General features: G+C 41.6%; 43 protein-coding genes (2 of these 43 only partly in view). 22 read left to right on the forward strand and 21 right to left on the reverse strand.

Features of this window, described 5'->3' with window-relative positions; all coding sequences use genetic code 11:
• The 3 genes from FZC88_RS21610 to FZC88_RS21620 all read right to left on the reverse strand — a co-directional run.
• Positions 1–528 carry the 5' portion of a hypothetical protein gene (locus tag FZC88_RS21610; RefSeq protein ID WP_148996400.1) on the reverse strand. The gene continues 30 nt to the left of window position 1, outside the view, so the window shows 528 of its 558 coding nt (coding positions 1–528); it begins with the start codon at positions 526–528; its stop codon lies beyond the left edge, outside the window.
• Positions 529–655: 127 nt separating this feature from the next.
• Positions 656–2,056, reverse strand: coding sequence for a cell wall-binding repeat-containing protein (locus tag FZC88_RS21615; protein ID WP_148996401.1), 1,401 nt, complete (start codon positions 2,054–2,056; stop codon positions 656–658).
• A 127-nt stretch (positions 2,057–2,183) separates the two neighbouring features.
• Positions 2,184–3,560: a cell wall-binding repeat-containing protein gene (locus FZC88_RS21620; RefSeq protein ID WP_148996402.1), complete on the reverse strand. Its 1,377-nt coding sequence runs from the start codon at positions 3,558–3,560 to the stop codon at positions 2,184–2,186.
• A 323-nt stretch (positions 3,561–3,883) separates the two neighbouring features.
• Between FZC88_RS21620 and FZC88_RS21625 the strand changes: the two genes are divergently transcribed.
• From FZC88_RS21625 to FZC88_RS21650, 6 genes are all read left to right on the forward strand, one after another.
• Entirely contained in the window at positions 3,884–4,831 is a 948-nt protein-coding gene (locus FZC88_RS21625) for an NAD-dependent epimerase/dehydratase family protein (protein WP_148996403.1), read from the forward strand.
• 172 nt (positions 4,832–5,003) lie between these two features.
• Positions 5,004–6,320: a cell wall-binding repeat-containing protein gene (locus FZC88_RS21630; protein ID WP_148996404.1), complete on the forward strand. Its 1,317-nt coding sequence runs from the start codon at positions 5,004–5,006 to the stop codon at positions 6,318–6,320.
• Positions 6,321–6,834: 514 nt separating this feature from the next.
• Complete coding sequence (locus FZC88_RS21635) at positions 6,835–11,058, forward strand: cell wall-binding repeat-containing protein (RefSeq protein ID WP_148996405.1); 4,224 nt, start codon at positions 6,835–6,837, stop codon at positions 11,056–11,058.
• A 638-nt stretch (positions 11,059–11,696) separates the two neighbouring features.
• On the forward strand, positions 11,697–13,751 hold the full coding sequence (locus tag FZC88_RS21640) for a S8 family serine peptidase (protein ID WP_148996406.1): 2,055 nt from the start codon (positions 11,697–11,699) through the stop codon (positions 13,749–13,751).
• A 102-nt stretch (positions 13,752–13,853) separates the two neighbouring features.
• On the forward strand, positions 13,854–15,689 hold the full coding sequence (locus FZC88_RS21645) for a cell wall-binding repeat-containing protein (protein ID WP_148996407.1): 1,836 nt from the start codon (positions 13,854–13,856) through the stop codon (positions 15,687–15,689).
• 164 nt (positions 15,690–15,853) lie between these two features.
• Positions 15,854–16,948, forward strand: a complete 1,095-nt coding sequence (locus FZC88_RS21650; protein WP_148996408.1) for an LCP family protein — start codon at positions 15,854–15,856, stop codon at positions 16,946–16,948.
• Between the two features lie 1,579 nt (positions 16,949–18,527).
• Here FZC88_RS21650 and FZC88_RS21655 read toward each other — a convergent pair.
• The gene (locus FZC88_RS21655; protein ID WP_148996409.1) at positions 18,528–19,961 is read right to left on the reverse strand and encodes an oligosaccharide flippase family protein; all 1,434 of its coding nucleotides are present in this window, start codon (positions 19,959–19,961) and stop codon (positions 18,528–18,530) included.
• A 240-nt stretch (positions 19,962–20,201) separates the two neighbouring features.
• Between FZC88_RS21655 and FZC88_RS21660 the strand changes: the two genes are divergently transcribed.
• The 7 genes from FZC88_RS21660 (at position 20,202) to FZC88_RS21690 (ending at position 30,127) form a co-directional block, all read left to right on the forward strand.
• A complete protein-coding gene (locus FZC88_RS21660) occupies positions 20,202–21,299 on the forward strand; it encodes a glycosyltransferase (protein WP_148996410.1) in 1,098 nt (365 codons plus the stop codon).
• 202 nt (positions 21,300–21,501) lie between these two features.
• Positions 21,502–23,562 carry a cell wall-binding repeat-containing protein gene (locus FZC88_RS21665; RefSeq protein WP_148996411.1) on the forward strand — a complete coding sequence of 687 codons (2,061 nt, stop codon included), beginning with the start codon at positions 21,502–21,504 and terminating at the stop codon, positions 23,560–23,562.
• A gap of 12 nt (positions 23,563–23,574) precedes the next feature.
• A complete protein-coding gene (locus FZC88_RS21670) occupies positions 23,575–24,384 on the forward strand; it encodes a hypothetical protein (protein ID WP_148996412.1) in 810 nt (269 codons plus the stop codon).
• Between the two features lie 64 nt (positions 24,385–24,448).
• Positions 24,449–26,710, forward strand: coding sequence for a SpoIID/LytB domain-containing protein (locus FZC88_RS21675; RefSeq protein WP_148996413.1), 2,262 nt, complete (start codon positions 24,449–24,451; stop codon positions 26,708–26,710).
• A 665-nt stretch (positions 26,711–27,375) separates the two neighbouring features.
• Positions 27,376–27,729, forward strand: a complete 354-nt coding sequence (locus FZC88_RS21680) for a hypothetical protein (protein WP_148996414.1) — start codon at positions 27,376–27,378, stop codon at positions 27,727–27,729.
• 51 nt (positions 27,730–27,780) lie between these two features.
• Entirely contained in the window at positions 27,781–29,145 is a 1,365-nt protein-coding gene (locus tag FZC88_RS21685) for an O-antigen ligase family protein (RefSeq protein WP_148996415.1), read from the forward strand.
• Between the two features lie 13 nt (positions 29,146–29,158).
• A complete protein-coding gene (locus FZC88_RS21690) occupies positions 29,159–30,127 on the forward strand; it encodes a hypothetical protein (protein ID WP_148996416.1) in 969 nt (322 codons plus the stop codon).
• A 741-nt stretch (positions 30,128–30,868) separates the two neighbouring features.
• On the opposite strand, the gene FZC88_RS21695 is transcribed toward FZC88_RS21690, so the two are convergent.
• Positions 30,869–31,669, reverse strand: a complete 801-nt coding sequence (locus FZC88_RS21695) for a glycosyltransferase family 2 protein (RefSeq protein WP_148996417.1) — start codon at positions 31,667–31,669, stop codon at positions 30,869–30,871.
• A gap of 256 nt (positions 31,670–31,925) precedes the next feature.
• Between FZC88_RS21695 and galU the strand changes: the two genes are divergently transcribed.
• From galU to FZC88_RS21715, 4 genes are all read left to right on the forward strand, one after another.
• Complete coding sequence (gene galU, locus FZC88_RS21700) at positions 31,926–32,798, forward strand: UTP--glucose-1-phosphate uridylyltransferase GalU (protein ID WP_148996418.1); 873 nt, start codon at positions 31,926–31,928, stop codon at positions 32,796–32,798.
• A gap of 16 nt (positions 32,799–32,814) precedes the next feature.
• Complete coding sequence (locus FZC88_RS21705) at positions 32,815–34,119, forward strand: UDP-glucose dehydrogenase family protein (protein ID WP_187443720.1); 1,305 nt, start codon at positions 32,815–32,817, stop codon at positions 34,117–34,119.
• Between the two features lie 71 nt (positions 34,120–34,190).
• A complete protein-coding gene (locus FZC88_RS21710; protein WP_187443721.1) occupies positions 34,191–35,327 on the forward strand; it encodes a glycosyltransferase family 2 protein in 1,137 nt (378 codons plus the stop codon).
• A 173-nt stretch (positions 35,328–35,500) separates the two neighbouring features.
• On the forward strand, positions 35,501–37,312 hold the full coding sequence (locus FZC88_RS21715; RefSeq protein ID WP_187443722.1) for an LTA synthase family protein: 1,812 nt from the start codon (positions 35,501–35,503) through the stop codon (positions 37,310–37,312).
• Between the two features lie 18 nt (positions 37,313–37,330).
• On the opposite strand, the gene FZC88_RS21720 is transcribed toward FZC88_RS21715, so the two are convergent.
• From FZC88_RS21720 to FZC88_RS21730, 3 genes are all read right to left on the reverse strand, one after another.
• The gene (locus FZC88_RS21720; protein WP_148996422.1) at positions 37,331–37,798 is read right to left on the reverse strand and encodes an SRPBCC family protein; all 468 of its coding nucleotides are present in this window, start codon (positions 37,796–37,798) and stop codon (positions 37,331–37,333) included.
• Positions 37,799–38,263: 465 nt separating this feature from the next.
• Positions 38,264–39,325: a glycosyltransferase family 4 protein gene (locus tag FZC88_RS21725; protein WP_148996423.1), complete on the reverse strand. Its 1,062-nt coding sequence runs from the start codon at positions 39,323–39,325 to the stop codon at positions 38,264–38,266.
• A gap of 370 nt (positions 39,326–39,695) precedes the next feature.
• Positions 39,696–40,340 carry a YigZ family protein gene (locus tag FZC88_RS21730; RefSeq protein ID WP_148996424.1) on the reverse strand — a complete coding sequence of 215 codons (645 nt, stop codon included), beginning with the start codon at positions 40,338–40,340 and terminating at the stop codon, positions 39,696–39,698.
• A 546-nt stretch (positions 40,341–40,886) separates the two neighbouring features.
• Here FZC88_RS21730 and FZC88_RS21735 point away from each other — a divergent pair.
• Both FZC88_RS21735 and FZC88_RS21740 read left to right on the forward strand, forming a co-directional pair.
• Complete coding sequence (locus tag FZC88_RS21735) at positions 40,887–42,029, forward strand: sensor histidine kinase (RefSeq protein WP_148996425.1); 1,143 nt, start codon at positions 40,887–40,889, stop codon at positions 42,027–42,029.
• 30 nt (positions 42,030–42,059) lie between these two features.
• On the forward strand, positions 42,060–42,737 hold the full coding sequence (locus FZC88_RS21740; RefSeq protein WP_044338399.1) for a response regulator: 678 nt from the start codon (positions 42,060–42,062) through the stop codon (positions 42,735–42,737).
• A gap of 437 nt (positions 42,738–43,174) precedes the next feature.
• Here the strand turns inward: FZC88_RS21740 and treR are convergent, their stop codons facing one another.
• The gene (gene treR, locus FZC88_RS21745; protein WP_148996426.1) at positions 43,175–43,897 is read right to left on the reverse strand and encodes a trehalose operon repressor; all 723 of its coding nucleotides are present in this window, start codon (positions 43,895–43,897) and stop codon (positions 43,175–43,177) included.
• A gap of 118 nt (positions 43,898–44,015) precedes the next feature.
• On the opposite strand from treR, the gene FZC88_RS21750 reads away from it, so the two are divergent.
• Positions 44,016–44,621: a Cif family virulence factor gene (locus FZC88_RS21750; protein ID WP_148970388.1), complete on the forward strand. Its 606-nt coding sequence runs from the start codon at positions 44,016–44,018 to the stop codon at positions 44,619–44,621.
• A gap of 134 nt (positions 44,622–44,755) precedes the next feature.
• Here the strand turns inward: FZC88_RS21750 and FZC88_RS21755 are convergent, their stop codons facing one another.
• From FZC88_RS21755 to FZC88_RS21805, 11 genes are all read right to left on the reverse strand, one after another.
• Positions 44,756–45,004, reverse strand: coding sequence for a hypothetical protein (locus FZC88_RS21755; RefSeq protein WP_148996427.1), 249 nt, complete (start codon positions 45,002–45,004; stop codon positions 44,756–44,758).
• A gap of 11 nt (positions 45,005–45,015) precedes the next feature.
• Positions 45,016–45,405, reverse strand: coding sequence for a DUF4176 domain-containing protein (locus FZC88_RS21760; protein ID WP_262372016.1), 390 nt, complete (start codon positions 45,403–45,405; stop codon positions 45,016–45,018).
• Complete coding sequence (locus tag FZC88_RS21765; protein WP_148996429.1) at positions 45,395–45,703, reverse strand: DUF4176 domain-containing protein; 309 nt, start codon at positions 45,701–45,703, stop codon at positions 45,395–45,397. Before FZC88_RS21765 ends, FZC88_RS21760 begins: the two co-directional genes overlap by 11 nt.
• Positions 45,696–45,941 carry a hypothetical protein gene (locus tag FZC88_RS21770; RefSeq protein ID WP_148996430.1) on the reverse strand — a complete coding sequence of 82 codons (246 nt, stop codon included), beginning with the start codon at positions 45,939–45,941 and terminating at the stop codon, positions 45,696–45,698. Before FZC88_RS21770 ends, FZC88_RS21765 begins: the two co-directional genes overlap by 8 nt.
• A gap of 33 nt (positions 45,942–45,974) precedes the next feature.
• Entirely contained in the window at positions 45,975–47,438 is a 1,464-nt protein-coding gene (locus FZC88_RS21775; RefSeq protein ID WP_148996431.1) for an LXG domain-containing protein, read from the reverse strand.
• A gap of 16 nt (positions 47,439–47,454) precedes the next feature.
• Entirely contained in the window at positions 47,455–47,733 is a 279-nt protein-coding gene (locus FZC88_RS21780) for a DUF5344 family protein (RefSeq protein ID WP_148996432.1), read from the reverse strand.
• Positions 47,730–48,095, reverse strand: coding sequence for a YwqH-like family protein (locus tag FZC88_RS21785; RefSeq protein WP_187443723.1), 366 nt, complete (start codon positions 48,093–48,095; stop codon positions 47,730–47,732). Before FZC88_RS21785 ends, FZC88_RS21780 begins: the two co-directional genes overlap by 4 nt.
• Positions 48,096–48,330: 235 nt before the next feature.
• Entirely contained in the window at positions 48,331–50,016 is a 1,686-nt protein-coding gene (treC, locus tag FZC88_RS21790) for an alpha,alpha-phosphotrehalase (protein WP_148996434.1), read from the reverse strand.
• Positions 50,017–50,360: 344 nt separating this feature from the next.
• Complete coding sequence (treP, locus tag FZC88_RS21795; protein WP_148996435.1) at positions 50,361–51,779, reverse strand: PTS system trehalose-specific EIIBC component; 1,419 nt, start codon at positions 51,777–51,779, stop codon at positions 50,361–50,363.
• 761 nt (positions 51,780–52,540) lie between these two features.
• A complete protein-coding gene (locus FZC88_RS21800; protein WP_148996436.1) occupies positions 52,541–52,792 on the reverse strand; it encodes a hypothetical protein in 252 nt (83 codons plus the stop codon).
• 144 nt (positions 52,793–52,936) lie between these two features.
• Complete coding sequence (locus FZC88_RS21805) at positions 52,937–53,983, reverse strand: acyltransferase (protein WP_187443724.1); 1,047 nt, start codon at positions 53,981–53,983, stop codon at positions 52,937–52,939.
• Positions 53,984–54,484: 501 nt separating this feature from the next.
• Here FZC88_RS21805 and FZC88_RS21810 point away from each other — a divergent pair.
• Positions 54,485–55,405 carry a C40 family peptidase gene (locus FZC88_RS21810; RefSeq protein WP_148996438.1) on the forward strand — a complete coding sequence of 307 codons (921 nt, stop codon included), beginning with the start codon at positions 54,485–54,487 and terminating at the stop codon, positions 55,403–55,405.
• A gap of 1,264 nt (positions 55,406–56,669) precedes the next feature.
• On the opposite strand, the gene FZC88_RS24175 is transcribed toward FZC88_RS21810, so the two are convergent.
• On the reverse strand, positions 56,670–56,837 hold the full coding sequence (locus FZC88_RS24175; protein WP_187443725.1) for a hypothetical protein: 168 nt from the start codon (positions 56,835–56,837) through the stop codon (positions 56,670–56,672).
• An 81-nt stretch (positions 56,838–56,918) separates the two neighbouring features.
• On the opposite strand from FZC88_RS24175, the gene FZC88_RS21815 reads away from it, so the two are divergent.
• Positions 56,919–57,671 carry the 5' portion of a nuclease-related domain-containing protein gene (locus tag FZC88_RS21815; protein ID WP_148996439.1) on the forward strand. It continues 210 nt past the right edge of the window, so the window shows 753 of its 963 coding nt (coding positions 1–753); it begins with the start codon at positions 56,919–56,921; its stop codon lies beyond the right edge, outside the window.

Raw genomic sequence — 57,671 nt, forward strand, 5'->3', positions numbered from 1 at the left:
AAGGCTGGCATAGGTTCTTGTGTATTTCAGAATGGTTTCTCCAACCTCTTCAGCCGGAAAATCAAATAAAGGTTGGAACAACTCTTTATTGCTCTCTGTACCGAATGCGTCGATAAAACGGTACGTTAATCGAAGTTCTGTGAAGGTCGTCGTAAAGTATATTTCCAATTGTGTGATGAGATCATAATTGGATTCTTCACTCTTGATCTGCTCTTGATAAAGGGGGATTAGTTCATCCATTCCATTTTCAATGCGCACTTGAGCGCGATTAATAAGTTGTGAAACGCCGTCTAGGTTAGGATATTTTTCATTTAACAAAAGTGGCTGCAGAATTCCATGAAGGGCATTTGTCGTTTCAACCTGAAATACAATGGCCTTCATCAAGTTATGGGTGTATTCATCCTCTGTTGATGAGCTTTTTATCGTTTGAAGTAAATGATTATTTATTTCTTCTCGAAGTTTGTCCTTATCTAGATGTATAACTAGTTTCTTAAAGATGGTAGCAACTGATTGCGTGAGGGACTCCATGGGTTATGTGCCTTCTTTCTTATGTAAGGTTTGAAACTTGCTACTATTCTACCATTAAAATACAGAAAATTCTATATATTATTCTGTGTAAAAAAACGCGCTCTGAATAGAACGCGTACTCTACGGATTATTGGTTGCCTTCAAGGACTGCCCAAATGTCCTTCTCTACATTAGGCTGAATGGCTTTGATTCCGCCAAGGATCTTTACATCATAAGTGTAATCAACCATCAGATCTTTGATTGCTGGATGTAATCTGTCCGGGGGAGTCAATAATAAAGGCTCACCGATATGTGCTGCAAGGGAGGAGCCTGTTAATGCATCGGCAAATTGAGTCCCGGTTGCAAAGAACACAGAACCAGTATGGACGTTGAAATTCTGAATGATGCTGGCGTTCGTTTCATAGCGATTCATACCGTAAATTCTTGTTGGATGGTTTAATTTAGTCATGACGGACTGACTGATGACACCTGTTCCGCCAATGACGTAGTTTTTCTTATATGTGTTCGCTTGAGCAAGGGTGGAAGCAGGGATTATGTCCTTCTCGGATAACAGAATCGGATAGCCCTCTTGTGCAGCGATGGAAGCAATGGAAAGGGCATCAGGGTAGTTCTTTCCACTTACGACAACCGCTGCCTCATGATTGGGAAGAGATTTAGAAATGGCAACGGCTGTCTCATAACGATTGTTTCCGCTGATACGGGTAACAGAAACCCCCAAATCTTTAATTTCCTCTACTACATTATCAGATATCACGCCTGCGCCCCCAAGGATGGTTACTTTTTCGACATCCAATTCTTCAATTCCTTTTTTGGCTGAAGAATGCAGAGTTTGCTTGGAGGTTAATAGAATCGGAGCACCCTTATGGTAAGCAAGCGGTGCTCCGGCCAGGGCATCAGGATAATTGGTCCCGGTAGCTAAAATCATTTCATCACTACCCGATTCCCACCCCTTTAATGCAACTTGAAGAGCCGTTTCATAGCGATCCGCACCGTAAATCCGTTCTACATTAGGCTCGAGATAGAACTGGGACACCATCAACGTATATTCTTTATCCACTCCCAAATCACTTTTATTCTTCACAGAAACATAGTAAGTTCCAGACGTGGATGGGTAAAAGGCAGAATATCCATTTTCTTCATTAACAAAGAATTCGTTGGGTTCAACGGCTTTTTTGTTCTCATCATATAAAGTGATTTCCATTGGGATACTGATTGTTTCCTGCCAAAACCAACCGGATAAATATAATGGATTGTCGGTATCCAGCACTACTTTATACATATCTACATCATCTTCAGGAAGGGATCCTTTTATAAAGGCAGGATTGAAAAGATCGCCAGCCGTAATATCATTTGCAGCTTCAAACGTATTATTTGGTTCTTTTTCCAATACTAATAATTCTTCTTCATTTCCTAAAAATTCCATTGTCGGTGGTAGTGTATCTGTACGTTTATCTGCGAATACGGACGCACTAAATAAGCTGGATGCCAGCAAGGCGGATCCAACCGAAATAATAAACCTCTTTTTCATCTTTTTCCCCCATTTAGATATTCTCTCTATTTTTGTTAAATCTTTACCATCTCATTTTAACACACTGTAAATGGCTAGTTTAAGAGAATATGAAAAAAACGCGCCCTTCACGAGAGCGCGTTCAGCATTATTCATTTCCTTCTAAAATGGACCAAATCTCGTTCTCGACATTAGGCTGGATCGCTTTCTCTCCACCAAGGATCGTCGCCCCGAATGTATAATCCACCATCAAGTCCCTGATTTCAGGATGTAACTCATATGGTGTGGTCAGTAACAATGGCTCTCCCCAATTAGCTGCAAGAACAGAACCTGTTAACGCATCCGCGAATTGAGTACCGGTAGCAACGAAGACGAAGGTGGTAGGAACGTAGAAATCGCGAATGATATTTGCATTCGTTTCATAGCGATTTTTCCCTGCAATCCTCGTTGGGTCGTTCAGCTTTCTGGAAACTGCATTACTGATGACACCTGTCCCTCCAATAACATAGTTCATTTCATATGTCTTCGCCTGTGTCAGCGTTGCTGCAGGAATACTATCTTTATCAGATAAGAGAATAGGATATCCGTTTTGTGCTGCAATGGACGCAATGGATAGTGCATCTGGATAGTTCTTTCCGTTGACGACTACGGCTGCGTCATTATTTGGCAGCTTTTTAGAGATGGCTACGGCCGTTTCATAGCGATCTTTCCCATTGATGCGTGTAACGGAGACATCCAAAGCTCTTAATTCCTTCACTACTTGATCCGAAATGACGCCCGCCCCACCAAGGATCGTCACCTTATTGACACCTAATTCAAAAATGGCTTCCTCCACTGATGGATGAAGGGAACCCTTCGTAGTTAATAGAATAGGAGCGTCTTTATGATAGGCAAGCGGTGCACCGGCCAAAGCATCAGGGAAATTGCTTCCTGTAGCTAAAATGATTTCATCTGTTCCGTATCCCCAGCCCTGTAAAGCAATTTCGAGAGCGGTCTCATACCGGTCTTTACCAAATATCCGGTCTACGTAAGACTCAAATAAGAATTGTGACGCAACGACTACATACTCTTCCCCAGTCGCCGAATTCGTCTTATCTTTTACAGACATATAATAAGTACCAGTAGTAACAGTGTAATCGGCTATTAATCCATCTCTCAGATTTGAGCTCATTTCATTTGGTTCAATCACATTTTTGTTCTCATCATAAAGAGTGACATCTAATAGAATCCCAGGGTTTTCATCCCATGATCCCCCGTATATAATCAATGGATCTTCAGTGTCGACTTGAAACTTATACATATCTACATCGTCTAGAGGGAAGGTCCCTTTTATGGCATCCTCAAGAGAAATTTCATTGGAACTGGCAAACGAATTGTTTGGCTCTTCCTCAACGAAGAAACCTTCACGATCGTACCCTAAAAGCTCCATCTTTTGTTGGGAAGGGCTTTCCGATAGGACAGATGTGCTGAATAAACTTGAAGCAAGTAACGCTGAACCCACTGAAGCAATAAACCACTTTTTCATCTTTCTTTCCCCCGATTGTTATGTTCTTTCTATTTTTAGATAAAACTGTACTAAAGCTGATGTCATTGGTACTCCCATACCAATTTTCATAACATCTAGAATAGTATAATAGCGTTTTGAACGTTTGACTAGATAGTTGCAAATAAATATTTTTCGCCCTTTTTTGACATGAATGGAAGGGAATTCAGGAAGGGTGATTAGGGTGAAAATTAAGGATGTTTTACATTTTAATGACCGCATAGAATCGTGTTGTGAATTTTGCTATACTTACAAGAGTGAAAAAATAAAGAATAACTCTCCATACTGAAAGGGGAACAACATAAATGAGCAAGATCCTTGTTACAGGCGGGGCCGGATTTATCGGCTCTCATATTGTAGAAGATTTGTTAAACAATAACGAAACAGTGGTAGTGATAGATAATTTCTCAATGGGTTCAATGGATAACCTGCCGAAGGACGATAACTTAACAGTGGTAGAAGGAGATATTTCTTCTAAAGAAACCATCCAATCGTTATTTCAACAACACCAATTCAAAAAAATCTTCCATTTAGGGGCGATTGCCAGTGTAGCGGCTTCAGTAGAAGATCCCCTTCATACACATCAAACCAACTTGGAAGCGACCTTATACTTATTGGAAGAAGCCCGGAAACAAGGAGGTTTGGAGCGTTTTGTTTTCGCTTCGTCTGCAGCGGTTTACGGAGATGAGCCAACACTTCCCAAGAAAGAAACATCGACGATCAGACCATTGACGCCTTATGCCATCGATAAATTTGCCTCAGAGCAATATGTGCTGGCATTCAGCCGCTTGTATGATATACCTACAACGGCGGTTCGATTCTTCAACGTCTTTGGAAACAGACAAAATCCATCTTCACCATACTCTGGTGTCGTATCGATCTTAACGGACAAGTTCAAGCAGTTAGTAAACAATGAAGAAACCAACTTCACTTTATATGGAGATGGAGAACAAACCAGAGACTTCATTTATGTAAAAGATGTTGTTCAAGCAAACCTTCTCGTTTCAGAATCAAAAGAGGCCATCGGCAGGGTATTCAACGTTGGCACAGGGGAATCGACAAGTTTAAACGAATTGATTGGCATGTATGAAGAGATTACGAATACAAAGCTTCCTATCGAACAATTGGAAGAACGTTCAGGAGATATTAAAGAATCCTACTCTGATATTTCTGAGCTTAAATCTTTAGGGTTCGATCCAAAGTTCACTATGAGAGAAGGACTTTTGGAGTATTGGAATAAAGAAAACGAATAACGAAAAATGCCCGTTTCTACTGCAGAAACGGGCATTTTTGTGTCGTTTACAGGAAGGGATATTACAAAAAAGGGGTAAATATGACGAATTTTGTTACATAACTGTAAAATTATTTTGAAAATTTTAATGATAAGATTGTTTTTGTAGATTTATAGAGAAGGGGAATTGAGAAATGTCTAATTATCGCAAACCTGTATCTATTACTTTCGTCACGGTAGTAAGTTTCATGTTCCTATTATTTTTCCAGAACCCTGCATCAGCTGCAGGTACACAGATAGATCGAGTAAGTGGTGCAGACCGGTATGAAACGGCAGTTAAAGTATCCAGGCAAGGGTGGAGCAGTGGTGCAAAGACCGTCGTCATCGCAGTGGGAAATAATTTTCCGGATGCGTTAGCAGGCGCACCGTTAGCGGACAAATATAATGCGCCTATCTTATTAGTAACAAAAGATAGCGTTCCTTATAGTGTGAAACAAGAATTAAAACGATTAAAGCCAAGTAAAGCATACATATTAGGTGGAAGTTCTGTCATTTCATCCTCAGTCGAAGCTCAGCTTAAGAGTTTAGGGATTACCGCTACAAGGGTGGCAGGGGAAAACAGATATGAAACAGCGGCGAAAATCGCTGCATTAGTAGGTGGATCACAAGCCATTGTTACATATGGAAGGGATTTCCCGGACAGTCTGGCGGTTGCACCTGTTGCTGCAAGTAAATCAATGCCGATTCTATTAACAGAAAAAAACCATGTCCCTGAAGAGACCAAGAAAGCGTTAAATCAATATAGTTCTTCTATTCTTGTAGGAGGCAAAGGCGTGGTAAGTGACGGCGTCAAGAATCAATTACCACGGGCCACCCGTATTTCAGGGAAAGACCGATATGATACGGCAGCAAAAGTCGCCGAGAAATATTACTCATCTTCAAATAGTACAGTGATTGCCACAGGCGAAAGCTATGCAGATGCGTTGACGGGATCTGTCCTTGCAGCCAAGAAAGGTTCACCTGTTATGCTGGTTCAATCCAATAATGTCCCATCGTCTGTGAAGTCAACAGTTGATAAATTGGGTATTAATCAGTTTACGATCATTGGCGGGACGTCCGTGATTTCTGAGAAAGCCCAAAGTCTATTTGGTTTTGATACAGATGGTTTAATCAAGACGGCGAAACAGTATATTGGGACACCTTATAAATGGGGTGGAACGACTCCAAGTGGTTTTGATTGCAGTGGCTATTTAAATTATGTATATGATAAATATGATATTGATCTGCCTAGAACGACATCGGACATCTGGAATTTTGGAAGCCGGTCAAGCTCTCCCGCAGTCGGGGATATTGTCATGTTTGAAACGTACAAGCCCGGCCCGTCACATGGTGGAATCTATATTGGAAACAACCAGTTCATCCATGCTGGTAATGATGGAGTAGAAATCACAAGTATGAGTAACGTATATTGGAAGCCTCGTTATCTGGGCGCAGTGAAGGTTGTAAATTAATAGAATGATAGTAAAACTGTTTGTCACATGGCAAGCAGTTTTTTTCTTTTTACCCGATTCAATAGTCCTTAAACATTTTCTTTTTAATATTTTATTCTAATAGATAGTTGAATTCGTACTATGTTTTCTGAAAGGTGAAATATTTACCATGATGTTGATTGGAGCGGAAGGTGCTCGACTCCTGCGGGAATAGCGGGAAAGTTGAGACCCCACAGGGCAAAGCCCGAGGAGGCTCAACTCACGCCCCGCGGAAAGCGAGCACCTGGAGCGGAGATCGACCACCACTCCCTAAGAGCCAATGTTTATAAATACAGTTTATATAATTAATCAAGCTTGAAAACACAATAGTAAAAATATATTATTTTTTCTGAAAATAACGTCTCCTTTTATTGACTAAAGAACTAACTGAGATTAAAATGGAAAATAGAGTTCGAATTTTTCCATAATTATATTTTTTTGGAAGATGCGGAGTATTTCGGACCACTACTATTAATCTATCAAGGGGGAAAAGGGATTGACGTTTAAGAAAAAGGTATTTTCGGTTATGGCCAGTGCTGCTTTGGTAACTTCCTCATTCGCTGGAATCACAGCTTTCAATCCTGATAAAGCAGAAGCTGCTTTACAGGAAACGAAAAAGTTCAAAGTTTCGAATTTCTCAGAGGTTGTGGCACTTTCTATGAGTGAGCAGGCTGTTCAAGAGCTTGTCATCGTAGGTAACGGTAAAGTAGATGCGACTAGTCAATTAGAGAAGCTTGGCGTTAAGGTAAAACAGAATTATAAGAACTATGTTTACTTAGCGGATGTACCTACACGCAAAGTGATGGAAGTTCTTGACCTTAAGAGTGTTCGTACAGTGGGTAAAAATGCTGAAATCGAATTAGGCGAGGTCAAGGATCCTGAATTAGCCGTGAAGGATCAAAATAAGGTCGATGAAGATGCGGTTGTAAAACCTAATCAGGCAGAAACTCATGCTCCGACCGGAGTAGATGATTTCCACGATAAGTTTGATGGTAGTGGTACACGTATCGGAATCATTGACTCAGGTCCCGATCCGGGTCATGAATCCTTCACAGAGGGTCTTGAAGAAGGAACACGTAAATATGGTGATTCTAAGATTGTCGCTGTAAGAGACTACACCATTTCGAATCGTCAACTTGCTTATGGCATTGAAGAGCGCTATAAAAAATACTTAGGTGAGGGTGTCAATTATCTTTCCGAGGGAGACGTGCTATTCGATAAAGGACATGCTGAAGGTGACTCCATTACAGTAGGGGAAACTACATATAATACAGCAGGGATTGACGCTTCCGATGATAAATTACACTACGGGAAAACGGCATTTGAAACAAATCCTTATCCTCAGGGGAATGCTAACTGGACGAATCAGGATTTAAATGCCGATGGGACAAATGGAAATTCTGATAACTTCTCTGTTTTATTGGCAGGGGACAAAGTCTATATCGATACAGATATGGATAATGACTTCACTGACGAAACAGCCTATGCGAATAATGAAACAGGTACATTCGATGTGAATGTAGAAGATGAGAAGCTTGGAGCGAACTTCCGTGTCAATGATATGGAATTGAACTGGTTCGGTGCAGGTCTGAAGAAGATCAATCTATTCACGGACTTCAACGGGCACGGTTCACACGTTTCGGGTATTTCTGCCGCAAACGGTCCGGCAAAAGCGAATGCCTTCGGTGCCGTTGCCGGTGAAGGGGTTGCCCCTGGAGCCGAGCTTGTCGGTATGCGTGTGTTCAAAGCAGCTGGCGGAGCCCCTACATTCAGTATCCAAAAGGCTATGGTCGATGCGGCGCTTCCTGAATCAGAAGGCGGATTTGGCGTCGATGTTGCTAACTTAAGCTTAGGTTCTTCACCGGATTTAAATGATGGTCTGGGATCCTATGGAGAATTAATGACAGTCCTAAGTGAAGATACAGATATCGTATTCGTTACATCTGCTGGAAATGCCGGGCCTGGTGCAGACACAGTTGGATCACCTGGTGACGTAGCTCCTATCATTTCTGTTGGTGCACATATCACGGCTGACATGTGGGCAAAAGAATACAATTCCTATCCATATGGTAAAAATGCAGACGGTACTCCTAAAGAGGGACAAGGATTATGGTACTTCTCTTCTGTAGGGCCGAACGAAGCTGGGAATCAAAAGCCTGATATCGTTGGACCTGGATCTGCATTTGCTGCTCATCCGGTACAAAATGGACCGTACGTTGTGATGCAGGGTACAAGTATGTCTTCACCATATGTTGCTGGAGCTGTAGCGTTGCTGAAATCTGCAGCTGAGAAAGATCGTATTCCATTTAATTATGAAATTGCCCGTGAAGCATTGATTGAAACGGCTAATCATTTAGATGGATACAACCGTGCTCAAGAAGGTGGCGGACTGATTGATGTTCCGGCAGCTTATGAGTATCTGCGCAAGAACTTCATCACAGATATTAAAGATGTAGACGTAACGGTCTATCACGGAGAGAAAGTGTCCGGCGGTCCGGGTCTATATGTAAGAAATAAAGAAATTCCTGAAACCGTTGAAGTATTAGTAGAGAACAAGACGGATGAAGATAAGAGCCTGGATGTATCTCCTACTGGCGATTGGATCAAGCCATCTGTATCGAAAGTAGATCTTAAAGCTGGAGAAAGCAAAACGATTACAGTTGACTACGATGCGTCGAAATTAGAGACAGGCGTAAATGCTGAGACATTAGTCTTTGATGATGCGTCTACTCCTTATGTAGAAGCTAGATCAGCTCAAACAATTGTTACGGGTCATGAGTTTAACCAGGAAAATCGTTTCCGCTTCCGCGAAGAAGGTGAAGTACAATCTTCTCAAACAAAAGGCTATACATTTGACGTAAAACCAGGTGTAAGTGAAGTTCGTTTCTCACTGAATGCAATCAGTGAAAATGATGATTATAAAGGCCGCGTACGCGCGATCGTCTTCAATCCTGACGGAGTGGAAGTAAGTGAGTTCCAAGGGTATGCTGGATACGGTGCCGGTGGATTGGGCGTTGAAGACCACGTCTTCAAGTCTCCTAAACCAGGGGTATGGGAAGTACATGTTTATGGGACTTCCGGACCGGAAGCAGGTAAAGAAGTAAATAAATATCAATTAGAGGCTGTTGTTCAGGATGTGGTTGCTGAACCAGGTGAAATCGATTTAGGGAATGTTTCTTCTGACACTGAAATGACGAAATCTGTAACATTCTCAAACTACTTATCTGAAGCGAGAGAAGTGAAGGTTGTCGGTGCACCATTCAGCACGCCTAAGCTTTCTTCCGAGAAGGTAGAAGTACCAGGTAACAATGCATTTTACTACAAAGATATCAAAGTGAAGAACAACGTATCTTTAGAAGTTCAAACTTCAAACCCATCACATTCTACTGATGACGTAGATCTATATATCTTTGATTCTAAAGGTAACCAGGTAGCTTACTCTGCAGGTGCGACATCTGATGAAAAAGTTTCATTGACTTCTTTACCGAATGATACGTACACAATTGCCATTGAAGGCTATGCAACAATGGATCCGACGACAACTCTTGATCTATCAGTCAATGAGTTTGGCGTACTGTCCCCTGGTGAAAAAGGGAAAGGGAAAGTAGAAGCCAATGCTTCACAAAACCTTAAAGTTGGAAAATCTTTAACGACAGATGTAAAGATTACAACTCCATCTGAGTCAGTTGGATCAATCGGAGCAGTATATTTACTTGATGCAAAAACGGATGAAGTATTATCACTGCTTCCAATCAAGGTAGACGGTGACATCATCAATGAAGTATCAGGTCTAGACCGTGTAGGAACTGCGATCGAAGTTTCCAAAAAGCTTCATATGGATGGCTTTGCCGATGACCATGAATACAAAACAGTTATCCTCTCAACTGGATACAACTTCCCTGATTCATTATCTGCAGGTCCATTGGCATCCGCAATCGATGCGCCAATCTTACCTGTAGGCAGCGATGGGAAACTTTCTAAGGAAGTATTAGTTGAAATTGAACGTCTTGGTGCTGAAAATGTGTATATCCTTGGTGGAGAAGGTGTCGTATCCAAAGATGTATTCACACAATTGAACAGCATCTCAATCGACTCTTCTGATATCGAACGCTTAGAAACAGATGGTATGCCAAACCGTTACGGTACAAACCTTGCCATCGTTTCGAAGCTTCAAGAGCTTGGATTCAAAGGAAACGGTGTATTCGTTGCAACTGGTAAGAACTTTGCAGATGCACTAAGTGCTGCGGCAATTGCCGGTGCGAATGATATGCCAATCGTATTAACGGATGGAAAAGATTTATCTGCTGAAGCGAAAGCCATTCTTGAAGACGAGAAAGTCTATGTGCTTGGTGGTAAGTCAGCTGTCCCAGAAAATGTAGTAGCTCAAGCTAAAAAAGTAGCTGTCGATGTTAAAGTACTTTCTGGTGTGAACCGTTATGGTACACTGGCTGCAATCCTAGGAGAGTTCGCCAATAGCACAGATAAGTTATATGTTGCCAGCGGTAAGAACTTCCCGGATGCATTATCTGCTGCTCCACTTGTAACAGATAACGCAGGTTTACTATTACTGACAGATCCTAATGGATTACCGAAAGAAGTAGACGCTTTCTTAACGAAGTATCTGTACCAGAACAAAATCACTTCTGTCACTGTACTTGGTGGTAAAGGTGCAGTTGGTGAAGGAGCAAGAGAAGACCTTCAAGGAAAAGTATCAAACTAATAGAGTTTAATAGGGTCACCTGCTATTTATAGCGGGTGGCTTTTTTTTATTAATCTTTTTGGGCAAGGCTCTTTTCGTAAACATTGTAGCCTTCTGTCTTAGATAGGTGGAAATGTAAAAAATAGACCGTTCCTTTCCGTCCCAAGCACAAGATTCCCCGGAAAGGAAGTCAAGCCTTCTCGACGTTCTCTCTTTCTGGTCTAAAGTTGAAAACCAGATCTACTAAATTCCCCTCACCATCCAGCTCACACTTGATTGACAGAGCCCAGGAAGGAGAGCTATTGGCAAAGAGTGTTGTTTATATTTGTATCTTTTGGAAGAGTCATGCTTAAAAAGTTGATTGCAGCGGAAGGATGTTCGACTCCTGCGGGAATGGCCGGACAGGTGAGACCCCGGAAGCGCTGCTGAGGAAGCTCACCGCCAGCCCCGCGGAAAGCGAGCATCCTGTAGCGGAAATCAACTACTACTTTCTTATTTAAAATGGCAACAGATGCGAAAAGAAGTTTTTTTATATGAACATAAAGGTCTTTCAGCCTATTATTCTGAAAATTTCTTGAATTCGTGGACAGGCCTTCCACCATCTTATATACTTTTTACAGATGATGTAAATGACATTCAACTGAGAGAGGAGTGGCTTAATGAAAATGAGAATAATCACTTCTATTATCTTCTTATTTGGTTGCATCCTGCTTCCAAACGGATTTGCGCAGGCGGATGATGAGAAGAAGGTTCAACTTTTGGTGGTTCACAAGGATCAAAAAGGTGATATATCGACACAGTCATCGGACACGGGTGAAGGGAAATTAGAAGTCATAGAAGTTCCTGCTAAAGATGTTCCTGGCACTCTAACCAAATTAAATAATAATGAAAACGTGGAATATGCAGAGATTGATCAGCTCGTACATACACAAGCTGCTCCGCCAAATGATACATATTTTAATAATCAATACCAAGATTTTCAGGTAATGAAGGTATTGGAAGCCTGGGAAAGCTACAATCCCATTGAAGAAGTTACCGTGGCGATTGTCGATTCAGGTGTTGATCTGAAACACCCTGAGCTTCGGAGTAGATTAATAGAAGGAAAGAATTTCATGAATGAAGGGGAGCCCCCTGGCGATACGTCAGGACATGGGACCCATGTCGCGGGTCTTGTAGGAGCTGTGACCAATAACAAAATGGGTATTGCTTCTGCTGCTGAAAAGGTAAAAATTATGCCTGTCAAAGTGTTTGAGGGTAAGACCACCTATATGTCAACGGTTATTAAAGGCATTCGTTATGCAACGGACAACGGAGCAGATATCATCAATTTGAGTCTTGGCAGCTATAGCAATATGCAAGCACTAGAGGATGCAATTGATTACGCTGTGGACAAAGGTGCTCTCATGGTAGGTGCTGCAGGTAACGATGATGAGCACGCAGTTCTTTACCCGGCAACTTACCCGGATGTCCTGGCAGTAGGAAGCGTGGATTCTGCGACATTGGCTAAATCGACGTTCTCAAACTATGGGGATACAGTAAATGTATCTGCCCCGGGAACGAACATTTTCAGCACATGGATGGGTGGCTATGAGACATTGGATGGTACCAGTATGTCAACAGCCATTGTAAGTTCGATTTCCGCCATGGTTAAACAGCAATACCCTTTTCTAAAAGGTATGCAGGTAAAGGATGTTCTTGAAAACTCCACTACCCCATTACCTGAAGTCGAAAGGCTTGGAACGGGTTTGATCAACGCAGAAAAAGCGCTGAGCTATGTCCAAACAAAAAATCGGCACTACGGACTGACTTCTGTGGAAACAGCTGTAGAAATATCTAAGAATGGCTGGAACTCACTACAGGAAGAAGAGTTGACGATCGGTGGCAACAAATTGTATGGATCGTTTGTTGTCTTAGCAAGCGGTGATTCCTTCCCGGATAGTTTAGCAGCTTCCCCGTTGGCATCTCATTTGGATAGTCCGATTCTATTGGTTAAGAACAATCGATTAAGTGAATCCGTTAAGGAAGAACTGAAAAGGTTGAACCCTTCTCATGTTTTGATGATCGGAGGGGAAAATGCCATCTCTCATGAGGTTGAAAATGAGATTAAGAATCTATCAATCTCGACCGCTCGACTATTTGGCGTGGACCGTTATGAAACGGCCGTAGCGATCAATGACGCCATTCCATACACAACCAATAAGGCATTTGTCGTCTCGGGTCAAAACTATCCTGATGCGTTGTCGGTCGCTTCCTATAGTGGCAGTATGCAATATCCTGTACTCTTTGTTCAAAAAGACAAGGTTCCACAGTCGGTTCGTACGTATATGAAAGAGAATGAAATTTCTAAGACGTACGTGATCGGCGGTCAGGGCATCCTTACAAATAAGATGGTTGATCAATTGCCGGGACATTTTCGAATTTACGGTCTGGATCGTTATGAAACCAATTATAAAGTTCATCAGACGTTTGCTTCGGAAGATTCGGATTCAGTTTATTTTGCCACAGGAGGGAAATTCCCTGATGCCCTTAGCATAAGCCCGCTGGCTGCAAGGACCGATAGCCCGGTTGTATTGGTGGATAAGCGGCATAACCCTTATTTACAGAAATCGATAAATGTATTCTCTAGTAGGAACAGTTATCATATTTTAGGTGGACCGGGTGCTTTATCCATAGAAAAAGCATGGGAAATTGATCATTATATGATGAACGAGTGAGATAGAGAGGATTCCTCTCTATCTTTTTTTTGCCAATGAAGGGTTATAGTTTACTAGATACTATGATAAGATGGAATAAAATAACATTAAAAGGGGAACACAATGAATCTAAAAATGAAGAAGCTTGTATCCGGAATAGCAGCGGTGGCACTTACTGCGACACTGGCGAGTCCGATCAATTCGAAGGCAGCGGGGTATGAAAACCCATCAAAATATGAAATTAATCGACTGTTGACGGAAGCAGCAATGAAGTATGACGTTCCGGCAGAAATCGTGAAGGCAGTGGCTGCAGAAGAGAGCGGTTGGAAGCAATTCACGTCAGATGGAGAACCGAATATTTCGGGTGATGGCGGAATCGGGATCATGCAGGTGACTGATACAGCAGGCTATGATGTTGAACGTTTGAAAAATGACATCGCCTTCAATATCGAATCAGGTATCAAAATCCTGAACGAAAAGTGGGAGCTCGGTGAGAAAGGCATAACCAACTGGGATCGCTCTACCAGCATCCCTACTGTCGGAGATAATGAGCGTGACATCATCGAGAACTGGTATTTTGCCCTTTTAGCTTACAATGGCCAGGTGCAGGAGAATAGTCCGATCAAAATGGCGACAGGCGAAAGAAACTTAGGAAGCTATCAAGAACGGGTGTATGCAGAGCTTGTAAGTGGGAATCCCGGTATTTTCAAGAATGATAGAGTCGAGTTTTCTTTTGCCAAATCGGATTTCACCTACACCGGGGAGCCAAACTATTATTTATTATTCAACAAAAAGCAGTATGAAGTAGAGGGACTTGCCCATACGTCAAAACATTCGTATCAAGCAGGTGACCTGGTCATTTCTGCAGATGGTTCCCGTTTTAGAGAACGACCAACTTCTGAGTCTGATGAAGTGTCTGCGAAACTTCCAAGTGGTGAAACGGAAGTACTTGAAATCCTTAAAGGATTTGAATACGATCAATCCAAGAATCCGAATCACTTCGTCTGGTACAACGTTGAACGTGAAGACAATAAACAAGAGGCATACGTTGCTTCAAGCGAACTAAACAAAATCGGTGAGCGACTATCTGGTACAGATCGAATCAAGACGGCCGTTGATATTTCCCAGTCTGGCTGGGATCAGGCGGATACGGTGGTTGTGGCACAAGCTTATAACTTCCCGGATGCCTTAACGGGTGGCCCGCTTGCTTATAAAAATGATGCGCCACTTCTATTAACGGATAAAAATAAACTGACTGAATCAACGAAGGATGAGATCAAGCGATTAAAGGCTTCGAACATCATCATTTTAGGTGGAAAAGGGGCAGTCAGCGAGGGAGTCAGTGATGCTATTGAAGGAATGGGATTGCAAGTTGACCGAATCGGTGGCGTCGATCGTTATGAAACAGCCCAACTCATTTCGGAGCAAGTAAATCCGAATCCGGACAAAGCGATCATCGCTTCAGGAAAGAACTTCCCGGATGCTCTCTCAGTGGCACCTTATGCTTCTGTCAAAGGATACCCGATTTTATTAACATCCAAGGATGCCGTTTCTTCTTATACGAGTCAGGCTCTTACTGGAGTGGATAGCACGATCGTTGTTGGTGGTGCAGGGGTCATCAGTGATGGCGTCATGAAAAAGGTGAAAGCAGAGCAGCGGGTAAGCGGATTGGATCGTTTCGAAACGTCTCTTCAAATCGCGAAGAAGCTTCCACTTGCTAATCCCGATGAAAAAGCCCTGATCGCAAGCGGTAAAAACTACCCGGATGCGTTATCGGGATCTGTATTGGCAGCAAAGCAAAAGGCCCCACTCCTATTGTCTAATCCGGAACAGCTGCCAACGAGCGTCAACAACTTTATCGCAGTCGAGAAATATAAAGAGTTCTTCCTGCTCGGAGGACCAGGTGCAATGAATGTGGAAGACGAGCTTGGAGATTTATACAAAAAGCTGTATTATTAAAATAGTAGGTTTTAATCCTAAAGACTCTATCGATTATCGATAGAGTCTTTTTTGATAGGATTATTAAACAGAGATTACATTTATGTAAGATTCTATTTTTTTAATCTATTTCATGATAAAATTATTTTTCGTATTGATCTTCGATTTGAAAGGTGAAAACATACATGAAGACTCGTAATGATTATAAACAGCGGATGAGAAGAAGAAAGAGATTCTTCCGCATATTTCTTGCACTTTCTTTCTTGGGACTAAGCATCGGAACAGCGTATTTTCTTTTCCAGTATCAAACTGGAAAAATGAATGCCGGCAAGACACAGGCGGCATCCGAAGAAATTCCTGAATTTAATGGGAAAAAAGATGAGCATGGAAAGATAAATGTGTTACTCCTCGGTTCGGATACGAGGGGCGAAGAAAAATCCCGTACAGATACGATCATGATTGCCCAATACGATCCTGACAAAGGTGAGGCCAGATTGGTATCATTGATGAGGGATATGTATGTAGATGTACCGGAATACGGAAAGTATAAATTGAATACTTCCTATTTCCTAGGGGGGCCGGAACTCCTTCGACAAACATTAAAAGAGAACTTCGATATAGATGTACAATATTATGCCTTAATGGACTTTAAAGGATTCCAGAAGATTGTAGATGCACTGGCGCCAGATGGAATTGAAATGAATGTGGAAAAAGAAATGTCCACTAATATTAATGTGACTCTGGAGCCAGGTTTGCAAAAATTGAACGGTAAGGAACTATTAGGATATGCCCGTTTCCGCCATGACGCGGAAGGAGACTTCGGCCGTGTTAAGCGCCAGCAGGAAGTCATTAATGCCTTGAAAGATGAGATGCTGTCATTAAACGGAGTATCCAAAATTCCTAAACTGATGGGGACAGTCTCACCATATATCGAAACGAATATTGGCTCGATGGACCGAATCAGTCTTGCAAAAGAATTTGTACTGAATCCGGTTGATAACATCGAAACCATGACATTACCAATCGACAACTCGTTTGAAAATGCCCGATATGAAGGCGCCGGTGCCGTGTTAGACGTAGACCTGGAGGCAAATACCGAGGCATTAAAAGACTTTTTGAATGGTGAAGAACCAAAGTCGTATGCAGAGTATGTGGAGGAAGATGGGGTAAGTGACGATGCCTTGGTTGAGGATACAACTGGGGTGGAGGAAACCAATGAGGATTCTGGTGTTTATGAGGAATCTATAGAAACTGAGGATTCAAGTAGTTACGAGGAATAGAAATTATAGATTGAACCCACGGAGTGAAGTGATGCTCCGTGGGTTTTTTAGTAGGTGTGGACCTTAAGGGTGATTGGCAAATGCTACAGTTGGTAAAGAAAATTCGACACGGAGGATCAATTAATTGGAATTGGGATCAAATAATCATATTTCGGATTAATAAAGCCCAAACCGGATCAATTATTCTAAATCGGGATCAATTCCATCCCAAACCGGATCAATTATTCTAAATCGGGATCAATTCCATCCCAAACCGGATTAATTATCGTGCCGAGTGACATTTCAAGGCACGGTTTGATCACGCCAATCGGCCTTCAAGCTAATCGAAGACCACATTCACAGCTAAAAAGGACAATCTTAAGGAAAAACCCTTCCATAATGGAAGAATTACATCAAACACTTACTCATCTAGAGAAAAATCCGAAAGCTAAAGTTACGCTCTTTCAGCTATTGGTTATCTGCCTGTTGGCGAGGGAGGGAACTTGAGGTAGATGGAATTTCACACACATATTTAAAGAAAATTCGACACGGAGGATCAATAAAATAGAATTCGGATCGAATAATGATATTTCGGATTAATAAAGCCCAAACCGGATCAATTTTTCTAAATCAGGATCAATTCCATCCCAAACCTGATTAATTATCGTGCCGAGTGCCATTTCAACGCACGGATTGATCACGCCAATCGGCCTTCAAGCTAGTCAAAGACCACATTCCCAGCTAAAAAGGACAATCTTAAGGAAAAACCCTTCCATAATGGAAGAATTACATCAAACACTTACTCATCTAGAGAAAAATCCGAAAGCCAAAGTTACGCTCTTTCAGCTATTGGTTATCTGCCTGTTGGCGAGAGAGGGAACTTGAGGTAGATGGAATTTCACACACATATTTAAAGAAAATTCGACACGGAGGATCAATAAAATAGAATTCGGATCGAATAATGATATTTCGGATTAATAAAGCCCAAACCGGATCAATTATTCTAAATCGGGATCAATTCCATCCGAAACCGGATTAATTATCGTGCCGAGTGCTATTTCAAGGCAGGGATTGATCACGCCAATCGGCCCTCAAGCTAGTCGAAGACCGCATTCCCAGCTAAAAAGGACAATCTTAAGGAAAAACCCCTTCATAATGGAAGGATTACATCAAACACTTACTCATCTAGAGAAAAATCCGAAAGCCAAAGTTACGCTCTTTCAGCTATTGGTTATCTGCCTGTTGGCGAGAGAGGGAACTTGAGGTAGATGGAATTTCACACACATATTTAAAGAAAATTCAACACGAAGGATCAATTAATTGGAATTGGGATCAAATAATGATATTTCGGATTAATAAAGCCCAAACCGGATCAATTATTCTAAATCGGGATCAATTCCATCCCAAACCGGATTAATTATCGTGCCGAGTGCTATTTCAAGGCACGGATTGATCACTCCAATCGGCCTTCCATCTAGTCAAAGAGTCAAAGTCCACATCCAAGGACCATCTTGAACCAAAACCACTCCAGAGGTGAAGGAAAACCAGCAAAATGGACACGAAACCATTCTTGAAAAACCCCGCAAAAAAATCCCCTCAATCACTGAGGGGATTTCTTCAAACGACGCATAACCAGCTGGCGTATTCCATTAATATTCAAAGCCAATACTACAGCCCCATAAGCAACAATTCCAACTGCAATTTGCACAATAAAACCGAAGATGCCATCAACAGCAAGTGCCGGCCAAACTAGAAGCGCCATCACACCAGTCGCAACAAAGATCTTTCCGACTTCTTTGAACGGAAACGTAAGCGGGAAGATTTTCTTTCCAATTAACGCGCTTAATAAAACGGATACCACGTATGAAATGATCGTCGCATAGGCTGATCCGAATATGCCGTACTCTGGTATTAAGAGTAAGTTCAGGACCACATTCAGTACAGCTGCGGCCAACACTGGCCATATTTGCAGCTTCGTATTTTTCCCGAGCTGGAAAGCAAGGTCGAAGTAGTACATTTTAAAGCCTTGGATAAAGATTGCCAGCGCAATCAGTGAAAAGATCGTCGCTGCTTTTCCCTGATAGGATTCTCCCAGGAAGATCCCGGTAAAGGAATCGCTTAATAAAATCATTCCTGTGGTAGCAGGGACAGACACGAGTAACAGCAGGGACGTGTTTTCATTTAGTTGTTTCTGACATTCTTTGATTCCACCTGTTTCAAGGGCTTTGACCACAAGTGGGTAAGCGGCGAGATTGATGATCATCATCAATAAGAACAGGATTTGTTTGGCCAAGTCGTAAGAAACGGCGTAGATCCCGACAGAAGCCTTGTCCATTAACCAGCCTATCAAGTAACGGTCTGTATTTAGGATGATTGCTTCCATCGAAAGAGCCGCAATAAATGGAATGGAATATTTCACGACTTCCTTAATCATATCCCGGTCAATCAACTTAATGTCAATTAAGTGAAGGTACTTCGGAATAAAGAAGACAATCGACAGGAAGATCCCGATGATCAGTCCAAGGATGATCCCTTCTGCCCCGAACCCGAAGAATTTAATCAGAACGACAGCGGTGATAAGGGATAATACCACTTTTAAAGCTGTCACAACTCCGAATAGTTTGGACGAAAGCTCTGAACGCAAGTATTCAGTGAATAAGTCGAACATGCTTTGCATGGTGAGTAATCCGATTCCCAGGAACCATAAGAGAGCCATTGAATGAAAAGGTGTATAGACAATGAATGCACCTGTAGCCAGGAACACCGTCAAGACCGTCATGGAAATGAATGTAGCTGTGATCGAGCTGATGAACATGGCTTTCTGATTGCCTTCGTATTTAGGGTTGTAGCGGAGCAATCCTAATCTAAGCCAGTGGAACAAGGTTGTATTCACAAATGTTACAGCCGCGATGACCAGTGCATATTCACCGTACTCGCTTGGTGACAGTAGACGTGTATATAAGGCGATGGCCACGAAGTTGATGATCCCGGGCACACCTTTAGATAGAAAATAGATAAACGTATGTTTAAACATGGAAATACCTCTCTGAACGTACAATTTTTATCACTGTGATTTAACAAAATTTATATAGTTTTTACAAATAAATTCAATTTAATCGCTTTTTATATTATGATAAGAAGTATCAAATCAATTAGTATATTATATCACAAACGATATTATTGAATATATTTCTTTTGACAGTCGGTTTTTTAAGAGGCCTTGTCAATCATTTCAGCAAGCCAGTAGTAAAAAAGAGAGTGTGGTACCCGAGTTATGAAAGTTTTATTATTAGCACCAGCGAATAATGTACATACGAAGAAATGGCTTGATTACTATAATTCGGTTGGTATCGAGGTCATCAATATTAGCTTAGAGAACCATAAAGACTCTTCTGAACACATCCCTTGGGAGAATGTAAGCAGAGTCTATTTAAATCTGAAATTGAATCATAAGATTTCATATTTATTTACGGTTTCAAGGCTTAAGAAGATCATCCGAGACTATAAGCCAGATCTCATCCATTCCCATTATGCTTCTAGCTACGGATTAATAGGAGCGTTAACAGGGTTCAGTCCTTACATTCTATCGGTGTGGGGGTCTGACATCTATGATTTCCCCAAGCGGAACGTGATGAATCGGATCATCCTCCAGTACGCCTTGAGAAAAGCAGACTATATTTGTTCAACGAGCCCTGCACTTGAACAGGAAACAAAAAAATATATAGATGAGAACAAGCCATTGTCCATTACGCCATTTGGTGTTGATATAACACAATTCAAACCTAATCCAACGAAGAAGGTGGAAGGGCAATTCAGAATCGGGATTGCTAAGGGAATGGAGCCGAAATATGGGATTGAATATCTACTGAAAGGCTTCAAGCTTTTCTTGGATACACTTGGATCGGAGCGCCAGTATGTACGCCTGCAACTGGCCGGGGACGGACCTTTCCTGACGAAGTATATGAAACTGACAGAAGAACTGGGCATAGTTGAGAATGTAGAGTTCTTAGGAAGAATCGCTCATGAGGATGTTCCTGATTTCATCTCATCTCTTCATATATTTGTCATTTCTTCCTTGATTGAAAGCTTCGGAGTTTCAGCTGTAGAGGCCCAGGCTTGTGGCGTACCCGTTATCGCTACAGATGTCGGTGGTCTCCCGGAAGTGGTGTTGGATGGAGAGACAGGCTATCTGATCCCCTCGAAGAATCCAGCTGCTTTAGCAGAAAAGTTATTATATCTCTATAAAGATTCTTCAGAGCGAGAGAAACTAGGGAAAAACGGCAGGGAACATGTAATCAATCATTATGATTGGGAAGATAATTCAAAGAGAATGGTAGATCTTTATAATGAAATAATAAAGGTCGTGAGATAAACTTTTCTATTACGGTGGGGTACATCATTTCATTTCCAATAAATATTAAAGACACTTAATGATCCTAATTTAAGGAGATTGAGTGTCTTTTTTGATGTTTATGTAAAACTTTACGAAAACATGTCAAAAGTATGTCAACTGTTGCCGATAATAATGGTAGAATAAAGGAAAATTTTAATATTATGGAGGAGAATGCAGAAAAATGAAGAAAAAGATTGCGATGCTTGTTGTTACGATGACGATGTTTCTAGTCATTCCAATTCTGGCATCAGCAGAGAAGAATGTAGTCATTGACCCAGGTCACGGAGGTTGGGATTCAGGAACAGCAGGATATTCTGGGAGTTCAACTGGTTATTATGAAAAGCATGCCAATCTGGCAATCTCTGAAAAATTACGGGATAAGCTAAGAGCAGCAGGATTTAATGTTTATATGACTCACGATAATTTAGATACGTATTTGAGTCTTCAAGAGCGTACAGATATAGCTAATTCATTCGCTAGAGGAAAGAATGATCAAACGGTTTTTGTTTCCGTCCATCATAATGCGGCACCTACAAACCCGTATGTACGTGGATTCGAATCGTATCATTATGATAATAAATATGCCTGGGAAGCTGAATACCCGCCAGATCCCATTCAGGTAGCGTATGGAAGTGAATCGAAGAGATTAGCAGAAACGGTTCATCCGAGTACGGTCAATGCCATTGGATTGACAGACAAGGGAATGAGAAATAATCAGGCGTTTTATGTGATTCGTAATACACAGATGCCATCACTTCTATTGGAGATGGGGTTCATGTCGAACCCGACAGAGGAAGCCCTGATCAAAACATGGTCGTTCCAAAATAATGCAGCAGAGGGTATCAAGGATGGAATTGTTTCCTATTTCAAAGTATTTGAAGTATACAATGCTGAGAACAAACGACTTAAGATTTACGAGTCGAAAGACGAAGCGATTCAATATTCCAAGTCCCAATCGAATACATATGTGTTTGATAAATACCAGCAGAAAAAAGTGTACGAGAATTTAAATGAATACAGTGTCTATCAAAAAGGGAATGAAAAGCTTAAAACCTACCCGATTAAAGAAGACGCTATTCAATATGCAGAAACATTAGAAAATACTAGAGTAGTAGATGAGCACACTGAAAAGATTCTTTGGTCTAATTACTTATCGAAAAAGTACAGCGTTCAAACAGAGGCTGGAAAAAGTTTATGGTCTTATTACGATGTGAAGAGCGCAATCGATTACGCTAAATGGAAGGCAACACCATTAAAAGTGGTTGATATTGATTCTAAAGGAGTCATTTGGTCGAGTATCGATGGGGTTAAGATCAATCGTTTCATCAACGATACAAACTTAATTGGACTGGATCGAATGGAAACGGCGATCAAAGTTTCCAAAGACCTTTATCCTAACGGTTTCTCAAGTTCCAAAGCGAAAAAGGCTGTTGTATTAGCAACCGCATATGATTTCGCAGACGCACTCTCAGTAGGGCCCCTGGCAGCTCAATTAGATAACGCACCTATTCTATTAACGGCTAAGGACGAGCTTTCTTCAGAAGTAGAAAGGGAGCTTACGAGACTGAATGCGAAAGAAGTATACATGATCGGTGGTAAGGGAGCCGTTTCAAATGCGGTTCAAGATCGATTAGCGAATCTTGGTATGACGGTTACCAGAGTGGGCGGCGCTGATCGTTACGAAACGAATCTTCTTATTAATAAGAAGCTGACGAATGTAAAGGGTGCTTTTGTCGCTTCGGGTAAAAATTACGCCGATGCACTGGGCGCTGCACCGATCGCTTCAGCCAATCAATGGGCCATCGTGCTGACGGGCAAGGACAGCATCAATTCTTCCGCACTAACTTACTTGAAAGGAAAGCAAGTGAAGGTACTTGGGGGAGGAAATGCGATTTCTTCAACGGTTGAACAGTCGATTAAACGATATTCAACGAATGTTGAAAGGCTTTCAGGAACAGACCGTTATAAAACACTTGCCAAAGTGCTGACGAAATTTAAATCATTGATGGGTTCAGACAAATTCATCGTTTCAACAGGAACGAATTATCCCGACGCTTTAACAGCTTCTGCGCTGTCTGTGAAAACAAAGGCACCGATCGTATTGGTCGGAGGTTCATTAGATGGGCATTTAGAGGATTTCATCCTTGAGTATCAGCCATCAACCGGTGTTAAAGAAGTGATCAAAGTAGGCGGAAAAGTCGATGACAGCATCATTGAAAAAATGAAGAATGTCTTGTATTAAGGAGGACAACCCATGTTAAACAGTCGTAAAAATTTCTTTCTGGTCTCTCTGCTCATCTTGTCTATGACTGTCGTTACGGCATGCAATGCTTCCTCGCCGAGTGAGAAAACAAATAAGGAAGAACCGGATACATCTAAGGTTGAAAGCGAAACGTCGAATGAAGATACCTCTCTTAATGAAGAATCGGATACCTCCACTGTTCAGGAAGAAGTGGATGGAGAGGATACTCAGGAGCCGGCCGAAGATGCATCTCCTGAAGAAGAAACATCAGATGAAGACAAGGATACAACGGATAAAGAAGAAGTAAACCTGTTACTCCAGCAGCTCAAACCTGAAAAAAACATGGTCAAAACCTTTGAAAATAAGGATTTTAGCTTAACGGAGACGGTAGTGGATCACAATGACACGCATGTTCAACGTGTATTCAAAGTAGGAGAGATGGTCACTCTTCAGGTCCTAAAATGGGATCAGGATGTCATTCAAGTCGTGTATGAAGAAAGTAACCCAAAGAATGTGAAAGAAAGCATCTTGGACAACTTCACCGCGGATAAAGAAGCGAAGCCGCTGGCCGATATAAAGCATAAAGGCAAAGGCGACACCACACGCTGGGAAATCATCAGCGAAGATGAAACGGTCGAAGTTCCTTATGACACATACGAAAATGTCGTCGCTGTCCGAAGCACGGTGAAAAACGGAGATGTGAATACCATCAATACCATGTACTATGCACCGGGAATCGGCATGATTAAAGAGGTATATGAAGAAACCGGGAAAAACGGATATAAAATCGAGTCCGTATTGAAAAAGGTAGAAGCACTATAAACATTCAGAAGGTGCCCTGTAACAAGGGCGCCTTCCTCAATATCCATTCCAAGGAGGAAATACATTGAAGAAGAAGTTACTTTCTATGCTGGTTCTTTCCACAATGGTTACGGGATTCATTTCAGCACCGATTGATACAAGTGCAGCAGGTGAACCTATTTCTGTAAAACTTCAGAATTATATTGGAAGTAAGAGTTCACTACCTTTTTCAACAAGTGGTGACTATCAAGTGAAGGGAACTTCGATTTTCATCCAGCCAGGGGCGGCCTACACAATCAAGGTCGAGTCAGGGAAACTATCTCTTTACAAAGGTACTGCACTAGTGAAAAAGTTCGATGGCAACGTGTCCATCATTCCTACGATTACTGAAGCGATGGATCGTTCGATGACCATTAAAGGCAATTACGATAAGAGATACCTGGGTGAAGTTGAGTTCACAGTTGAATCAGGCAAATATGTAAGACCTGTGAATCATATTAATCTCGAAGACTACTTAAAAGGCGTGGTGCCAGCCGAAATGCCTGCTTCCTGGGGCGATAACGGCGGACTGGATGCCTTAAAGGCTCAAGCTGTCGCAGCCAGAACCTTTGTATTGAAAAAAGGAAACTGGACGATTTATGATGGCCAAAGTGATCAAGTGTATAAAGGGTATGATTGGAATCCCCATACAACAAAGGCAGTTAATGAAACACAAGGTGAAGTTCTGAAAAAAGGCGAAGGCTATGCTGAAGCATTTTATTCTTCATCGAATGGGGGAAGAGTATTCTCTAATCAAAATGTTTGGGGATCACCTTTGGTTCCTTACCTGGAGACAAAGCAGGACATCTATGATGCGAAAATCTCACCACACAGCGATTGGAAGGTCACTCTCTCAAAAGCTCAATTCGACACCAACGAATTAGATCTCAAGAAACCGGAATCCTGGTGGTCGGATGTGAAGGAAAAAGATCAAACAATCATTTCAAACATGAATTCATGGTTGAAAAATAAGAATCATATTGATGACAATAGTGACATTAAAATAGTAGGAATCAAAAATGTCTCATTTGATATTCCTGATTCCTCTTTTACTTCAACAGATGTATTGAAAGGAAAAGTTTCTTTCACTTATTTTGAGAAAAAAGACAGTGGATTTGTGAAAAATGAAGATGGAACAATCAAGTTGCAAACGAAAACCATCGATGACCGATCTTATAATATTCGTTTCATGCTTGGGACATCTATCATGAAAAGCCCATATGTGAAAAGTCTTGATGAGAAGGACGAACTATTTGCGATTAATGGCGGAGGGTTCGGTCACGGAATCGGGATGAGCCAATACGGCGCTTACCAAATGTCCAAAGAAGGAAACAACTTCAGAACGATCCTTGGCTATTACTATCCAACAACAAGTGTGAATAGAGAGCTGGACTTAAACGACTATTCCCATGAACTGGAAGGTGACGACCGCTATGATACAAGCGTGAGTGTATCGGATTATGGTTGGGAGAATAAATCAAAGGCTGTAGTCATAGGCCGTGGCGATTTATCGATTGATGCGTTAACAGGAAGTGTATTGGCGAAGAAACTCGATTCACCATTATTATTAACCACTTCAACATCACTTCCGGATACAGTGCTGGACGAAATTAAGCGACTTCAACCTGAGAAAGTTTACTTATTGGGTGGAACGAATGCCATCAGCACGAACGTAGAGAATCAGCTGAAAGGTTTATCTGATATCACTCGTATAAGCGGGGAAGAGCGTTACGAGACAGCAGTAAAAGTAGCAGATCAAATCAATAACAACAATGAAATCTTTGTGGTGACAAAAGACGAGAAATCCCCGGATGCCTTGTCAATTGCATCGTATGCCAGCATGATGCAGATCCCGATTTTGTACACAACAAAGAATACTCTACATGAAAGCGTTGAAGCTTACATGAAAGAGAATACCATAAACAAAGTAACGATCATCGGTGGTCAGTCTGCTGTTTCTTCTGAAGTAGAACGCCAATTAACTGCCCTGGCACCGAATGTATCACGTGTGTACGGGTTGGACCGTTACCAAACGAGCTTGACGATTGCAGAAAAATATCGAGATCAGTTTGAAGAGAAGACACTATTCTTCGCACGAGGAGACGTCTTCATTGATGCCCTGCCTGCTTCAGCACTTGCATCGGCAATGAAATCCCCATTGATACTGACACGTAAAGATGCTTTGCCTGACAATGTAGGAAAGTGGCTGGACGAGCGTACAGTCTTGGCCGATACGTACTTCCTGGGTGGTAAAGGGGCGATTGCAGATTCTGTTCGCCGCGACATCCAAAAGGCATTTGCAAATTAATTAGAAACAAGAGGCTGCCATTCTTAGGGATGGCAGTTTTTTTATGGGATATACGTGTACATGGGTGAACGTTTGTGAGATTCACTTCAAAGATTGTCTTGTTTCAGCTGGAAATGTGGTCTCAGGCAAACGTGAAGGCAGATTCGGATGATGAATCCATGACTTGAAATGGTCATCTCGAGATAATTGATCTCCTTTTGACCGGAATTGATCCGGATTCCCGATAATTAATCCTGTTTTGATTTTTTTAATCCTGAATATGATTAATTAATCCGAAATTCAATTAATTGATCCCCCTTGTCGAATCTCCTTTATATTTGTACGCAATGTGCCCATCCCGCTCAACCTTCCACACAGACAACCGGTAGCTAAAATAGAGTAACTTTGGCTTATATAGATCAATCTTCCAAAAATATGACTATAAAACATGTTTGTAACACATATTTAACATAACGGAATCATAGAGAATTTGCGTGATTTTGCAGGATTGCCAAGGGAGACAAAGTATGCAGAGGCCGGGGAACAAAGCATTTTCAAATGATGGGTTTTCATGTATAATTTTTTATTGTTATTTAATTATTAAGACTTAACAGGGTGCGTCCCTTTTTACATAGGAAACAAGGAATTCGAAAGAGACGATGGTCCTCATAGGAAAGGAGTTTGTAATGAAAAGACAGTTTGCCGTTCTACTAATTTTGATTACCTTATTTTTAAGCGGCTGCGGTGATCAGCCATTGAAATTCAGAAACCTTCTGGAAGCTGACCAATACATTCGCAATAATATTGAAAATACGGATTGGAATACCTTTAAATATATGCTGAGTCCTGATAACAAAGTGACAGAAACGGACTTCAACTATTTGAAAGAAAAACTTACATCTCAACGGAAAAGTTATTTTCATACCGAAGCCGTCAATAAGTTCTATCGGTTTAATAAAGAAAATGAATTGGTTTATATGACCGAATGGGAGAAGAAGGACGGAATACTTTTACTGAAGGATATAGATTACATTCAATGAGGCGTTTGACGAAAGCCTTCCATAAACTAAAAAGACAATGAGGAGTTTAGTATGAATTTTTCCACACTCATGAACAAGTATGAGCCGAGGCTGAAGCAGATCATCTTGATTTTAGTGGCCGGATATTTGTTCTTCGCGCAGTTCTCTACTCAAGCCAAATACATCAAGCTTCTCCCCGTACCCGTTCCAGCGGTATTGACACTGGGGGTTGGCTCATTATTATTTCTGTATTACTTACTCAATCGAAAACGTTTGACCCAAACCTCAGAGTTTGATAAATACCTCAAACGCTTCCTGATTTTATTCCTTATCTCATTGGCACTTGCTATTCTTTCTGCTTTTTATACTGCTACAGTCTTGAATAGTGTAGAGTATATGAACTACTTGAAGAGCTCGATGATTACACGACTTGCATATTATCTCAGCTTTTTCATGTTTGTGTACTTTGGCTACCGTTTGCTTGTAAATGAGCCAAGGGATAATGAAAGCATCATCAAAGTCTACCCATTGTCGATAACGTTATTAGTGGCTGTAGCCTTTTGGCAGCTTGCCTATTTCGTGTTCAACATTCCATTTCTTAACTTAGATACACGTTCCTTTGTTCATAGTGTCGAAGGAGTGACCCTGTTCGATTTCCGGATCACCTCATTCACTAACGAACCAAGCTACATGGGACCGTTCTTGATTGACCTGATTATATTGGCATTCCTTTTTGTAAAACGTAAATGGGTGTATGCTGTTGTCGTACTAATTCCAACATTATTCATACTGGCCTTTACGTTTTCCGTGAGCGCATACTTTAACCTGGTCTTGGTGATCGGCTTTTTAATGGTCTACTTAATGTTCCACCCTAAATTCCCAAAGAAAATCCTATGGATGATTCCGTTGGTGGGCATCATCGGGATTGCAGGTCTTTATCTCGTAAATCCGGACTTGTTGGCTAAATTCTTCTCTCCGATCTGGGGAAGAAGAGATAATCTTTTTGACCCGACACAATCAAGCCGGATTTATATGTATGTCATGCCATTCCAGTGGCTGTTCGATCATTCCATCGTATCAGGACTATTTGGATACGGACCGGGAGCTTATGAGTTCCTGGCGGGGACCAAAATCGTGCCCCATACTCAGATGAGCCTGGCCATCTCGGCTAATAATATGTTTATTGATGTCCTATTCGAGCAAGGTGTCATCGGACTCCTTCTTTTATTAACAGGATTGATATCCATCGCCGTATTCCTGTTGAAGAACGGCATGAAGAATATGTACTACTTCATTGCATTGGTAGAGTACTTTCACCTGATGGTCACATCCTTATACAGAGCTGATTATGTTACACCAAGATTCTGGGCAGTTCTATTAGTTATCGCCGTGCTAGTGAAAATCGGTGAAATGAAACACAAAGATAGCAAAACGTAACGGAGTGATACAGTTGAGTTCATACAAAATCTTTCTTTCATATCTGATCTTTGTGGTTCTTTTGTTCGGCATCATTGTAGGCGTGAAAACAAAAGAGGTGCAAAAAAGTGAATATAAATCGGTCGGAAACGAATATTCACTCCTGAATTTCGGCTTAGGTGAAAGGTACCAGGAAGTATATAAGGTCCTGGAAGATCCTGATTCCAAGGATGAAGTCCTGGATGATTCAGAACAGAAGCTTCGCGTTCACTTCACTGGCGGAGAAGCAGACTACCTGATCACATCCAATAAAAAATTCAAGATTTCTGACACGATCAATGTAGGAGATAACCTCCAAAAGGTTATAGACAATAACTTAGAGCTGGACATGTTTGAATACAAAGCAGATGAAAATGCTGAACAATCGTACGTGTATATGATCATCAAGAAACAAAGTATTGTATTTGAAGTAGAAGAAGGTAAAATTACCAAAATTCTGCTCGCCCAAGAAGAAATACCGATTGTCGAGCTAATAAGTGCTTTGAACGATGATCTTGCGACGGAAGAGTTTTTGGAAATAACAGACGAAGAGCTGCTCAAAAAGTCCGGAACACTGAGCTTCCGAATCGATTACGAAAAGAACAACAGAAAAGTACTATCGGATGAATTCCTGCAGTACGTGGACGCAGGTCTTCTGCCAGAAACGCCTCTTCCAATCGGGTACTCAGAAAAGAACCTGTTCAATAAGTATGGCGATCCAGTTTACATCTTTGAAGGGAAAGGCGATGTTGAATTCTTCTACTACTACAAAGAGTTCAACTCCTTTGTTGGATTGAACGAAGATAAGCGACTAGTGGAAATCAAGTTTCCGGTAAACATCCCGGCAGCTGAATTCGAAAAGATCCATGGAGATCTTGAGAATGAGCTCGACCTAGAACAAAATGAGCTGGAGTTAACGAAAGAAAATGACATGATTACGGAAGTCATTTTAAAAGAGAAGTGATTTCTTGAGGTGCACCCGGGGGAGTGGGGTGCACCTTTTATTTATCCTTTCCACAGCCTGTTGGGGCGACTGCTCTTCTTAAGGTGAGGTATAGAAAATTCGACATGAAGGATCAATTAATCGAAATTAGGATCAATTAATCATATGCGGGATTGAAAAAGCCAAAACAGGATCAATTATCGTAAATCCGGATCAATTCCATCCAAAATAGGATCAATTATGCTGGGAAGAAAAGATTCCACCCTTAAATACGGTCCGCAGCCTACCGAAATACCACGAAGCAGACAATCTAAAAGAAAAAACGATCCGAACTGAACGAAAATCGAACAAAAGCATCCCAATCTACCCAGAAGCGAAAGGTCCACTTTTTAACAACCAATGAAGTGCATGTTGATGGGGATTGGATTCAACTCTGAAGGCATTTGAACCTTCTTTGATAAAGTAAATTCGACACGTAGGATCAATTAATCGAAATTAGGATTAATTATTCATATTCAGGATTGAAAAAGCCAAAACAGGATTAATTATCGTAAATCCGGTTCAATTCCTTCCAAAAAGGATGTATTATGCTGGGAAGAAGAGATTCCACCCTCTAATCAATCACCAGCCTACCGAAATAGCCCGAACCCGGACCCCAAAAAAGACAAGCTAATAGAAAAACCGATCCAAACCCTATCACAAACTAAAAAACGGCAGGCGCCCACAACCTGGCACCTGCCGAAAAATCAAATCAAACAAACACTATTTCTTCTCATATCTGAAAATTTCTCTGAACGCTTTGCCATAATAGCTGAATGGCTCATCTAAATGACGGTACTTCTTCAAAGTGAAGAGAGTCAATAGCACCACTGCAGTAGGGGTATTGTACATTCTCTTAAACAAAGGACCTTTTCCGATAAAGGACTTTTCATACAAACGGGTTTGCATCTCAGGCTTCTCGTGATTTACGACAACCTTGGGAAAATAGCTAATGGACTTATGATTTCTGGCTAAATCAAATAAGAAGACATTTTCTTCCCCTGAAGGATAGATTGCACCCAAGCCGAATTTCTCGTCGAATTGAATCAGTGAACGCTCGATATTGGCCGTCTGGATAAAGATCTCGATAGAAGACTTCTTCAACAGCTTACCGGTTGTAACCTGTTTCTGCTCTTCTTCGTCATATTCTTTATAGTAAACGCCTTTGATCGGATCATAGATCTGGAAGCAAGCGACATCGGTCTCGAGGTTCTCGTTGAAATAATCAATAACAAGCTGGAACGAGTCGTCATTATACCAGCAGTCATCGTCGGAAAACGTCAGAATGCTTCCCTTGGCATGCTCGATACCAACGTTTCGTGCAAGTGACAACCCTTTGCGATCAATTTCAATATGATTGTATTTAAAGTTAACATCTTTTAAAACGGATGTAATATAATTGTGATTGTCTTGTGATACAATAATGACTTCGAAGTCTTTATATACTTGATTATTAAGACTTTCAAACAATCGTTTCAGTTCCTCTGGTTTCGTTCCAAGAGTTGGTACGATTACACTAATCATTTTCTTCATCCTCACATCTGAAATTACTCGCTATATTATAGCACAATAAACCTGTGAGATTAAGAAATCAACAACATATGGTATAATACTCGTGAAATTTAATGATTTTGGCTCATCGATTGAAACGAACGTTTCGATCTTCATTCAGATTTCTCTTCTAGAGGCGTAAATGAGCCAATCTCTGCAGACACTATTTAAAAAGACTTCGAATCAGAATAAGAACAATTGATTTACACAAAACTAAGAGGTGAGTTCTTTGAGAGTGAAAAAAGCGATTATCCCGGCTGCGGGTTTAGGTACTAGATTCTTACCAGCAACAAAGGCACAGCCGAAAGAAATGTTACCAATTGTAGATAAACCTACAATTCAATATATTATTGAAGAAGCCGTTAATTCAGGGATAGAGGATATACTGATTGTAACAGGCCGTGGAAAACGTGCCATCGAAGACCATTTTGACAAGTCTTTAGAGCTTGAAGAGATGCTCGCAATGAAAGAAAAATACGATGAGCTAGAGCAAATCAAACAAATCTCTCATCTGGCGGACATTCACTACATTCGTCAAAAAGAGCCAAAAGGACTCGGACATGCCATCTGGTGTGCCAGAAAGTTCATTGGTAACGATCCTTTCGCAGTTTTACTTGGAGATGACATCGTAATCTCTGAGAAGCCTTGTCTTAAACAATTAATCGATGAATTCGAAGAAAAAGAATCGAGCATCATCGGCGTACAGGAAGTTCCAGATGAGGACGTATCCAAATATGGCGTCATCGACGTAGAAGACCCTACGAATGAAGGTCCGCTTTTCAAAGTCAAGGGACTTGTGGAAAAGCCGAAATTAGAAGATGCTCCTTCTAACATGGCGATCATGGGACGTTACGTACTAACTCCGGATGTTCTTGATATTCTAGGAAATCTGGAGCCTGGTCAAGGAAATGAAATTCAATTGACAGACGCACTTCAAGAATTAAATACTAAGCAAAATGTTTACGGATATTCTTTTGATGGTAAAAGATATGACATTGGAAATAAATACGGCTTTGTTCAAGCAACGGTAGAGTTTGCTTTAATGAGAGATGACCTTAAAGGTCCATTGAAAAGTTGGTTAAAAGACATCATTTCAGAATGAACAAGGAGAAATTAAGATGAACATTTGTGTAATTGGTACAGGTTATGTAGGACTTGTTTCAGGCGTGTGCTTCAGTGACGCAGGAAATAAAGTGACATGCCTGGATATAGACGCTCAAAAAGTAGAAAACCTGAAAAATGGGATCATTCCTATATACGAGCCGGGATTAACCGAATTAGTAGAAAAGAATATAAGCGAAGGCCGGTTATCCTTCACAACGAATTATGCTGAAGGGATGAAGGATGCAGACCTTGTCATTATAGCGGTGGGCACTCCACCAAAGGAGAATGGTGAAGCGAACCTGCAATATATTGAAGCGGCGGCCCGATCGATTGCAGAGCACCTGCATGACTATAAAGTGATCGTAACGAAGAGTACGGTTCCAGTGGGAACAGGTGCCATGATTAAAAGTGTCATCAAAGAGGTTGTCGGACATGAAGAATTCGATGTCGCATCCAACCCTGAGTTCCTGCGCGAAGGATCAGCGATTTACGATACGGTGAATATGGAAAGAGCGGTCATTGGTGTGGAATCAGAGAAAGCGGAAGCGATTCTGAAGGAATTACATGCTCCATTTACCAAAAACATTGTAGTGACAAACATCGAAACATCTGAAATGATCAAATATGCGTCGAATGCCTTCCTTGCAACGAAAATCAGCTTCATCAATGAAGTGGCAAACGTGTGCGAACTTGTTGGAGCAGATGTGACGAAGGTGGCAGAAGGAATGGGGTATGACCCTCGTATCGGGCCTCAATTCCTGAACGCAGGAATCGGCTACGGAGGTTCTTGTTTCCCTAAAGACACAAGTGCACTTGTAAAGATTGCCGATCAAGTAGGGTATGATTTCAAGATTGTCAAAGACGTTGAAGCGGTGAACGGTCTACAGCGCTTTAAAGTTGTAGATAAGCTGGTAGAAGCTTTTAATGGCGACCTGACAGACAAGAAAATTGCCGTCCTTGGTCTTGCATTTAAGCCGAATACAGATGACATGAGGGACGCGCCTTCTGTTGATGTCATTCCGAAGCTGCAAGAGCTTGGAGCGGATATCATCGCTTATGATCGCATTGCAGAGAAAAATGCGAAGGCGCTTATTCCGAATCTGCGCACTGGTCAAGATTTATATGAAGTCATTCAAAACGCTGACGCCATCCTCATCTTAACGGAGTGGGATGAAGTGAGAGAGCTTGATTTAGAGAAAGTGTCTACGATTGTAGACAGTAAGATCATTGTGGATGGACGTAATATCTTTGATCCGGCTCACATGGAAGAGAACGGATTCTACTATGCGTCAATCGGAAGAAAAACGGTCAAAGCATAACATGATAGGTGGATCCTTCATCAGGGTCCACCTTCAATTGGTAATAAGGATAGATGAGAGGAAGTCATGATATGATACTAGAAATAATCTTTTGGCTGCTGATTATCCTTTCGGTTTATATCTATGCCGGTTATCCGATCCTTCTGAAGCTCATATCAGGAGTTGTCAAAAAGGATCAAATCACCGATACAGGCTATGAACCAAAGGTAACGCTCTTTATCGCAGCGTACAACGAAGAGAAAGTCATCGCTGAAAAAGTACAAAACTCTGTGGATCTTGATTATCCACAGGACAAGCTTGAGATCATTGTTGTGTCAGATGATTCTTCCGACAGAACGAATGACATCGTCAATGAGTTTGTGGCAAAATATCCGAACGTGAAGTTGAATGTTGTAAAAGGAAGAAAAGGGAAGACTGCAGCCCTGAACAAGTCCGTCCCTCTGGCAACTGGAGAGGTACTTGTATTCTCCGATGCGAATTCGCTTTACAATAAGGATGCCGTTCATCATTTAGTGAAGCACTTTAAAGATGAAGAAATCGGTGGAGTTTGTGGAGAGCTTCGTTTAACGAATCCAACAAACTCATCCATCGGGGAGTCAGAGGGTGCTTATTGGAAGTATGAAAAGCTCCTGAAAATGCTTGAGACGGCAACCGGTACGACGATCGTAGCAAATGGTTCAATCTATGCCCTGCGTAAAGAATTATTCAAAGAGATGAATCCGAACGTTGGGGATGATATGCAGAACCCGCTGATCATCATCAACCAACAAAAGCGATTCGTCTATGAACCGAATGCGATTACGATGGAAGAGACATCACCAAAATCATCAGAAGAATTTGGCCGGAAAGTCCGTATCGTAACGCGGAGCTTCACAGGAATCATGAGCTACAAGCATGTGTTGAATCCGTTCAGGAATTTCGATTTCTTCTATAAATATATGTCTCATAAATTTTTAAGATGGCTTGTTCCTTACTATATGATTGCTGTTTTCATCATTAACCTCTTCCTGCTGGATCAGCCATTATATCAAGTCATGTTCGGCTTACAATTGGCATTCTATATTCTCGCACTATTAGGCAAAGTGACGAGCAACAAAATAACGTACATCCCTTACTACTTCTGCCTCGTAAACTATGCAGCCTTCCTCGGTACACTGAGAGCGATCTCAGGTAAGAGACAGGCTACATGGACACCAACTAGTAGATAATGGAAACAAAACCCGGTTTGAGCCTGCTCAAACCGGGTTTTTTCGCGACTTTATTTATCGTGTCCATCTCTAATAAAGTCGATTCCTATAATAAACTGTCAAAACCTGACTTTATAAGTAGAGGGAAAAGTGTTAAAATTTTATTACAATTATGTAAACGAGGTATTAAGATTATGAATCTAGTAAACAAGCTAAAAGAGGCGTTGCTATCCATATGGCAAGACAAGCTCCTGCTCATCTCTGCCATTGGTCTTTCCATTAAAGTCGTCTTATTCTATCTATTTTTAGGAAAAGGCCTTTTCGAAGTGAAAAGCTTATTCGTGACACTTCCAGGCAGTATTTTAATGTTATTTTCATTTGTGTTTCTGTTTAAGACGTGGTCCAGGAAGACGGCCATCATCGGTCTTAATATTATAGCGACCTTCCTGTTGCTGTCCCAGCTATGGTATATCCGCTATTTTGGAACACCATTATCGTTCTTTGCCTTGCTGCAGACGTCTAACCTTTCAGGATTAGGACCGAGCATCATGGAATTGATCAACGGCCTGGATGTCCTGTTTGTAGTGGATATCATCCTATTGCTCATTCTGACTAAAAAGAAATCATTTTCGATTCCTAAGGTGCAATGGAAAACCTTTATCATACTCTTCCTTGCAGGTTTCAGCATCCTTGCCGTGAAACCATTGAAGAATCATTATGTCGATGGCACTCCATATGCTCAAATCTTTAAGATTTACGATCGCTATGATTACATATTGAAGTTCAATCCGCTTCAATACAGTGTTCTGGATATGTACCTGTTTTATCAAAACAATCGTTACATTGACTTGAACGAGGAAGAAGAAGCTCTTGTGAAAGATTGGTTTGACAATAAAGATGAATACAGAGAAAAGAGACTCTATTTAAATGATAAGTACGAAGGAGTCGGGGAAGGGAAAAACCTCATCATTCTTCAATTCGAATCCCTTGAAAATTGGGTGCTGAATAAAAAGGTGAATGGGAAAGAGGTCACACCCAACTTGAACAGACTGTTGAAGAACAGTATATATGCTTCCAACTTTTATCCGCAAACAAAAGGCGGGCGTAGCTCTGATGCGGAGTTTGTTGTGAATACATCCCTGCTGCCGGTAATGGAGGGGAGTACATTCTTCCGATATCCGACGAATGATTATACAACGCTACCCGGACTATTGAAGGAAAAGGGTTATTCCACCTATGCTTTTCATGGTGACGAGGGAACGTATTGGAACAGAAGGGAAGCTTACCCGCATATCGATATCGACGAATATCATGCCATTGAGGAATTCCATGAAGGCGAAGAAATCGGAATGGGCTTGAGTGATGAAGAATTTTTCCATCAATCGGTTGAATTCTTGAGTAAGAAGGAGCAGCCTTTTTATGGCTATCTGATCACGTTAACAAGTCATACGCCGTTCGTGATTCCAGAGCAATTCAGAGGCCTGGAGTTTGAAGCGCAGTACAGTGACACATCGGCTGCTCACTATCTTCAGTCCATTCACTATACGGATATGGCGGTCGGCAAGCTGATGGAAGATCTTGAAGCGAATAATATGCTCGATGACACCATGATTGCGATCTTTGGTGATCACGCAGCCTTCGAAAACAGCTACAAGGATCAAATGATGAAAGAAAATCCTAAGGTTGAGGGGATTGATGAAGAAGGCAGAGTGCCGTTCATCCTCTACAATCCGGGGATGGAACCATTGGAATTAGACAAAGCATATGGACAAGTCGATATTTACCCTACTTTAGCCTATGTAATGGGCATTGAGGAAAAGAAATATGAAGACATCGTAATGGGAAGAAATATGCTTACATCGGACAACAGCTTTGCCGTCATTCCACTCGAGAATATCATTCGTTCAGATCGTGAACTGACAGAGGAACAGAAGGAATACGAATTGAGAGCCCAGCAAGTATCAGATCTTATTATCAGAAGTAATTATTTCGAAGAAAAAGAATAACCACTTAAACACTCCTGTCTATATGATAGGAGTGTTTTTCTGCTCTGCGATATTCTTCAATTCGTTTGCTCTCATCTCGATGAATGTGTACATGTACCTTTTTAAAAAGAGGATGTCTGCAAGATTCCCTAATAAGCCAAAAGGAGCCTTATATGTAAAAGTGTCTTTCATTAGTGTGCCATTTTCATGTTCGTGAAATTCATGGACATGGGTAAAGGATTTAAAAGCCCCCTTCATCATCACATCTGTGAATGAATGAGGAGTATCCATTTCGACAATTTGAGCCGTAAGTCGCTGTTTAACGCCAAAATGAACAGCTTCCCATGTGACAGCATCTCCAACCTCTAACAATCCGCTTGTGACGCCTCCAACGGCCCTCTCCTTGGTTCTGGAGGTAGTTTGAGTATGAATCTCCACATTACGGGCTAAATCAAAACAAAGGGACACAGGAGCATTTATATGCGTGATATGACGAATCGTGGGCAAAATAGTGTCATCTCCTTCACTTATACGTTAATTTCGGATGGTTTGTTGTTTGAGATAGGGGGGACGGACCTGGATATATTGAACGTTTGTATCAAGAAAATTCGACACGGAGGATCAATTAATTGAAATTAGGATCAATTAATCAGATTTAGGATTAAAAAAGCTGAGTGAGGATTAATTATCGTAAATCAGGATCAATTATATCCTAAACCGGATCAATTTACCCGCGAAGACCACATCACCTCACAGATTCTTCACCAGGATCGCCATTTAGGCTAATCTTAGACCACATTCCCAGTTTAAAAATCTAAAGAAAATCTCCTTATTAGCAGCATATTTGGAAGTGAAAACAGTCTATTTCTAATCCCATCAGGTAAAAGCACAAACAATAAAAGAAAACCTTGGATAATCATCCAAGGTTTTCTACTAATCTAGTATTTTCCACGCATAAACGGAAGCGTGTGCTTATCTCTCGCGTAATTTCTTCATCGTATTGATCAATGGCTTGTGCTGACCGATCAATCCAACCACCTCAGCCGTTAACTGAATGATAATCACCAGTACAGCGGAGAAGAGAATGGCTCCCCAAAGAGTTGATCGGGTGAATAGGATCGCACATAGTCCGAAGAAGGCTCCGATCGCATAAATGATCAGGACCGTTTCTTTATGGGAGAAGCCCATTGCCAGTAATCGATGATGCAGATGAGATTTATCAGGTGCTGAAATCTTTTGCTTATTCAGGATACGTCTGATGATTGCAAAGAACGTATCAAAAATTGGTATAGCCAGGATGATAATTGGAACAACTAAACTGAAGATGGTCACACTCTTGAACAATCCAAGTAGCGAGATGATGGATATACAGTATCCAAGGAATAATGCTCCTGTATCACCCATAAAGATCTTCGCAGGATTGAAGTTAAAGAACAGGAATCCGATGGTCCCACCGATTAAGATAACGGTAAGGGCAACGACCATATACTGACCATTCATGGCTGCAAGAGCCATAATGGAAGTCATGGCAATAACGGATACTCCTCCTGCCAGTCCATCCAGTCCATCGATCAGGTTAATGGCATTCGTGATTCCAACGATCCACAGAATACCGAACACATAACTGAAGTTTCCTAAATATATACGCTCTGCCACAAACGGCAAAGTAATGAAGTCAATTTTAAAGTCGGCAAACACGACGATACAAGCTGCCAGGATTTGTCCAACAAGCTTAGCTTTTGGTGACAGGGTAAAGCGATCATCAAGGATTCCTACGATCAGGATGATTCCTCCCCCAAGAATGACCGGCCAAAGTGGAGCAATCAGATCATTCAAATACAATAAGCCAGCTGATGCACCAATGACGATCGACAAGCCGCCCACACGAGGCATGAGACCTTTATGAACCTTACGATGGTCTGGTTTATCCACAAAGTCAAATCGCTTGGCGAATTTAATGACGAATGGAGTCACTGCTACAGAAACAACTAAAGAAATAGCAAAAGCAATTACAAAATCAATTAGAGAGTACATTCGTTCACCTCTTTTTCTTCTATGGGCACTCCAATTGTAAGAATACCACATATTTAATGATGTGCAACATTTTTTTAAGGGAACAATTACTAAAATACGTAGTGGGTATTATGTCAAAAAAAGCAGAGGCTTTCTTCATTAGACGTCGAATTTTAGTGAAAAGTTTCAAAAAGTAACAAGTTAATGTATAACTACCCATTAACCAGATGAATCTAAACGTTAGGTTGTCCAATTAATTTCACCATTGTAGGCGAAAAAAGTGTATTTCTCTATCCGTCTAAAGAGTCATTTTTCCGCGTTACTTCTATACAATTAGTATGAGTTTCTTGATGGCTTTGTAAGAAAAAAGATATTTCCAATGTAACGTTTTTTACAAGTTGGTTTCAACAGATGTTTCGAGGTATTCCACATCCCCTTCTTGTATGTCAGCCTGTCCATTTGTCAGCTCTGTCATCCATTCAAAGAACAAAGACTTCTTGGCTTCCTCTACATAGACCTCTACCTCTACAGCTTCTAAATAGTGAATGTCCTTCAGTTTATAATGAGAGGACCGCACTTCATTTTCCACTTTTCCTAACCAAGTATAATCAATCTTCGCCTTCATGATCCGCATCAGGCTTCTTTCCACAATACCGGTAGCGTTCAAGCCTTCTGAGGTCGCACGGCCATATGCGCGGATAAGTCCGCCTGCACCGAGCTTAATCCCGCCGAAATAACGGGTAACAACGACAACTGTATCTTTAAGGTTACGTTTTTTTAATACTTCCAGCATGGGTACACCTGCAGTCCCACTCGGCTCACCATCGTCATTCGCTTTCTGGATGAGATTGTTTTCACCGATCATATAGGCTGAACAGTTATGATTCGCATCTCCATGCTTTTTCTTAATGTGAGTGATAAATTCCTGAGCTTCTTCTTCAGTTTCCACCCGATCCACATACGTGATGAATCGAGAACGCTCTATCGTGATTTCATGTTCTCCGTAACCCTTGACGGTATTATAGTGATGTAGCAAAACGTTATCTCCTTTCAGATACCTTATGTATGAATGATGGCGAAATCCGCGTTTAATCTCCATTTGTATTCAATATCTACTATATATAAAAGTAGAACGGATTGCACATATATAAATAACCACCTCCCAATATAAACGGAAAAAACTGGTTTTACATGAAATAATGGTAATACAATGTAATCAAACTTTAATCTCCGACAATATGTGACATGGTATAATGGACGCTGAAAGTAATACTTCTGTTGTTCCAAAGCCTCGGACAGGAAGCCGAATGGTCTAGAAAATTACCATTCATTTTCTTCTTTTCTGAAATCAAGATTCCTTGGTAGAGGTATTACATAGGAATATGCCTAGATGAATAAAGGAGTTTTATGATTTTACATGGAATTGATAAAAGGGATTATTAAATAGATGCATTTTAGGTCTAAGGACATATCCATAAGACTGAAAATCATAAGATATAATCCGATTATTACTATGTAAGAATAACTTCATGAACCTTAATTCTGGGTTGACTACTATTGTGGAACAAAAGAGAGGTGTACCGTGTCACTTAAAAAAATAGACACCAAGATGTTAGATAGCATCCTGAAAAAGATGGTCGATACGGTTGACGAAAGTAAGGATGAAATCTTCCAGATTGGCGAGCAATGTCGAACTGATTATGAAGATTTGATGAAAGAACTGCTGGAAGTGAAAGAAATGGTCTTGAAAGTGATTGATGAAGGAGATCACCTCCAACAGAAATCGAAGTTTGCACGTCTCAGACTTTCTGAAGTAAGCAAGCACTTTCAAACCTATTCAGAAGATCAGGTTAGAGAAGCGTATGAAAAAGCTCATGACCTGCAAATGAAGCTATCCATGAATAGACAGCAAGAAAAGCAGCTGAGAGACCGTCGGGATGAATTGGAAAGACGGTTACACGCACTCGGGGACACGATTGAACGGGCAGAAAATCTTTGCTCGCAAATATCCGTCGTTCTTAATTATTTAAATAGTGACTTAAGGCAAGTGAATGAGGCGCTGGAGGATGCGAAGCAGCGTCAGGATTTCGGCCTTCAAATCATCGAGGCACAAGAGGACGAGCGGAAACGCTTATCCCGTGAGATTCATGATGGTCCTGCACAAATGATGGCCAACGTCTTGATTCGTTCAGATTTAATCGAGCGGGTTTTTCGGGAAAAAAGCACAGATGATGCTGTTAAGGAAATTCGTGATCTCAAACGGATGGTCCGTTCAGCATTATATGAGGTACGTCGCATCATTTATGATTTAAGACCAATGGCGCTCGATGACCTGGGATTAATCCCGACCCTCAAAAAATACTTGAGTACAATCGAAGAGTATAACCAGGAGACCTCCATTCAGTTTGTGAATATGGGGCTCGATATCAGACTTCCTTCAAAATTCGAAGTCGCTCTTTTCCGATTAGTACAAGAGAGTGTTCAGAACGCACTTAAGCACGCTGAAGCGACACATATTCAAGTTAAGGTAGAAGTAAAGAAAGACCAAATAACAGTTGTTGTCAAAGACAACGGCAAAGGATTCGATAAAGAGAAACAAAAAACGGGATCCTTTGGCATCATGGGGATGAAAGAACGTGTCGACCTTCTTGAAGGAGACATCACGATTGACTCAAAAGTAGGGACAGGAACGGTCATACTGATCCAGGTCCCGCTTAATAAGTAAATTTTTCCAAGGTTTAGGGAGGCGAAAGACATGGCAACAAATATTGTTATCATTGATGATCATCAGCTTTTCAGAGAGGGAGTTAAACGAATCCTTGAATTCGAACCTTCTTTCAACGTAGTAGCAGAAGGCGATGACGGTTCAGAAGCCATGAACCTAGTTGAAACACACGAACCAGATGTTGTCTTGATGGACATCAATATGCCTGAAACAAACGGCGTAGAAGCAACACGTGAACTGATGGACAGATACCCGGATACGAAGGTAATCATCCTATCCATCCACGATGATGAAAACTATGTAAACCATGCGTTGAAAACAGGAGCTCTAGGTTATTTATTAAAAGAGATGGATTCAGAGGCACTGGTTGACGCTGTTAAGATTGTCGCTGATGGCGGTTCATATGTACATCCTAAAGTGACGCATAATCTGGTTGCTGAATACAAGCGCCTGGCAAACGCCCAAAACTCAGGTGGATTCCAACAATCCGAAGTTCGCCGCCCGCTTCACCTATTAACGCGCCGCGAGTGTGAAGTACTGCAGATGCTTGCAGATGGTAAGAGTAACCGTGGTATTGGTGAAGGATTATATATCAGTGAAAAAACTGTCAAAAATCATGTAAGTAATATACTTCAAAAAATGAACGTGAACGACCGTACCCAGGCAGTAGTGACTGCGATCAAGAACGGTTGGGTTGAAGTACGATAACGTTTAGAGAGATATGCGTATTGTTAATTTGTTGTTGAGAGAGCGGCCCTTCTTGGTGGAGGGCCGCTTTTTGATTGGAATTTTGGATAGGTTTGGGCCATTGGATTGTCTGTTTTAGCTGGAATGGGATCTTGAATGGGACTGAAGGCTGAATATAGGGGTGATTTCCTAATCCGAGGATAACCCCTGTGGAGGAATTAATCCCATTTGAGTTGGTTTCGATTCCTATTTCGGATTTTTAATCCTGTCTGGGAATTATTGATCCTCATTTTGATTTATTAATCCTAAATTTAAATAATTGATCCTCATTGTCGAATATTCTTTACGAATATGGCTCAACCAGTACCGATTCCCATCTCCGACAACAGGCAGATGCTTGATTGTTAATACAGTGTACCACTAAAAAAGCCACTTCCCGACCAGGAAGTGGATCCATCCTAATGCTTTCTCCGCGCAAAATCAACAAACCGGAACATATCCAACCGATGTCTCGATTCCGTATACTCAAACAATGTTGCATCCTTCAAATGGACAAAATTCTTCACGACAACCACGTGATCATACTTATCTAAATCAAGATACTCCCGGTCCTCATCGGTACATTCTTCCACGACAATCTCTTTTTTGGCAAAATCGATTGGGAGCTCGAGTTCACCCTCCAGATATTCATAAATCGAGTTCTCGCATATCTCTTTCGTTAACAAAGGGACTTGTTCTTTCAGAAAATAGGATTTGTCCAGTATAATCCTTTCCCCGCTGATTTGACGGGAGCGGACGACTTTCCAGACTTCAGCGTTTGCAGAAGTCTCGAGCTGGGAAACGACCTGGTCATTGGCACGCATCAGTCCAAATTCATGCACGGACGTCTCGATCTGATCCCGACCCATGGAGGTCTGCAGCTCTTTAAAGCTCACAAGCCCTGAAATCGGAAAGCTCATCCGCGACACATCGAGCACAAGGGACCCTTTTCCCCTCAGTTTTTGTATAAACCCTTTTTGAGCCAATAATGTAAGCGCTTTACGAATAGTCTCACGTGAAGTGGCGTAAATCACCGAGAGCTCGTTTTCCGATGGCAGGATTGAATTCGCTGTATAGGTGCCATCCTGTATTTTTTTAGAGAGATCCTCGAAGATTTGTTTGTATTTATTGCTTTTCGTCATAATATCACCTGCTAGTATTTTACCATAATTAATAGGAAGAAATGAGATTGAACTTGAGTGTTGTGAATATTTTCAATAGAATGGAGATAGCGCAAATTTTAGAAAAGGGTGAAGAGCATTGTCGAAACAGCATTGGAAGAAAATCATGTTGGGAATTGGCATGAGTACGTTACTATTGGGTGCTTGTGGTGCAGACGAAGAGAAGAAGGAAGAGAACACAAACAGTACGGAAGAGGTAAAGCCAAGTGAAGACCCGGCAACAGACGAAGCGGCATCCCTGAATCAAATGACACAAATCGTTGAGGATGCGAGCGAGCTGAAAGAAGCAGAGGGTATCCCGGAAGAAGAGAAAACGGCGATCAACGAAGCCTTTAATCAATATATCACGGCATTTAACGAAGAAGACTTCGAATCATACATGAGTGTCATCTCGAAGACACCGGTGAATTTCAAATACGAAGACGAAGAGCGCTATGTGAAACAAATCTTTGACTCCGTCGATTCAAAGCGTACGGTGGAAAACGTGAAGATCATCAACTATGCATCTGGAAAAAAAGCAGATGTTTATTCTGATATCCAAGCGACAACGAAAGACCCGAACAGCGATAAGGAAGTGACCCGTTCAGGGAAGCAGGTAACCGTCTTCCATAATAAAGAAGATGGATGGAAGGTTGCAGCGATTTTCTTCTTGGCTAGTGAAGGGGAAGAGGAAGCAACGGAATAAGATGAAAGGCTGCGTTAGCGCGCAGCCTTTTTTCATTTCAATCGTTGATAACGGTTGAATAGTTCATCAAGCTCTGACTAGCTTTTTTTTCCTACAGGTAGAATAAATGTTAACTAATTCATGTATAAGGATTACTATTGTATACGCTGATCTGAATCTTTCTTGAAAAATTTTGACCGCACCAAGAGTAAAACGATAGCAAAACTATAATTGACAACGGCAATGATCGCAAATGCTGGAAACTGATCAGGCATAGGGTTGCCTGAAAGGAGGGCAGGACTGATGATGGCCAGTGGCAGTGTCCCACTGATGAAGGCCATAATTGCGAATACAAGCAGGCCGGTCCGTACGATTTTTCTAATGGATGGATTGTCTGTGAACATCGATAAACCTCCTAGTAAGTGTTATCCTCGCGATCGGCTTCTTCACGAATTTTTTTATCTTCATCCGTTACATAGCCGTTATGTAGAATGTCCTCGATTAAATTACGGTTGAAAAATACGTTATAGTCGGGCGAAATATTTCCTTCCGGATAAGGGACGCCGATATAGTCGAACTGCTTATTTGTGCTGTTTTGAATTTGATTATACCCATAGATCATGACGCTTTTTTCAACCTGTTTCAGCTTTACGACGGTTCCGATAGGAAGGAGCTTTGCAGGATCAAGTTCATCTTCCTGAACCTTCTCTTCCTTAGTTTCCTCAGGTTGATTACTTTGAGTCTGGCTGCAGCCAATTAAAGAAAATACCAGTACAAATAAAATAAAAAGATATTTAGTCCTCACGATGATTGTTCTCATTTCTTTGGTTTTTTTGTATTTCTGCTTCTACTTTTTCTCTCATTAATTCTTCGGCAGGTGAAACGAACCCTGGATGCATGATATCTTCAATCAACTCACGATTGAAGAAGACATTGAATTCGTCTGTCAGGTTTCCTTCCGGATAAGGAACGGCTATATAATCGAAAATATTGTTTGTTTTCTTTTGTATCTGATGTCGTCCATAGATCATGACCGGCTTCTCTACTTTTTTTAATTTGACGACGGTTCCGATCGGTAGAAGGGTGGGGGTTGAATTATTCATTAGCAATGACCTCTTTCTTGAAGAATTTTGATCGAATCACTAGAGCCGCCACACAAGTCCCATATATGAATAAAGCCATCATGGACAGAGGTAGGCTTACATTTGAGAGTTGATCTTTCGGAATCACCCAAAGGAGCAAAACGGAAAACATAATGGTTCCGCTTAACCCTATAAAAATAGCATAAAATAATAATGCGAAGCGTACTGCTTTCTTAACGTTTTTTTTGTTTGTATTCATGAACTCAATATCACCCGTTTTTCTTGATTTTCCTTACTCGTCTTCCTTGTCTTCCTCGAATCCGCCCTTTACTCCGACACCGATACCTAAGGCCGCGTATATGCTGGTTTCTAAACCTACGGAAGCACTGGCTCCTGCACTGCCGAGGGAAAGGTCGACACCTACGTAAGGATCATACTCAAACCCAAACCACTCCTCCAAGGGTTCATACCCGAAGAAATTTAGAGGCTCGAGCTTTAGTTCGACTTTTGCTGCACTCACTTCGGCCCCGGCACTGGCAGTATAATTCTCATAATTGACCTTTGCCTCACCCTGGCCAAAGCTTATATCCCCTCCAAGAGGTGAATTGTCATGTGAAAAGCTGGACTTTGAGATACCTGCCTCCGTTTTGAAGCCTATTTGTTGTCCCATAAGGACCGATTTACCAAAAGCTAATGGAGTATATGGCATTGCAGCACCCATATCGGTATAAAGGACCTTTTGATCGACAAATTCGGGAACATCATCCATATACTTCGTGTCCACCATCGAAGCAAATAGTTTGGCTTCACTGGTTCCTTCTTTCAAATCAGCAGAAAATAACGCCCCTGCATTTCCAACCCCATCGGATCCCATCATATCTTCATGTGGCTTCCCATAGCTGACAGTGGTGCTCGGCGGTCGAGGGCAGAAACCGTATTGGGTCTGGGCAGTTCCATTACCAGCTACGGCTAAGTCGTTATTATAAGAGGTTTGATTGGTTTGGAGCATCAAAAGCTCTTCCAGTGATCCATACTCACCAGGAATCGTAAACATTGATAATAATAGATTACGAGAATTCAATCTTTCCTCCAGTGTATTCATCAATGGATGACGGTGAAATGATTGATCAAGCTCAGTACCCGAGTATTCCGACACGCTGAGTTTTCCGCCTTTAAACATTCCCTGTATATCATAAATATAACGTTTCATCAGCTGAATGTCATGGTCCACTGTATCCAGGGCTTTTGTTTGGTCAGCGTCAAAAGAGGTTAAGTGATCAATGGTTTGAGTGATTTCCTGATGAGCCCTCTTCGTATCACCCAGGAATCGCTGGTCCTGAATGTGGGGGACATGGACAATATCACTAATGGAGTTCAACGTTTCATTTGTTTCATCCACGAGGTCACAAGTGACGGTTTCGGATTTATTCAACCCATCGGTTAACTCTCCATCCAAAAAACTTTGACGAATCAACCCATTGGAATCAGACTCCAGTTCAATGGAAGCTCCTTTAAGGCTTGAAAGGGTCCTCTCATAGTTTTGAAGGGAAAGGGAGTAAAAGGTCAGGAAGGGGATGTGCATATCCTGATAAAACGAACGGATGGCTTCCCCGCCTTTTCCGCTGAATGACTCCTGCAATCCAGTAAAGGTACCGACAGCCCGCCGGAGTTCATCGAGTTGTTTCTTCTGTGCTTCCAGTTTATTTAACAAATCTTCAATACCACTATGTAGCGATTGGTTATCAAGCATTTTCATGGTCCGGTTTCTCCCCCTAGCGTGACATGATGGAAGCCGAGATCGTGTGATCCACTTCTTGAAAATCTTCAATGGCTTTGCCTGCAGATTGATTGTTTTCGGTTAATACGCTTTTATATACGTTTGCCACTTCCTCGAACAGATGACTTAATTCATTCAATCTCCTGACAACATCCAATTGGTTGGAGGAGGCGATATCTTTGGCGAGTGACGTTTCAAATGATTCAGAGGCAGCTTGTATGTCAGCCAGTGCTTCATTGATATCGGAGAACCGCAGCTTAATATCCTGACTCACATTCCTTCCTCCCTTCTAAGTTCCCTCTCGATGCGCTCTTGTTCGTTTGCGATGCTTATTTCCAGTGATTGAATCTGTGACCGAATCGAGGAAATTTTATCTTCTATGCTCATGATGGCGGTGTCCATCTGGGTTTGAGACATATCTTTATAAGATAATATGACATCTTCGCGGACTTCGATAAACTTTCTGGCTAATGTCCCCTTCCAAGTGGAAGAAGTGAGTTCGGGATGAGTAATGCTCGTTTGATGCCGGAGAAATTCTCCTTGGAGCTGATTGACGGAAGAATAAGCATTCTTTAGTCGGATAAGTTGTTCTTTTTTTTCGTGAAGCTGTGAAGTTAAATAGGATAAATAGGACACGTCTTTCATCCCCTTATATATTCATTTTTTGTATATTCGGTAAGGCATACGTAGTATATGGTATCAAATGGAAGAGGTCGGGATAAATGGGTAATTTCTCCTGAAAGAATTCATGTGAAAAGAGTGAGCCTTTTTGCATACTATATACCCATAATATGGTTGTTTACACCTATTATTTTAAAAATGATTTTGTAGCATTAGAAAAAGGCATTGTCGGAACAATGCCTTTTATCTTTTACTTTTTAATATGAAACACAACAGACTCGTAAGGACGTAATGTTATGTTCTTATAAACATTCGCCGTATCTTCATAGTTAGACAACAACACTTCGCTCGACCAGCCTTCAACATCGACCTCATCAGGAAGAGTGAATTCCGTTTCATGTCCATAGAAGTTGTTCACCACAAGTAGTTTTTCACCTTCACCGTTTCGGACATACGCAAAAATATCTCGGTGATCTTCTAAAATCAATTGATAGTCACCATCCACGATAATGTCGTATTCTTTGCGAAGGCGGTTCAGCTTCTGATAGTGATAGAAGACTGAATTTTCGTCTTGTAAGGCTTGTTCTGCATTGATTTCTGTATAATTCTTCGCCACAGGAATCCAAGGAGAGCCGCTTGTAAATCCGGCATTTTCATCACTGTTCCACTGCACAGGCGTTCTTGAGTTATCACGTGACTTGTGACGCAGAATTTCTAAAATCTCTTCTTCAGATTTACCTTGCTCTTTTAATATATTGAAGATGTTGATCGACTCAACATCACGGTATTCATCGATGCTTGTGAATTTCGGATTCGTCATCCCGAACTCTTCACCCTGATAAATATAAGGGGTACCCTGCATCATATGAATCGTCGTTGCCAGCATCTTCGCCGATTCGTTACGGTACTCACCGTCATTTCCATAGCGGGACACGATGCGCGGCTGGTCATGGTTACACCAGAATAGGGCGTTCCAGCCGCCGCCTTCATGCATTTCACGCTGCCAGGTAGAGAGGATTTCCTTCAGCTTCAGAAAATCAAAGTCAGCGACCGACCATTTCTCCCCGTTAGGGTAATCCACTTTTAAATGGTGGAAGTTGAACGTCATGCTTAGCTCGTTCCGGTCAGGGCGTGAATACTTAATACAATGATCAATCGTTGTGGAAGACATTTCCCCGACCGTCATGATGTCGTATTGAGAGAAGACTTCCTTGTTCATTTCCTGCATATAGTCATGGACCTTGGGACCGTCTGTGTAAAACTTGCGTCCGTCTCCAGGAGCGACCGAACCGTCGTCGTCAGGGAAGTCCTGATCCTTGGAGATGAGATTGATCACGTCCAGGCGGAAGCCGTCGACACCTTTTTCCAGCCAGAAGTGCATCATGTCATATAGCTTCTTGCGGACTTCATCGTTTTCCCAGTTCAAGTCAGCCTGGGTCACGTCAAAGAGGTGAAGGTAGTACTGACCCGTTTCCTCATCATACTGCCAGGCGTTGCCGCCGAACTTGGACTGCCAGTTTGTCGGCTCGGAACCATCCGGCTTGCCGTCTTTCCAAATGTAGAAGTCACGGTACTCGTTGTCCTTCGACTTTCGTGACTCAACGAACCACTGATTCTCCGTTGATGTGTGGTTAATCACGATATCCATGATGATCTTGATTCCTCGCTGATGGGCCTGTTCCAATAGCTCATCGAAATCCTCCATCGTCCCATACTCATCGTGAATATTGAAATAATCACTAATATCGTATCCGTTGTCGCGCTGAGGACTCTTATAAATAGGCGTCAACCACACCACATCAATCCCAAGCTCCTTCAAATAATCCAACTTCGCCGTAATCCCCTTAATATCCCCAACGCCATTCCCCGACGTATCATAAAAACTCTTCGGATAAATCTGATACACAACCGACTTCTTCCACCAAGGCTGCTTCATACCTTATACACCATCCTAAATATAATTTTGAGGGACGGACCTCAATCGATTTCGCTTATATACAACCATGGCCGTCAAACATGATTGTTCTGCGATTTTGCTTTTTTAAGGTCAGTCAAGAGGGACGGACCTCCAACACATATTCCTCTAATTTTTCACTAATGAGACTGGACACTCCGCACTACTGCAAGCTTTTCGGAGGTCCGTCCCTTAAAACAACTAAACAAAAGGGAGACAATCATCCACTGCACATAACCTGAACAGGCTTGTGGTTAGAATTGATTTGTCCCCCTTAGTTTAACTTGTATATACAAGTTGTTACAACTGTTTTCTTTTTCTATTTATTAGGATACTTCGTTTTTGCTGAATTTTGACCAGATCATCGTCAGTACGAATGGTACGACGATGGCGATGACCATTCCGATTGCGAATGGTACCCAGTATTCTGATTTGATGGACAGGATACCAGGCAGTCCTCCGACACCGATGGAGAATGCTTTCGTACTTGTCATTGCCAACAAGATCCCTCCGATGGCAGAACCAATCAATGCTGAGATGAACGGATATTTGTATCGTAAGTTAACTCCGAACATAGCAGGCTCTGTGATTCCAAGATAAGCCGATAGGGCAGAGGTTCCTGCCAACCCGCGGAGCTTTTCGTTTTCTTTCTTCGCCACAAACATCATGGCAAGTGCTGCAGAACCTTGAGCGATATTCGATAGTGCCAGAATCGGCCATAAGAACGTTCCACCTGCGTTCGATACAAGCTGTAAATCGACAGCCAGGAACGTATGGTGCATACCCGTGATAACCATCACTGCGTACAATCCACCATATAATAGTCCACCTAACCAGGAAACATGATCGAACACCCAAATAACGCCGTCTGTCAGCATATTTCCAAGGAAGAATGTCACAGGTCCGATCAGGATGAATGATGCGAAACCAGTGATCAGTAAGGCTACGGGAGCAACCACTAACAATTTAATCGAGTCATGAACCCGTTTATCCAGGAACTTTTCAATTTTCGCTAATAATAAGGAAGCAAATAAGATCGGTAATACTTGTCCTTGATAACCAATTTTGTCGACTTCCAGACCAAACAGGTTCCATGTCGGTATTTCTTCAGCTGTACCATAAGACCAAGCATTGAGTAAATCCGGATGTACAAGCATAAGACCTAATACAATACCGAGCAGTGGACTACCACCAAACCGTTTAACCGCTGACCAACCAATGAGTCCCGGTAAGAACACGAAGGCGGTATTCGCGATTAAGTTAATGATATTCGTCAGATCTGCCCATTGCGGGTACACATCGATGACTGAAGTATCTTTATCAAAGAAAATCCCCGGCCCGGTCAAAATATTATTCAGACCCATCAACAAACCGGCTGTCACGATCGCCGGCAGAATCGGAATGAAGATATCCGCCAGTACCTTGATCGCACGCTGCAATGGATTCAGGTTTTGAGTAGCGGCATCCTTAACATCCTGCTTTGAAGCCTGCTCAATCCCGGTTTCTTCTGCTAAAATTTGATACGCTTTATTTACAAGACCTTGTCCGATGACAACTTGGAACTGACCGTTGGAAGAGAATGAACCCTTCACAAGATCAATCGCCTCTAATCTTTCTTTATCCACCTTTTTCTCATCATTCAATACCAATCGAAGACGAGTCACACAATGAGTGGCTGTACGGATATTATCCTTGCCGCCAATCGCTTCAATAATTTCCAGAACGTCTTCACGTTTCACGCTCATGAAATTCCCTCCTTTAGGTATGGTGCATGACAATTCTCGAAAAATGTCGAAATTTGTCTTGAACCCGCTTTCATTTCTATTAATGGAATTCCCCTAAATAGTATGTGGAAAACGCTTCTCTCTATGCTTTCGTAAAAAACTTCCGATAAAGCGAAACGCTTTCATTTAAGAGGAATCTTGTTGTATATACAAGATGTACTTTTATTGTATTCATGTATATACAAGTTGTCAATGGAAAAGTGTAGCGTTTTCATTTGAAGGTAGTCAAAACAAAACTTGTATGTGGAGATTGTGGTTGATTTCACTTTTATAAAAGAAAAGGAACATGGAGTATTGAAGAAGTGGTTGAGTGACCTTATAACTTCCACCTTTTTATCCCAAACAACAAGAAGACACCCCCTGTAACCAGGGAAAGTGTCTCCAATCAGAATCTATCCTTTACGATCTCTCTCATATTTGTTCCACATATAATAGGTATAAAATAGTTGAGCCAGATGACCAAGAGAGAAGGCCGCGAGAAAGATCCAGGTGTAGAAAAGGTCCAGCCCGATAAATCTTAAAAGAAAATACAAAACTGGGAGTAGCAGGGTCATCCAAAGGGTTCGAATCATTTTCCTTCTATAAGTGAGCCTGAAATAAACCAGTTCGAAACCTTTGTCTACCTTCTTGGTATATCCCTCCCACATATGGAACCTCCTTTCGAATGTTAAAAAGACATCTGCCAAACAAAGCAGACATCTTCCATTAACCTTCAATCTTAGTTAATTTAGGGCATCAAACATACCAACTGCAACTACGCCAATAAACCCTAATATGATCCACACGATATAGGCGATGAGGATCAACCATCCCAAAAGTTTCCTGCCAGTTATGATCCAGTAGATTCCTAATGTGATGAAACTGAACAGCAGCCCAAGGATCCCCCATAACCATGGATTTTTGTCATGCTTTTTGGCATCCATAAATAGATAGACAGCAATAATAATATTGAACACATACATCAAAGCTTCCAAAGTACCCCTCCTTAATATTTTACACTTATATGTAAATTTACCTGTTTTTACTAAAAGTAAACCGCTTTTGGACACTTAGTTTGCAAATCCAATGAAAAACGCCAGCTGATTTCCAGCTGGCGTGCATTCTTTCATCTCAGGACATCAACCGGCCATCTTCACCTTCTTAACTGGATCCTTCTTCTTTAAGAGGGTCTTATAATTGATCATCGAATACATCACATAAGAAGTTCCTAAACAAATTCCAAATATTAGAACCGCATAAACGAGATATTGAACAATCAATAAAGATTCGTTCCCCGTTCTCATCCACTCCATCACATGATTCCACAATCGCTGCCTGATCAACGGATGCTCATGGATCAGATAAACCCCTAACACATATCCGGATATGAAGTTAATCGGTCTTGATACAAACGTCAGCTTCGAGAAGAATAGGAACAACGCAAGTGACATCGCCACGATAATAGGGGAGTTATACGACAGCAGCTTAAATGGTAATTCCCACGATTGTAGTAAAACCAAGGCTGTAACGGCTCCCAGTAAAATGTAAACGCTTAAATAATAGTGCTTGTTTAAGGCAGACAGAAACTGTCCGTGGTGTCGTAAATAGCCCGCTACAAAATAAAGGAAGATGAAATGCACGATGCTATAGCCACCGTTTACCCCGAAGCTCCCCAACGGATGGAAAAATTGCCATACACAATTGATCATAAATAATAGGAAGAGGAATTTTCCGTAATCCCTCTTTGATAGCTGATTGATCAAGATATTTAAATAAGGTGAAAGCATAAACAATGCGATATACACGGTGATGAACCAGTAGGTGGACAGATACACCGGGAATACCGACCTGATAAAGCTGGTATAGGATCCATCCGTTAATTGTAAGACCGTCAATCCGGCAAAAATAAGAACCGAAAAAATGAACGTTTCCCGAACGACCCTTAACACTTTGCTCATTTTAAATTGTGACTTACATAAAAAATATCCACTTATCAGCACATACACATTGACCCCAACGATACAAAGCACCTTTATGAAATGGAATAGATATTGATTCACCGTGCTTAGCTCTGATATCGCAATATATTTTGAAAATCCGTAGGTACCGAAATGCAACAAGACGATCATGACCATCGACAGTACCCTGAGAGATTCAAAGTTTGACAGCCTAATTTTCTCCGCCAATCCAACCCGCCCCTTGTATACATAAATATAAATTCTATTCATTTTAATCTATTTAAATAGTCTTGTCATTCAGAATTTTTTTGGTGGAATCGGGGAGTGGGTAATAGGGAGGGACTGCATGGGATTGAATGGTTCATAGGAAAGGTGAGAAATCCAGTGCTCTTGCTACAAATAGAGAGGAAAGCCCTATAAAGCCGTCAAATCAGAGATGAAAGCGCAACCATAAATTTCTAAAGCGCACGAGACAGGGGGTGACGCGTTCCTTTTAGGAAATAAGCACATTCACCTACCTGACTCATTAATGGAGGACGGAAAGAGGAACTTTATCAGCAGGTTACCGATAATGGTAATACAACCATAAATTACTAAACCCTATTATACTGGGGTTTCTTCCTTATTTTTCTTCATATAAGAATTTTAGCCTATTAAACTCTCAGTCTTCTTCCTCCATAATGGACAAGCAACAAAATTCGACATTACCCGATAAAGGAGACAATTTTTTTGAAGAAAACCATTATTGCCTTTACTACTGCTGCATTACTTTCGTCAGTTGCTGTCAATTCAACGGAAGCGGCTTCTTACCGCGTACAATCAGGGGATTCCCTTTCGGTGATTGCTTATAAATATGATACATCTGTTTCAAGCCTGAAGAGCTGGAATAACCTGAGCTCCGACATGATCTATGTAAACCAAGTTCTTGAAGTTTCAGCACCAAGCAGTACTTCTGCTAAAACGTATACCGTTCAATCAGGTGATTATCTGTCAAAAATCGGTGCAAAGTTTGATGTGTATGTCGCTGAACTCCGAGCGTGGAACAATCTAAAGAGTGACGTCATCTATCCCGGTCAAACGCTGGTCGTTTCTTCAGGAAGCACAAGTACACCGCCACCATCAGGCTCTAGTACCTACACCGTCCAATCCGGGGACACGTTATCCCACATCGCTATCCGTTATGATGTGAGCGTTTCATCCATCAAGTCATGGAACGGATTAACCTCCGATAACATCTATGTCGGTCAAAAGCTTTCTATTAAAGGAACGTCAGACGGCGGATCGCAGACTCCATCTTCAAGTGTCGTCGACATTGCGAAGAAATACGTAGGAACTCCATACGCATGGGGAGGAACATCACCATCCGGGTTCGACTGCAGCGGGTTCATCTACTATGTATTCAACCAGGCAGGACAATCGATTGCACGTACCAACACAGACGGCTACTATAGCAAATCATCCTTCGTATCAAGCCCGAAAGCAGGGGATCTGGTATTCTTCGAGAATACATACAAAGCCGGCATCAGCCATATGGGGATCTACCTAGGAAATGGAGAATTCGTCCACGCCTCAGACAGCGGGGTAACGATTTCGAAGCTGAGCAACACGTATTGGAATCCTAAGTTTGTCGGGTATAAGAGATTTAACTAATATTATGGAGCGTCCTGCCTAAGCAGGGCGTTTTTTATTTGTATTATTTCCGAGGAAATCCGACACGGAGGATCAAATAATGGGAAAGAGGATCAATAAATCAGGAACAGGATCAATAAATTTCAAACAGGATCAATAATCCGAATTCGGGATTGAATCCTTCTGAAAGGGGATCAATTCCTCCACGAAGGCATCCTCGATCAAGCATTTCCCCCTTAATCCGGCCCACAGCCCCCGTTCAGGATCCAACTCCAGCTTAAAAAAGACAATCTAAGGTCACTTTGTGTTCAAAAGTAGATACAGTATGGCCAAAACACTTGTACCCGAAGATACGCTGTTTCAACAACCGGGTCTCTGCCTGTTGTCTGAGATGGGAGAGAGGTTGATGATGGGATCTGACGCAGACATACATCGTCGAGAAAATTCGACACGGAGGATCAAATAATGGGAAAGAGGATTAAAAAATCAGGAACAGGATCAATAAATTTCAAACAGGATCAATAAATTTCAAACAGGATCAATAATCCGAAATCGGGATTGAATCCTTCTGAAAGGGATCAATTCCTTCATGAAGGCATCCTTGATCAAGCATTTCCCCCTTAATCCGGCCCACAGCCCCCGTTCAGGAACAAACTCCAGCTTAAAAAAAGACAATCTAAGGTCACTTTGTGTTCAAAAGTAGATACAGTATGGCCAAAGTACCTCAATCCGAACCAAAACCAACACCGAAAGATACGCTGTTTCAACAACCGGGTCTCTGCCTGTTGTCTGAGATGGGAGAGAGGTTGGTGATGGGGTCTGACGCATATATACATCTTCGAGAAAATTCGACACGGAGGATCAATTAATGGGAAAGAGGATTAAAAAATCAGGAACAGGATCAATAAATTTCAAACAGGATCAATAATCCGAAATCGGGATTGAATCCTTCTGAAAGGGGATCAATTCCTCCACGAAGGCATCCTCGATCAAGCATTTCCCCCTTAATCCGGCCCACAGCCCCCATCCAGGATCCCACTCCAGCTAAAAAAAAGACAATCTAAAGTCACTTTGTGTTCAAAAGTAGATACAGTATGGCTAAAGTACCTCAATCCGAACCAAAACCAACACCCGAAGATACGCTGTTTCAACAATCAGGTCTCTGCCTGTTGTCGGAGATGGGAGAGAGGTTGGTGATGGGGTCTGACGCAGATATACATCTTCGAGAAAATTCGACACGGAGGATCAAATAATGGGAAAGAGGATCAATAAATCAGGAACAGGATCAATAAATTTCAAACAGGATCAATAATCCGAATTCGGGATTGAATCCTTCTGAAAGGGGATCAATTCCTCCACCAAGACATGCCCAGCCCAAAATTTCATCCCCAACCCGTTCCACAATTCCCGTAAAGGACCACCACTCCAGCTGAAAAAAGACAATCCTAAACAAAATCCCATCAAAAAGCAGGAATTTCCTCAAAAAAGTAGAATAATTCTATATTCCAACCCAAAAGGAGTGTTTCCTTAACAAATGAATGTAAAAAAACGAATACCTCCCCACAAACTCCTCCAAACCGAAGCCTTACTCCAAAGGCTGCAGCCACTTGATCACCCGAAAAGGCCTCTCATCGAACAGGATTTCAAAAAAAGGAAAGCGGGATACGCAGGCGAACGGTCAGTCGATTATCACTTAAGCTTCCTGACGGATAAAAAATATATGATCTTCAACGACCTCAGTCTGCCAATGGAACCGCATGACTTCCAAATCGATAGCCTGCTGGTCACCCCCTACTATTTACTCCCAATCGAAATAAAAAACATTTCCGGCATCCTTACGATAGACCCCGAATTCAATCAGCTCTCCAAGGAGTTCAATGGAATCGAAACCGGCTATCAAGATCCCATCACACAGGTCAACCGCCAGAAACTGCTCCTTCAGAAGTGGTTCCTGAATAATAAGCTTCCGTGTCCCCCAATCGAATTCCTGGTAGTTTTCAGTCATCCGTCAACGATTCTGAAGATGGCTCCCGGTCATAAACGAATCCCTCCTTACGACAAAATCATCCACGCCCAAAACATCGTGAGAGAAATTAGCAAGTTAAACACACAATACACCCGGGAAGTAATCAACATCAAAAAAGTAAAGCGACTTCTCCTGAATCAACACAAACCTAAATATTCATCAATACTCACAACCTATCAGTTAACCGAAACAGACATCATAAAAGGTGTACAGTGTGAAAAATGTCTTCACATCATGAATAGGAAGACAGGCATATGGCAA

It is taken from the genome of Rossellomorea aquimaris (genome assembly GCF_008180865.1).
Taxonomy (GTDB): Bacteria; Bacillota; Bacilli; order Bacillales; family Bacillaceae_B; genus Rossellomorea; species Rossellomorea yichunensis.

Bases quoted from the DNA above. Each gene is read 5' to 3' on its own strand.
- FZC88_RS21615 (WP_148996401.1), bottom strand. From the start codon at position 2,056: ATGAAAAAGAGGTTTATTATTTCGGTTGGATCCGCCTTGCTGGCATCC.
- FZC88_RS21620 (WP_148996402.1), bottom strand. From the start codon at position 3,560: ATGAAAAAGTGGTTTATTGCTTCAGTGGGTTCAGCGTTACTTGCTTCA.
- FZC88_RS21625 (WP_148996403.1), top strand. From the start codon at position 3,884: ATGAGCAAGATCCTTGTTACAGGCGGGGCCGGATTTATCGGCTCTCAT.
- FZC88_RS21630 (WP_148996404.1), top strand. From the start codon at position 5,004: ATGTCTAATTATCGCAAACCTGTATCTATTACTTTCGTCACGGTAGTA.
- FZC88_RS21640 (WP_148996406.1), top strand. From the start codon at position 11,697: ATGAAAATGAGAATAATCACTTCTATTATCTTCTTATTTGGTTGCATC.
- FZC88_RS21645 (WP_148996407.1), top strand. From the start codon at position 13,854: ATGAATCTAAAAATGAAGAAGCTTGTATCCGGAATAGCAGCGGTGGCA.
- FZC88_RS21650 (WP_148996408.1), top strand. From the start codon at position 15,854: ATGAAGACTCGTAATGATTATAAACAGCGGATGAGAAGAAGAAAGAGA.
- FZC88_RS21655 (WP_148996409.1), bottom strand. From the start codon at position 19,961: ATGTTTAAACATACGTTTATCTATTTTCTATCTAAAGGTGTGCCCGGG.
- FZC88_RS21660 (WP_148996410.1), top strand. From the start codon at position 20,202: ATGAAAGTTTTATTATTAGCACCAGCGAATAATGTACATACGAAGAAA.
- FZC88_RS21665 (WP_148996411.1), top strand. From the start codon at position 21,502: ATGAAGAAAAAGATTGCGATGCTTGTTGTTACGATGACGATGTTTCTA.
- FZC88_RS21670 (WP_148996412.1), top strand. From the start codon at position 23,575: ATGTTAAACAGTCGTAAAAATTTCTTTCTGGTCTCTCTGCTCATCTTG.
- FZC88_RS21680 (WP_148996414.1), top strand. From the start codon at position 27,376: ATGAAAAGACAGTTTGCCGTTCTACTAATTTTGATTACCTTATTTTTA.
- FZC88_RS21685 (WP_148996415.1), top strand. From the start codon at position 27,781: ATGAATTTTTCCACACTCATGAACAAGTATGAGCCGAGGCTGAAGCAG.
- FZC88_RS21695 (WP_148996417.1), bottom strand. From the start codon at position 31,669: ATGATTAGTGTAATCGTACCAACTCTTGGAACGAAACCAGAGGAACTG.
- FZC88_RS21705 (WP_187443720.1), top strand. From the start codon at position 32,815: ATGAACATTTGTGTAATTGGTACAGGTTATGTAGGACTTGTTTCAGGC.
- FZC88_RS21710 (WP_187443721.1), top strand. From the start codon at position 34,191: ATGATACTAGAAATAATCTTTTGGCTGCTGATTATCCTTTCGGTTTAT.
- FZC88_RS21715 (WP_187443722.1), top strand. From the start codon at position 35,501: ATGAATCTAGTAAACAAGCTAAAAGAGGCGTTGCTATCCATATGGCAA.
- FZC88_RS21725 (WP_148996423.1), bottom strand. From the start codon at position 39,325: ATGTACTCTCTAATTGATTTTGTAATTGCTTTTGCTATTTCTTTAGTT.
- FZC88_RS21740 (WP_044338399.1), top strand. From the start codon at position 42,060: ATGGCAACAAATATTGTTATCATTGATGATCATCAGCTTTTCAGAGAG.
- treR (WP_148996426.1), bottom strand. From the start codon at position 43,897: ATGACGAAAAGCAATAAATACAAACAAATCTTCGAGGATCTCTCTAAA.
- FZC88_RS21755 (WP_148996427.1), bottom strand. From the start codon at position 45,004: ATGTTCACAGACAATCCATCCATTAGAAAAATCGTACGGACCGGCCTG.
- FZC88_RS21765 (WP_148996429.1), bottom strand. From the start codon at position 45,703: ATGAATAATTCAACCCCCACCCTTCTACCGATCGGAACCGTCGTCAAA.
- FZC88_RS21770 (WP_148996430.1), bottom strand. From the start codon at position 45,941: ATGAATACAAACAAAAAAAACGTTAAGAAAGCAGTACGCTTCGCATTA.
- FZC88_RS21775 (WP_148996431.1), bottom strand. From the start codon at position 47,438: ATGAAAATGCTTGATAACCAATCGCTACATAGTGGTATTGAAGATTTG.
- treC (WP_148996434.1), bottom strand. From the start codon at position 50,016: ATGAAGCAGCCTTGGTGGAAGAAGTCGGTTGTGTATCAGATTTATCCG.
- treP (WP_148996435.1), bottom strand. From the start codon at position 51,779: ATGAGCGTGAAACGTGAAGACGTTCTGGAAATTATTGAAGCGATTGGC.